Source organism: Cytobacillus pseudoceanisediminis, from assembly GCF_023516215.1.
Lineage (GTDB): Bacteria > Bacillota > Bacilli > Bacillales > Cytobacillaceae > Cytobacillus > Cytobacillus pseudoceanisediminis.
In genome coordinates, this window is the sequence record NZ_CP097349.1 from 921,978 (window position 1) to 979,648 (window position 57,671).

Consider the following 57,671-nt stretch of genomic DNA (forward strand, 5'->3'; position numbering starts at 1 on the left):
ACAGGTAAAGAAGATTTAAGTTCAAATATTTCATGAAGTAAAATAAAACTTTTATTTCGATTGGATATTATTTTTACATGAGTGCCTATCCCCAAGTCTTGTAAAGCTTTACCGACTAGGGGACAGGCACTTTTTATCTAAAAGAAGTGCTGTTGGTAATCTGAGAAGTTTTCTGCCCTTCCTTATCCGTGGAAACACTGTTGTAGACTGCACATTATATTGCATCTCAACTCCTTTGTTTGTTGAGATGTAGTAGTGGCTACCTTGAGTGCTTTAACAAAAGAATATTTGAATATTATTAATTTTCCCTTTGATAGTGTTAACAATAGTTACTATTTACGGTAGAATAGAATGGGTTTAAATGGAAATGGGAGTTAGGGGGAGAATAGTTGAAATTATATTCATTAAAAGTACAAGGACTTAGAAAGCATTTGGATACTACAGTTTATTTTGGGGACAGTACGTTTTTAATAGGTAAAAATAATATAGGGAAGAGTACATTATTTAGAGCGCTAGAAATTCTTCTTACAGATATAAGGAAAATAGATTCTGATGATGAATTTATTAGTGTGCTTAATGAAGAGCAAAATGAGAATGTTCTTTTGTCAAACAAAATTGTTATAACTGGGGAGTTTAGAGATTGTCCCGAAGAATCAAAGGGCTGGAAAGGTCTAAAAGGAAGGGTTTTTGATTATGATACAACAGATTGTCCTGAAGAGACAGGATTAAGGATATTCTATAAAAAGACCTTTGTGAAGGGTTCTAATGTGAAAATCGAGATGAGGCAATTAAAACGATCGGTTAAAGAAAGTTATGAAGAATGTAAAACTATTAATGAATATTTAGATAATGGGTTTCCAAAGGAGATTTTAGAAGATTTATTTGGAGAAGCGGACCAGCAAAAAAATTAACAGCAGCTCAATTGAAAATACTAAAAGAAGAGGATGAACTCTATGATTTGGAAGAGGAAGAAGAATGGTTTGAAAATCCAGGAGGAATCCCTGGGGTAGTGTTATCACGTCTCCCAAATTTTCTTTTAATTCCAGCACAAGATAAGGTAGAAGAACTTTCAGGAACAAGTGGAGCACTAATGAAGACCTTGAGTAAGTTATTCGAGGACGTTCGAAACGCCTCGCCTCATTATTTGGAAGCACAGAAATACTTGAATCTACTTCAAGAAGAATTAGACCCTTCAGATGATACAAAAGAATTTGGGAAAATGATGAAAGGGTTAAACAAAATAGTAGAGGATGTATTTCCTAATACACGCTTATTAGCTACTGCTAACCTGTCTGATGCAAACAAAAGTATTAAGCCTATTTTTGAAATAAAGATGAGTAATAATGTAAACACCCCGATAGAGAATCAAGGAACTGGAGTAATAAGGTCAGCTGTCTTTGCAATGTTAAGATATCGAACAATGCGTGAAACTGCAGGCAATATAGCTCCTTTAATTATAGGTTTTGAGGAACCAGAGATTTATTTACATCCTAATGCAGCTCATCAATTAAGAGATACTATTTATGAATTAGCCAATACTTCTAGTAATCAAATAATATGTACTACTCATTCTCCGTTTATGATTGATTTAAGTAGGAAATCAAACCAGGTTCTAAACCACTTTATTGGAGAAGAAATAGTTCAGCAATATGGTTCTACAGAGTATCGAATTGAAAAAATTACTAGCAACCCCTTTAACATTACCGATGCATTTAAAGCTCTTCAAGGAGAAGACAGAACTTATGTTAAGATGCTTTTAAAGATGGATGATTACATGGCAAAAATTTTCTTTGCAGAAAGGGTATTAATCGTTGAGGGTGATACAGAAGATATTGTTATTAGGGAAGCGATAAGTAGAATGCCACAGGAAGTAAGAAAAGATATACTGCATAACTGGCATGTAGTAAAAGCAAGAGGTAAAGCGTCAATAATATCCTTAGCAAAATATTTAAGGTCTATGGGTATTCATCCTTATGTCATTCATGATAAAGATGAGGGAACCGCTGGAGCAGAGGTCTTTAATGAACCAATAAAAGAAGTTGTTGGCGAGGAACGAAGAGTGATGCTTGAGAATTGTATTGAAGACGTTTTAGGTTATCCTGCTCCATCAAGTGACAAGCCTTATAGAGCTCATAAATACCTCAATTCCAATTGGGGAAATAGTTGGGATGAAGTCACAGGCGATTGGAAAACAATTATGGAGGAACTGTTTTTTACCTCGTTTAACTTAATTAGTGAAGAAGTTGCTGAAGAGGGTGTGGAAAAGCAGAAAACTCATAGAAAAGGAATAGCAATTGCTAAAAAGGAATTCTTAGCTGTGAAGCCAGTTGAACATAACCATTAATCGAGATCACTTTAAAAGCTCATTAGTTGCAAGAAAAATGACAAGGCGAATGTCTATAGACATTCGTCTTGTAATTATTTTAAATTAAGGTAGTAAATAACTATTAAATCGGCCTTATTCTAATAATCACTATCTTACTAGCTAACGAAATACACGTGCTCATTGTACTATTGATGAACTTTGATTTTTTTAGTTGATCTGTAACTAACTCTTTAATTCATATACAGAATTAATTATTTTTTGTAACTTATAAGAGTCGCCTTTAATATTTATAGGAATTTCATCTGGAACACAAAATCTTAAATAAGATAAGACTCTATTCATTTAAATAACTATTTAGGATTTAGCTGCAAAATTATAGTTGTCTTTTTTCTCCTAATTTACATGATTTTTTCTTATAACTGGTATATTTATACTATACTAAATATGTTATCAGAGTGTAAGGAGAGCAAAGTGATACTATTGTTAAGCTTTTTAAAAAGAAAAAAGATGAAGACAAGCAAAATTCAAATATCACATTAACTCAAATAAAAGAAAAAATAGCGAGAAGGTTGCAGCACGTATAGGTGAGTTAGGGGAATACAAAATTGATATTCAATTAGATCAGCTTTCGAAGGATTATAAGCATCTTAGCGACGTGCTAGTTAAAAACCCAAAAGCAAAGACAGGTTACTCACAGCTTGATCATATAGTGATTACTCCGTTTGGTGTCTTTGTAATCGAAACTAAAAATTATCAAGGGACCATTTATGGAGGAAAAGATAGAAAAACATGGTCCGTAAATGGCAAGTTTAAAATGATGAATCCATTTATTCAAAATTACGGACATATACAAGCATTAAAGAATTTCCTTGATCAAAAATACCATCATCTATTTATTTCAATGGTTTCCTTTACGAAACGCAGCACGTTTAAAATTGATGACCTCGAACTTAGAAAAATAGCTTCTAATGATTTAATTGTTTATGATGTGGAATTATTCGATTACATACATAGGAAAGTATCGGTTCTAAAGCTGCAGCATAAAGAGCCTTTGCTTAATGATAATGAGGTTTTGATGATTTATGACGCAATTTATGCAGCAAATATAACAGATCCATCTATTAGAGAGAAGCATGTGCAAACGCTAAAAGAAAGTAGGCCCAATGAAAAAGAGACAGTTACGAAAGAGAATCAGCCGGAAAAATGCTGCGTATGCAACAAACTGGTTTCGGAAAAAGTGAAAGCATTTTGTTTGTCGAATAAAAGGTTTAATGGGAAGATCTATTGTTTTGAGCATCAAAAAGATTTATAAAAATAATTACTAAGGTGAGTCGAAAATGCCTATCTACAATAAACTTGTCCGAGACCGCATCCCAGAGGTTATTACTCGTAATGGAAAAAAGTTTTCAACAAGAATATTAGAAAATGAAGAATATATAGAAGAATTAAAGAAAAAGAGCTTCGAAGAGCTAGAGGAATACCTTAAAGCACAAACTGATGAGGAAGCAATCGAGGAACTGGCAGATATTCTGGAAATCCTTCATGCATTGGCCAAAGTTCATGGTTCTACAATGCGGGATGTGGATGAAATTCGTAAAAGTAAAGCGGAAAAAAGAGGTGTATTTCGAGATAAAGTATTCCTAATTGAGGTTGAAGATTAATCATGAAATTATAATGGATTGGGGAAAGAGAAAGTTATGAGTCATAAACTGCAAGTTGGTGAAATGAAAGCTGCATATTTAATTGACAAAGAAATATGGGGGCACTTTAATTATATCTTTTCATCAAAATCGTGAAACTCAACAACATATAAATTCGTTTTGATTAAGTCTTTAATCGAGAATCTCTACAATGCGAATGAAAAATTGGAGCTGCATTATGATTCTTTATTTTACAGTTTTACAAGGATTTATTGGAATCTAGTCATTCATTATGATCTTAATCATATTAATATGGTGGGCAAGAAAGCAGAGGTTCAGAGCATTTTGCTTAACGTGCAATCAAAACATCAAATCCCGAACACCTTTGTTTTTGATAAGCTATCAAACGAATTACAAATATTTATCGTAAATAAAGTAAAAAAGAAATGCAAGGTCAATGTAAAGGGAGCGATTTATGGAGATACCTCCGGAACCATTTATGATTTTGATAATGAACATGAAATCCTCCGCTTTAATCCTGCTTTCTTTTCTTTTATGCAGCGCTATCAGAGCGTCTTGAAGTATATGTCCAACTACTAATTGGCTCTTTTTCTGGAAAAGTTCAATGAACAAGGAGATACTTCGCGGCTTTTGCTGAAGGTTGAAAATGTTTCAAAGCGTTCATCTTTAGACCCTTTTTATCAAGTGCTTGCTTCTTTCTATGGTGGGAAATGCTTTTATTGCAGTAAAACTATCAAGAATATGGAACAAGCCCATGTCGATCATTTTATCCCATGGAGCTTTGTTCAAGCGGATCAGCTATGGAATTTAGTGATTGCCTGTACAGCCTGCAATCTCTCAAAAAATGATAAGCTGGCAACGGATGTATTTTTGGAAACTGATTGATCGAAATGGAACCTTCCTTACTATGCCTGTGCTCAAAATAAGAGAAGACATGAAGGTATACACAAGCAAAAAACTGAAGGATTTATAAGAGTATTCCATTGACGGATATACGATATATGGGTGCCGAAGATAAGGCTTGCAGGGGATTATTTATATATGAATTTCATGCTATTGTACTCATCTAAAGAATATATTGTAAATAGATAGCTTGAGGAATTAGCTGATTTATTAATTTGGTAAGTACCATTCAAGGATTTTAATAGAAATATTACTGATAGGGACTCGCACTTATTTAGATAAAGAATAGTCGGTAGAATAATCGACTATTCTTTTTTGCTGGTACTATTCCAATATGGACCCTTTCTCATACGCAAATTAGAGCCACATGCTTTATAACTGGATTTGGATATCTTTTTTTAAAGTTCGTACAATACATATCCTCCCCCATTACTCTCCTCCATTTTTGAACTAAACTCCTTTTTTACAATCATGAGTGTCACAAAAGGAATCCTAACATCGTTATATTTATGAGCGGGATTAAGGGAGGGTAGTTAAACAATTCAACGTAGAATGCTAAATAGAAAACGATCACAGTAGGAATCTTAATTAAACTTCAGTTTGAGATCGTCCAAAAAGTTACAGTCTTAGATTACAAGCTATAAGAAAATTAAATTATAAAGGAAAAGGGGTACAACAATAATGACACAACGTATTAATTACATGCAGCAATCTCCGGAATTTGTTAACAAGATGATGGCACTAAGCAATGCAGAGAAGGAAAGCTCAATTGAAGAGAAAATCATCCACCTCGTCCACATTAGAGCTTCACAAATGAATGGATGTGCATTTTGCGTGGATATGCATATCAAGCAGGCAAAGATCCATGGAGAGGGTGAGCTTCGCCTATATCATATCCCGATTTGGCGCGAATCCACTCTGTTTAGCCCACGCGAACGTGCAGCGCTTGAATGGACTGAGATTTTGACTAAGTTGCCTGCACACGGTGTTCCTGATGACATTTATGACCATGTTCGTGAGCACCTTTCAGAAAAAGAACTATCAGATCTTACCTTCTCTATCATGGCAATCAATGCCTGGAACCGTATCAGCATAGCTTTCAAAAATGTGCCGGGTTCTGCTGACACTGCTTTTGGATTGACTAAAGCTGGACTATGAGTGGTATAAATCCGTAATTTTCATGGACTTTTACTGCTTGAGTCGAACAAAAAAAGACCGGTAAGATGGAAGAAATCATCTTATCGGTCTCCGTATAAATAGAACCCGGATGTAGTCTTTGTTTATATCCCTGTATGCTTCAGTTTGTCTGGGTTTCGGACAATGTATATAGTCCGGATCAAATTTCCCTCTGTATGAATGATACCCACCGTATGAATGCCATCATTAGAACGTTGTATAAAAGCAGGTTGTTCGTTAATCTTGCTGATTTCAACTTGGGGAGCTCCCTCAACCATTGATGCTTTGCGTACAGTTCCCATGAGAAAGCGAACAACGCGATCACTCGTTTTAATGGGAAAAATAGCAGCCTTTGCTTTTCCTCCTCCATCAGAGACCAGTATAACATTAGGATCAAGCATGGATACCATTCGCTTCATGTTCCCCTGTTTGAGTGCTGCCAGAAAGTCAGTAATCAGTTCATTAGGGGCTGTTTCAGTATGAACAAGCTCTTCAGAGGTAATCCCCATTTTTGCACGGGCACGACTGAACAGTTTACGGCAATTCACCGTGCTTTTTTCCACGAGCTCTGCAATTTCTTCATAGTCAAAGCCGAGTGCTTCACGAAGGACAAAAACAACACGCTCCGTTGGTGTAAGCCGTTCAAGCAGTACGATCATCGCATAAGACAATAAATCACCCCGCTCGACTGATTCTATGGCATCATCATTCGAACTTGAATGAAACAGGGGCTCTGGAAGCCACTCCCCAAAATACTGCTCCCGTTTATTGCGCGCTGATTTTTGTAAATCATAACATCGATTTGTGACCATTTTACAAAGATAAGCTTTAGGCTCAGATAGCTTCTCCTTCGGAACATCATATAATTTCAAAAACACATCATGCACAACATCCTCTGCATCAGAGGCAGATCCTGTCAATTGATAGGCGAGCTTATACAGCAATCCTTTATATTGCATGTACATTTCTTGCATCTTTTCACTTCCAATCATATTCTGCCAAATGCTGAATTACAGCAAAGGCTGCAAAAATAAAACGAGGTAAGGAGAATTTTTGTGACAAAGAGCAGAGGTGCTCCTTATATTAGTACACAACCTTCTTTGTACTTATTATGTGTGTTGGCTTAGGAAGAGCTTGTTTTTTTACTATCTAAAAACGGCTGTGGAGTTGAATACCGCATCCTAATAAATTTATTGGAGAAAATCAAAGGCGACTTTTTGATAAACAGGTGTACCTACTTTTAGTCTTGGATTTTTATATATATTATATCTGACCCACGTTGCTTGTAAGTACAAAATATGGTTAATTTGGTTATTAAATGATAAAATTTACAGTTGTAAACCCTTAAGAAAAGGGGGCATATTATGAAATCCTACTGGCTATGGATCCTATTAAATATGGTTGTTTGGCCTTTTGCGATTGCTTATCTTAACCTTCCCATAAATCAATTACCATTTTACCTTTTTGGGGTAACATTTTACTTCCTGCTCTTTTTTCTCGTTCCATTGATCGAGAAAAAGCCCATTGTTTTATTTTTCATATTAGGTACTAAAACGGTTATTGCAGCAGCAACCCTATTTCCCTACAATGATCAATTTAATCCCTTTCTTATTCTCATCCTTTCCCTTCTAATTGCTGAGGGCTTTTATCGACTACCGTTTCGATACAGTATTTTGAATGGGGCAATTGGTGCATTCGCATTAGGGTTGACCACTTTACATAGTAATCTGGGCTGGTTCCTTCAGACTTTCATAATTGTATATATCCTATTCCTTTTGCTTGCTCTCATCCATTATAAAAAAACCAAGGATCATTTAATGGATCTGGAAGCACGCCATGAGGCTATTTTCAGTGAATTTCGCGATTTAAAACGGAGAGCTGTCTCTGAGGAGGAGCTTGCCAGGCAGGAGGAGCGGGTGCTGATTGCCCATGAAATCCATGATTCAGTTGGCCATAAACTGACCGCCCTTATCATGCAGCTGGAAATGTTTCGTCTGCAAACCTCAGAAAACGAACAGGAAAGAGTGGAATCATTAAAGGAACTGGCTAATGAAAGCCTCAACGAAACACGCAGGGCCGTAAAATCTCTTAAGGCAAATGACACCGGCGGGCTTCCTGGCATCCTGCGGTTAATTCGCAGGCTCGAATTGGAAAATATGATGCACATTCATTTCTCCGTCAAATACGGTGCCTTTTCTGCCCCGTTGACTGGTGAACAATCCTTTGTGATCTACAGATCAGTCCAGGAAGCCTTAACCAATATCATGAAGCATAGTGATGCAAAAGAAGCAGAAATCACCTTCGAAGCACCAGGCGGCAGCATATTACGATTTGAAATTCGAAACCCGTTCATTGGAACGGAGGGCTATCACGAAGGATTCGGACTAAGCCAAATGAGGCAGCGTTTAGAGAAGCATAATGGTGGTTTGAAGGTGTACCAAACTGAAGGACATTTCATAGTTACCGGATTCATTAAAATAAGGTAGTTCTCGTAAAGGCTTTTGAACGCTTATTTAAGTATAATCTCTGAGTTGATTGAAGCGGAAGGTGCGAGACTCCTGTGGGAGTAGCGAACCAGGGGAGACCCCGCAGACGCGCAGCGGCGAGGAGGCTCCCGGTAGCCCCACGGAAAGCGAGTGCCTGCAGCGGAAATCAACGGGCAAAATTCAAAGACAATCTATGAGAATAGAGGTGATAACCATGATTCGAATACTCCTCGCAGAAGACCAGGTAATGGTAAGACAGGGCTTAAAAATGATGATTGAAACTGAACCTAAGTTCCAAGTCACTGGTGAAACAGATAACGGCAAAGAAGCCATCGCCCTTTGTGAAAAAATGCAATTTGATATTGCCATTCTTGATATCCGAATGCCTGTAATGGATGGATTGAAGGCGGCAAAGATCATCCAATCACGCTGGCCCCATACCAAAATCCTAATGCTGACTACCTTCGATGACGATAATTATGTCATGGAGGCCCTTCGAATAGGCGTGAGCGGCTACATTCTAAAAAACGGTGACACGGATTCACTGCTCCGTTCAATCCGAAGTGCTCTAAAGGGCGGATTATCTATAGAAGAAGGGGTAGCTGCAAAGGTCGTTCCCCAGCTAATGAAACAGCAGGACACCAAGGAACCCGATCCTTCTCTAACACCCAGGGAACGGGCCATCCTAAAATGCATTGGAGAAGGGCTCAGCAATAACGAAATCGCAGAACGGCTTGCCATTTCCACAGGCACCGTAAAAAATAATACAAGCCAGATTTTGACGAAGCTGGATTTAAGAGACCGGACACAGCTCGCCATCTATGCCATCCGCCATAACCTTGTCTAATTCAGAAAAAATGATGAAAGTAATGGTGAAATACATAACTCGTGACGGGAGACAGTAGTGATGCTGTTTCTTTTTTTATATCCTGAACGTATCAACTAAATAAAGGAGTGTGGAACCATGCTCGAAACCGTAAAACTGACGAAAAGCTTTAAAGATAAAAAAGTGGTGGATGAAATTAACCTATACCTGCATACAGGCGAATCAGTCGGCCTGCTTGGGCCAAACGGCGCAGGCAAATCAACAACGATTTCCATGATTGCATCCCTCATTAAGCCGACTTCCGGGGATGTAAAGCTTGATGGGAAAAGCACGATTCAAAACCCTTCAAATCTTCGAAAAGTACTTGGAGTAGTACCGCAGGAAATCGCTTTATACGAGGAGCTATCAGCGTATGAAAACCTGAAGTTTTTCGGGAAAGCCTATCGCGTTGAAAAAGAAACCCTGGAAGTCCGTATTCAGGAAGTCTTGGATATGGTCGGCTTAAAGGATCGCCAAAAGGAGCTGATTAAAACCTTTTCCGGCGGAATGAAACGAAGAATCAACATCGCTGCCGCGCTGCTGCATAATCCGAAAATCCTCATACTCGATGAACCGACTGTCGGCATTGACCCCCAGTCACGAAACCATATATTAGAAACGGTTCGTGAATTAAATCAAACCCAGGGCACTACCGTCCTGTATACGAGCCATTACATGGAGGAAGTCGAGCAATTATGCAATCGGGTCTATATTATGGATCATGGAAAAGTTATCGCAACGGGCAGCAAGGAAGAATTGCTGAGTATTTTATCAAGTGAAGATACCATCGGGGTTCAGCTCAGCAAGAGAAGCGAAGCATTCACGGATAAAATTAAAACACTGCCGGATGTCCTCCAAGTTGAACAAACGAGTGAAGGGCTTCGTATTCTGGCGAAAAAGAATCATCATCTTTTAAGCAGCCTTGTGCATGCCGCAGAAAAAGAAGGTATTCAAATTATGAACTATCAAGTAGAAATTCCAAGCCTGGAGGACGTCTTTCTGCACCTGACAGGTAAAACATTGCGGGATTAAGGAGAGGTGAAAAATGGGTGCTTTTATAAAAAAAGATCTACTGGTTTTCTGGAGAGACCGCAAAGAGATCTTAATGGCATTATTGCTCCCCATCCTGATCATTGTGATCTTGAATTTTGCCTTTTCAGGCCTTTTTAAGGATGAAAAAGCGATGCAAATAGATATTTCAGTGGTGCAGGAGGATGATGTGAAAAAGGGGAAGGAGCAATTTGCAGCTGCTGTGGAAGCGAAGGGATTATCACCTGAAGAGAAAAGTGCAGTACTTGCAGGAGCAGATCAGCTAGATCCTGTAAAGCTTATTCATGATTTTCTGAACAGCTCTGATTTGGAGGAATGGGTGACTGTAAAGGACTTCAGTGAACAGGAAGCAGCAGAACAAGTGAAAAATGGGGAACTGGATGCGATTATTAAAATTCCAGAAGGGTTTACGTTTGAATTGTTATCCGGTGTTCTATTAGGGGAAACATCTCAAGGGTCCGTAACCATTTTAGCCGAGGAGGAATCGTCAGAGGTCAGCACCCTTCAAGAGGTCGTCCATACCTTTGTAAATACGGTAAATACGCAGTTTGCCCTTGGGAGTCAAGGAGTCCAGGCCACAGCAGAACCCATTTTGCCAAAGGGAGGCAAGGAAGTGGTTGAAGGGGATGATGGTGCGGATGCGTATACCATTTCCCAATATTTCACGATTGCAATCGGAACCCTTTTTGCCTTATTTATGGCTCAGACGGTTTCGTTAAAAACGATGACAGAAAAGCGGGAGCAGGTGTTCAATCGGATTTTATTAACGAATAGCCATCCGCTGTCCTTCTTAATTGGGAAAACGGTATCAGCTTTTATTCTCGCCATTCTGCAATTCGCGATTACCCTGACGGTTGTTCAATTGCTGTTAAATGTATTTCCGGATAAATCATTCACGTTTTGGGCGGGGTTAATGGTTGTCCTGATCGCATTTGCCTTAACAGTAGGGGGCTTTCCGCTTTATTTACGGCTCTTACACTTCATTTAAGCGACACCAACGCAGCAAGTGGTATATCTACCCTGGTCATTATGGGGTTTGGCGTTCTGGGCGGCAGCTTCTTTCCGCTGGAAGGACTTCCGGACCCGATTCAAAAAATCGGCGAATGGACACCGAATGGCCTGACACAGACAGCCCTTATTGAATGGGTTCAATACAGCCATTTCAATGACTTGCTATTCCCGATTATTTTTCTAATGGGTGTATTTATCATTTGTTTTGCCATCAGTGTGTCAATCTTTCCAAAAAGGGGGCGAAGCTGATGTATCCAGTGTTTTACGCTCAATTTCTAAAGGACAAACGAAAGCCGCTCCTAATCCTGACATTTATTGGCCTGAGCATCTTAGCTACCCTCATTTTCGGAAACTCTGCCTGGCAGACGAATACCACTGTTTCTGTGTTTGCCTCCGGGCCAAATGCCGAGGAGATTGAACAAAAATGGGTAAAGCTATTAAATAAGGATAATGAAAATACCGAATATGTTATATCGGAAGAAGGGGAAGCTCGTGAACAGGTTAGAGAGGGAAAAAGGGATGTTGCCATTCTATTAATGGAACAGGATTATCGCTTAATAACCGCATCTGATATGCCCAATATCCAGCTGATCGAGCAGGAGGTCCATAAAGTATTTATGGAGGAAGCACAGCTTCAGGCGATTGCAGGCTCTGCTGATACAGCTGAATTAAGAGAAGAAATCGATCGCTACCTGGAAAAACCGCCCCTGACCGTTAACACCCAAAGTGTGAATGGCGGAGAATTGACCAGCCATAATATGGGAACCCAGCTGCTGTTTGGCTTTACCCTGTTTATTGCCATGTTCACCATTGGATTTAAGGTTAATGGCATAAATGCGGATAAAGTCAGCGGGGTGTGGAACCGTCTGAACCTTTCGCCAGTAAGTAAAACCAATATGTATACCGGCCATTTGCTGTATAGCTTTTTCATTGGATTTTTTCAAATGGCCGCTGTTTTTCTGATATTCGAATATGTCATGAACTATGAAATAGGGCCGCTTTCCCTTATTCTGACGATTGCCGCCGTGTTTACATTTAGCAGTGTAAGCTTGGCTATGCTGGTTGCCGGCTTGACCAAAACGCCGGAAAAGTTCAACATGGTTTATCCATCTGTTATTCCGATTATCCCGATTATCAGCGGTGTGTATGTGCCGCCGGGTGTAATGGATAATCCGGTATTCACCTTTATTGCTGACCTTTTCCCTATGGGTTATGCACTAGAAGCGATGATGGATGCTGCTCTTTTTGATGCAGGCTGGAGTGATATTCTGCTGCCGGTTTCGTTTATGCTGCTGATTGCCGTTATCTATATGGGGATTGGGATTAATTTAGGGGAACGGGGCAGGAGGTAAGCATGGGCTGGGTTCTTTCGCTAACCCTTTAGCTCTCTTCCCTTATGAATAGAAATAAAAATAGACAAATCGGGACATTATCTCGTTTTGTCTATTTTTTGAACGTTTTTTTCACAGAATTGCCAGTATTATTGACTTCTTTTTTTGGCACGAATAAAGGAGATGAAATAAATTTTCCAAGTAGTCTGCATCTTATCTTTCCCTTTGCACCAATTCATAACTTCAATGACAGAGTGGCCAGGTTTCAGGGAATCCAAGAGGATTACCGTTAAATTACGACAATTTCCAAGCAGGAATTAATGAGTGGAAGTTAAAAAAGTAACTCATTATGATGTGAATGACAGAATACAAAGCTAATGTTGTTATATAGGTAAGAAACCAAATAGGCAAAGGTTTTTTCATAAAAAGATAGAGCAGAAACATCCCAACAGGAAAAGGAATTAAAACAATTAACCAGATGGGGGCACCTAATGCCTCCGTAATGGATCCTAACGATACTACTGAAGTACCAATTATGAATGCTGCTAGAACAGAAATAGCATTCTTTGTAAGGATACTGCCGAAAAAATAAGACAATGAAGTAAGAGATACAGCTAGAATAAAACTTAAAAAATAGTTCATAGTAACCACCTTTGAATTTATTACTAAATTATACCAAAAACACCAAAGGTGAAATGTTTTATTTTAGTAAATATTTTAAGCAATTTCATTTATTTTTTTCTCAGCTCTATAAGCAAAAATCAACTGTTAAAGCCAAAGAGAAATTAGAACTCGAAGCCATGATGGATGCTGCTCTCTTTGGTGCTGGCTGGCTTCTTCCGTCTGCAAAATAGAAATCCTTTTTAGTAGAAACATAAGTAGACAAATCGAGACACTGTCTCGTTTTGTCTATTTTTTTCGAGCAAAATTATACAAAATTGCTGAATTTAGCGGCTTACTATCTTGGCACGGTTCTTGCATTAATTTAGTTGAAATCTATTTTTCCAAGGAGGCTGAAAGAATGAAAGCATTGGAAAGCAGTAAAGATGTAGCTTTATCAAAGGAGAAAGCCCAGTGGATGTATCAAAAAATGGTTGAGATCCGTCAGTTTGAGGATCGAGTTCATGAGCTGTTTGCAAAGGGAATCCTGCCGGGATTTGTTCATTTATACGCAGGTGAGGAAGCGGTCGCTGTTGGGGTTTGTGCGCATTTAAATGACAAGGACAGCATAACAAGCACCCATCGCGGACATGGGCACTGCATTGCGAAAGGCTGTGATTTGGATGGGATGATGGCTGAAATTTATGGAAAAGTCACAGGGCTATGTAAAGGAAAGGGAGGTTCCATGCATATTGCCGACTTTGATAAAGGCATGCTTGGAGCCAATGGAATTGTAGGTGGAGGATTTCCGCTCGCCTGTGGTTCAGCACTAACAGCCAAGTATAAAAAGACTGATAATGTAAGCGTTTGCTTCTTTGGTGACGGTGCCCAGAACCATGGGACTTTCCACGAGGGAATTAATTTGGCTGCGATCTGGAAGCTTCCTGTTGTTTTTGTTGCTGAAAATAATGGATATGCGGAAGCGACGCCATTTTCGTATGCATCGAGCTGTAAGTCCATTGTGGACCGGGCAATTGCCTACAATATTCCTGGCATCAAGGTGGATGGGAAGGATGTTCTGGCTGTTTACCAGGCTGCTGAAGAAGCTGTTCAGCGGGCAAGACGCGGGGAAGGTCCGACACTGATTGAATGTGTGACATACCGGAATTATGGCCATTTTGAGGGAGACGCCCAAACCTACAAAGCAGATCAGGAAAAAGCAGAGCACAAGCAGGATAAAGATGCCATTCTCCTCTTTAGAAATCATTTGTTGAATGAGCAGCTGCTTGCTGAAAGTGAAGTTGAGGCAATTGAAGAATCTGTTGAGGCAGCAGTGAATCAGGCTGTAAAGTTCAGCGAAGAAAGTCCATATCCGAATGCATCCGAGCTGTTAACGGACGTATATGTCTCTTATTAGTTTTAAGAGTATACAAGACAATGTTTTGACTAAAGGACACTTTAAATAAAAGGAGGAGTCTTTCATGACAAGAAAGGTAAGTATGTCAGGGGCCATCAATGAGGCTATGAAACTGGCGATGCGCAAGGATGAGAATGTCATTCTAATGGGTGAGGATGTTGCCGGCGGAGCTCAGGTGGACCATTTGCAGGATGAAGATGCATGGGGCGGTGTGCTTGGGGTCACGAAAGGTCTTGTCCAGGAGTTTGGGCGGGAGCGGATTTTAGATACACCGATTACGGAAGCGGGATATATGGGAGCAGCGATGGCTGCTGCATCTACCGGACTGCGTCCCATTGCCGAATTAATGTTTAATGATTTTATCGGCAGCTGCTTGGACGAGGTTTTAAATCAGGGGGCAAAATTCCGTTACATGTTTGGCGGAAAGGCCCAGGTTCCGGTCACGATCAGAACGATGCATGGCGCCGGATTTAGAGCCGCTGCCCAGCATTCTCAAAGTTTATATGCACTATTTACTGCAATCCCTGGTGTGAAAGTGGTCGTTCCATCAACCCCATATGAAGCAAAGGGTTTATTGCTTGCTGCAATCGAAGATAATGACCCTGTCATCTTTTTTGAAGACAAGACCCTCTATAACATGACAGGTGATGTCCCGGAAGGCTATTATACGATTCCAATCGGCAAAGCAGATATTAAAAGGGAAGGTTCAGACGTGACGGTTGTAGCCATAGGGAAGCAGGTTCATACCGCATTGGAGGCTGCGGAACAGCTTTCTCAAAAGGAATTGAAATTGAAGTTGTCGATCCGCGGAGCCTTTCGCCATTGGATGAAGAAGCGATTCTCTCATCAGTAGAAAAGACAAATAGACTCATTGTGATTGATGAAGCGAATCCTAGGTGCAGTATAGCGACAGATATAGCCGCACTGGTGGCTGACAAAGGATTCGATTACCTTGATGCACCAATCAAACGGATCACAGCTCCTCATACTCCCGTACCATTCTCTCCGCCGCTTGAGGATATTTATCTGCCAAAAGCAGAACGAGTGGTGAAAGTGGTATCGGAGTTATTAGGAACACCTCTTGAAGTGTAATGGGAAGGCGGGATAACCATGTCAGTAGAAGTTGTAATGCCAAAATTGGGAATGGCCATGAAGGAAGGAACGGTATCCATATGGAACAAGCAGGTCGGGGATCGGGTTGGAAAAGGAGAACCGATTGCAAGTGTCAGCTCGGAAAAAATTGAAATTGATGTAGAATCCCCAGCAGAAGGAACATTATTGGAAATTGCCGTTCCTGAAGGGGAAGGAGTCCCGCCGGGAGCTGTTATTTGTTATATCGGCCATCCTGGTGAAAAAATTGCTCCGGTGAGTGCCTCTGTACAAACTGAGGAGACTAAAGCAGCTGCCGAATCTCCAGTAAAAGAAACACCAGAGAAGAGCAAGCAGGTGAAAACCGGTGGAGACCGCGTAAAAATCTCTCCAGTAGCCAGAAAAATGGCAGAAGCGGGCGGCATCAATATTAGTGAAATCCAGGGCACAGGACCTGGAGGAAGAATTACAAAGGAAGATGTCCAGGAAGCTTTGAAACAATCCCGTGTGCAAAAGGCAGAAGAGGAACAAATGGACAAACCCGCCTTGGAAACAGCTGAACAGGCTCAGGAAATGAAGGTTTCTGGCATTCGAAAGGTTATTGCAGGCAGAATGCATGATAGCCTGCAGCAGACCGCACAGCTGACGATGAACATGAAGGTGGATGTGACGGAATTAATCTCATTGCAGAAGCAAACAGCCGAAACGATCCAAAACCGTTATGAGAATAAACTGACGGTGACTGACTTTATCGCTCGGGCAGTGGTGCTTTCGCTTCAGCAGCATCCGCAAATGAATAGTGCCTATATTGATGAAACAATCCATTTATTTAAGCATGTGCATCTTGGAATGGCAGTTGCTATTGATAAGGGCTTAGTTGTTCCAGTTATTCGCCATTCTGAAAAGTGTTCGCTCATTGAATTATCAAGTAGCATTAAAACGTTGGCACAGAAGGCAAGAGTTGGGCTGCTGAGCAGCGAGGAGATGCAGGGATCTACCTTTACGATCAGTAATCTTGGCTCTTACGGTGTGGAACATTTTACCCCAATCTTAAATCCGCCGGAATCAGGGATCCTTGGAGTCGGAGCTGTCTATGATACGCCGGTTTTTAAGGGGGAAACAATAGAAAAAGAAGCATCCTGCCTCTCAGTCTGACGTTTGACCACCGTGTCCTTGATGGAGCACCGGCAGCAGCGTTTTTACAAACAGTCAAACAGTTTTTGGAAGAGCCGGTTACGATGCTTTTATAGAAAGAAGGGAATGCTTTGGGATCGATCGCCATTATTGGAGGTGGACCTGCTGGATATGTAGCTGCCATTACGGCTGCCCAGCAGGGACAGGAAGTGACCATTATTGACCAAGGGCCTCTTGGAGGAACATGTTTAAATGAAGGCTGTATGCCAACTAAATCTCTGTTAGAAAGTGCTGAAGTGTACAGTCAGCTATATCATGCCAATAAGTTTGGAATTCATCTGCCATCTGGGCAAATCGAAATTGATTGGAATGCAGTCCAGGATCGTAAAAACAGGATCGTTTCAACTCTTGTTCAAGGAATTCAATATTTAATGAAGAAAAATAAAGTGAAGGTAATTAAAGGAACGGCCTCTTTCAAGACAAGTAAAGCTCTGCAGGTTGTGAGCAATGGAAATCAGCAAGAAATGAAGGCCGATAACATAATCATAGCGGCAGGTTCCGAACCTGCCCCATTGCCCTTCGCCCCCTTTGATGGAGAATGGGTGATTCATAGCGGCCAGGCAATGTCACTTCAGTCGATTCCATCCTCGCTGCTGATTGTCGGCGGTGGTGTAATAGGCTGTGAGTTTGCCAGTATTTTCAGCAGAATGGGCACAAAAGTGACCATTGTCGAGATGGCGGGTCAGCTCCTTCCAGGCGAAGATGAGGATATCGCTGGTGTCTTACATAAACAGCTTGAAGAAGACGGCGCAGCGATTTACACTTCTGCTGCTCTCAAGCATTTGGAAGCAGCCCGGAAGAAAGCGTTCATTGAAGACGATAAGGGACTCCATGAAATTCAGGCAGACCGGGTTCTCGTTTCCGTTGGCCGCAAGCCTAGAGTCAATCACTTGGGTTTAGAAGGTGTAGGGGTTGACTTTTCCAATCAGGGGATCCATGTGAATGACCATATGCAAACAAACATCCCTTCCATTTATGCATGCGGTGACGTAGTCGGTGGAATTCAGCTTGCCCATATGGCTTTCCATGAAGGAAAAGTGGCGGCTTTAAATGCCTGTGGGATGGATGCTGTAGTTCATGCCAGCGCTGTTCCCCGCTGTATTTACACATCACCTGAAATCGCAAGTGTTGGCTTAACAGAAAAGCAGGCGAGAGAAAAATATGGTGATATCAGAATGGGTGAGTTTCCATTCTCGGCAAATGGCAAGGCGCTAATCGCCAATGAACAGGCTGGAAAAGTAAAGGTTATGATCGATCCGGAATTCGGGGAAATCGTCGGAATTTCCATCGTGGGAGCTCATGCAACAGAGCTTATTGGGCAAGGAGCTGTCATGCTTCATGCAGAATTGACAGCAGACCTGATGGAAAATTTCATCGCCGCCCATCCAACCTTTTCTGAAGCCGTTCATGAAGCGCTGCTAAGTGCTATTGGTCATGCTGTTCATGTATAAAAGGGGGATTTGATTGAAAGCTGCTCTTTGGTATAACACAAAAGATATCCGTGTGGAAACAATTCCTGAGCCTTCTCTTGAAAAGGATCAGGTGAAAATAAAGGTTTCTTATTGTGGCATATGCGGGTCAGATTTGCACGAATATTTGGCCGGTCCCATTTTTATCCCAGTAGAAGAACCCCACCCCATATCGAAGGACAAGGCGCCGATTGTCATGGGTCATGAGTTTGCCGGGGTGGTCGCTGCCGTTGGGGAAGATGTAACTGGAATAGAAGTGGGGGACCGCGTGTGCGTAGAACCGATTTACAGCTGCGGTACATGCCGCTCTTGCCGGAAAGGACACTATAATGTTTGTGAACAATTAGGTTTTATCGGTCTCTCCGGCGGATTAGGCGGCTTTTCAGAATACAGTGTGGTGCCATCTAAGATGATTCATAAAATTCCGGACCATATGACATGGGAACAGGCAGCTCTAGTTGAGCCGGCAGCTGTTGCCGTTCACGCTGTCCGCCAAAGTGACATGAAGATTGGGGATTCAGTCGCTGTTATTGGAACAGGGCCAATCGGTTTGTTGGTTATTCAAGCAGCTAAGGCAGCGGGTGCAAGTAAAATCGTTGCAGTCGAGGTTTCCCCGGAACGAAGGGATTTTGCAAAACAGGCTGGAGCAGACCTTGTCATGGATCCTTTAGAAAGTGACCCCATTCAAGCCATAAAAGAATTTACTGATGGGCTTGGAGTTGATGTTGCATTTGAGGCAGCTGGCATCGAGGCTGCTATTCATACCGCAATTGAATCGACAAAACCGGAAGGGAATGTAGTGAATATCAGTATATGGGAAAAACCTGCCAGCATTCCGGTAAACCAATTTATTTTAACAGAGAGAAAGATGACTAGTATCATAGCTTATCGAAACATCTTCCCGCAAGTTATTCAATTGCTTGCAAATGGGCAAATGAAAGCAACAGAGTTCATCACAAAAAAATTTCCCTTGATCAAATCGTTACTGAAGGGTTTGAAGCACTCACGAAAAATAAAAACCAAATTAAAATATTGGTAGATCCATCATTATAAGATCATTTCAGGCTTCGTGCTAATGCGCGAAGTTTATTTTTTGAATATTCATAATAAGGAACCGCTGTTTATTGAAAGCGGATACATAATTTAATATAATAAACTTGAAAATTGCCTATAACAAACAGATTCTCTTTTTCTAATGAAACAAATGTATGCCGGAAAATTTTTTCTAATAAGAGGGGGCTCCATGGATACTACTTTTTATTTTGATACTTGGAAGCGATTTGTTCATGAAGGTGTTCTTGACCAATCACGATTAGACAAACGAATTTTGGAATCCTGGTACCGATGTAAAAAAGAAAGAGTAAACCCATATTTGAATAAAGGCATGCATTTATTAACTGAAGAGGAATTACATAATAAGAAAGCTCAAAATTCACTGCTTATCGAAATGACTGACCCGTATTTAAAAAAGATGGAACCGATGATAAAAAGTTCTGGCATGATGGCATTATTGGTCGATCCTGATGGATATGTATTATCCCTATTAGGGAATGAAAAAACCTTAATGGATGCCAGCAGAATTAACTTTATGGAAGGCGTACGCTGGACTGAGGGCGCTGTCGGGACCAATGCAATCGGAACGGCATTGGCAACAAAAGAAGCAGTCATGATTCAGGGCCCGGAGCATTATTCTGTAGCTTCTCATCAATGGAGCTGCTCTGCCACTCCCATTATGGACGACCATGGAAGATTACTTGGAGTCATCGATGTTTCATGTCCCGTAGAGCAATCTCACCCTTTTATGATTGGCATGGTTACTTCCATTGCTTATGCGATTGAAAAAGAATTAATTAAGAGATCCCACAGAAAAGAAATCACCATGGTCCGGCAAGCTTCCCAATTAGCTGAGACCCATCACAGCCAGCTCTTCATCGTGTGTAATCAGCACAAACAAATCATATCCGCAAGTAAACCCGTCCGGGAGAAAATACCGCAGGTCATTGGAATGAATCTGCAGGAATTACTGCATAACAGATACCGGATCAAGTCTGAAATGCCTATCTATACAAAGGAAGACAACTGTCTGAATGGAATCTGCCTTTTCCTGTCTGAAGTGAATGTGGCTCATCAAAAAGCTTGCTTCCTTCCCTCAAGACCAGAAGACTCCTTTGTATTTAAAGGGGAATGTGGAGTAAGTGAGATTTTCCAGAACACATTAAAGAAAGTGAAACTCGTTGCTCCAACAGATGCTACCGTATTTATCTCAGGGGAAACGGGTACAGGCAAAGAGTTGATTGCAAGGGCCATTCACGATAACAGCCCTCGAAAAAACGGCCCTTTTATCTCGTTGAATTGCGGCGCTATTCCTAAAGACCTGATGGAAAGTGAACTCTTTGGGTATGCAGAAGGGGCTTTTACCGGGGCAAAACGTCAAGGAAATAAAGGGAAATTTGAACAGGCTCAAAGGGGGACGATCTTTCTTGATGAAATTGGTGAAATTCCTCACACGATGCAGGTAGCTTTATTGCGTGTCCTTCAGGAAAGGAAGGTCACCCCTATTGGCGGAACCAAAGAAGTTCCTTTGGATGTCCGGATCATAACGGCGACACATCGTGACATTACTGACCTTGTAAAACGGAGAGAATTCCGTGAGGACCTCTATTACCGTTTAAATGTATATCCAATCGATGTTCCGCCCTTAAGAAATAGAAAAGAAGATATCCCGCATCTCATTAAGCATATTTGCCAAAAGAACAATTGGAGCATAGGCAGCATAGATATCCAAGATCTGATTACCAGATTAAGAGACTATGACTGGCCAGGAAACATAAGGGAATTAACCAATCTGATCGAACGGCTGCACATCATGCTCCCAGAACAACAGTCAGACTACTCCATTTTAGAACAGCCTTCAGAGCTATTAAACTTGAATTATTCTTCCACTTCAGCGAATCGGTTTGAAGAAGACAAAGTGGAAGAAACAAGCTTAAACACACGTGAGAAAATCCAAAGGGATTTAATGCTGGACGCTTTAAAACGGACAAATGGAAATGTAACAGCAGCAGCAAAATTCCTTGGCATTCCACGAAGTACTTTTTATAAAAGGCTGAAGAAGTTTGGAATGTGATTATGAGAAACTAAGGACGGTTCTTTTGCTTTCAGGAAGAAAGCTAGGGAACCGTTTTTGACATGTATCTGTATGATGGAAGACTCCATTGGACTGCCCAAGAGGTGCAAAACTCTCGGTGTGTTTAAGAATTCACTCACCGTAGTAGGGCACCTTTATTATTTGCAGGATAGACACGGTCCCTTCTCTGTAAGGTCGAATCCAATCATTAACCTATTAAGCTTTAAGGCTGTTTTCGCAAAATTTGTTTCTTTTTTAACAAAGAAAAATAAGGTAGGTTGAGACTCCAGCGGGAGGAGTGGGACAGGTGAGACCCCACAGGCGCTGCGAGCCGAGGAGGAACACCGCCCGCCCCGTGGTTCGCCGAGCATCCTGGAGCGGAAATCAACCTCTCCTCACTCTTTGTTTTTTAATCACAAAATCATAAAAAACAACAATCTTTTAGATAAAAAAGAGCTGCCGCTTCTTCGAGTAGCTCTTTCGTAGACATTCCACTCGAAGAAATGCAATGTCTGTCCATTCCATTGAAAGGGCTGGCACCAAGATTTCAGCTTTACTCCATGTTTACTATCCCATAAACCCAAATAAATAACTTTATAATAAAAATATGCTTTTAAATCCAAAACAATAAGTCTATTATAGTTATTAAAATTAAAAAAGGAGATTCATATGAATTCATCTATTCAAGAACAACTTCAAGTATTTAGAGAAAGTCAAAAAAACAGAGGGCGGCTGCTTATCAATTGTCCTGATCAACCGGGCATTGTGGCTGCTGTATCCAGGTTTCTGTTCCAGCATGATGCTAATATTATTGAATCGAGTCAATATTCGACAAATCCAGAGGGTGGAACCTTTTTTATACGAATCGAGTTTGAATGTCCTGGTTTACAGTCGAAGGAAGAAGAGTTGAAGAGTCAATTTAAGGAAATCGCAGAAACATTTTCAATGGAATGGAAATTAGCATTTGTTTATGAATTGAAGAAGACAGCTATTTTCGTATCAAAAGAACTTCATTGTTTACGTGAGCTGTTATGGGAATGGCAAAGTGGTGATTTGCTTACCGACATCGCTCTTATTGTGAGCAACCACGAGGAAGCAAGACAAATTGCAGAATCCTTGCATATTCCATTCTTTTACATTCCAGCAAGTAAAGAAAATAGAGTTGAAGTTGAAGAAAGACAGCTGCAGCTTTTAAAAGAATTTGATATTGACTTAATCATCTTAGCAAGATATATGCAAATTTTGACGCCAGCCTTTGTTGGGGCTCATCCATTCAAGATTATTAATATTCATCACTCTTTCCTTCCTGCATTTGTTGGTGCGAGGCCATATGATCGAGCCCATCAGCGCGGGGTAAAAATAATTGGGGCAACGTCTCATTATGTTACAAACGATCTTGACGAAGGACCAATCATTGAACAAGATATCAAGCGTGTTGACCACCGGGATCATATAGATGATTTAAAAAAGAGCGGACGTTCTATTGAACGAAGTGTTCTTGCCAGAGCGGTTAAATGGCATTTAGAAGACCGGATTATTGTTCATGAAAACAAAACAATTGTTTTTTAAGGAAAAGGAGCAGTAATGAGTGCCTGTCCCTCAGTTTAGTAATGCATTTTCATGTGACCCCTGTCAAGTAGACATGGAAATATTAAAAAAGCTTTAGGCAGCTTTAGCTCTATTCCATAGGGCTAAGGCCGTTTAAGTGTTTTTGGTTTCTGCTGAAGGTTTTACCGAAATGAAATGGCAAGATCTTGTACGACGATTAGACGAGGGATCAGCTTAGTGGCAAAATGAGATTGAGGCAGCCACGGAATCAAAATTGCATGAATAAATCCCCCATTTTCCTGTAGACGCGCTTTGGTGGGGGGCGTTATCAAATTTGTGCTCACATAACACTTATCATATTGGACAGATCATCTATATTCGAAAAGTCCAGGGTTCCAGGCAAAGTAAAGAGTAGAAAGAAAAGAGGATGGATACAATGGAGCGGAAGGAATATGAATGGGTCAAAGAGAATCGAGAAGTGCTCTTGGACTTTTGCAGTAAAATGGATCCAAAAGATTTTACGTGTGAAATGGGATTCGGCTGGCAGAGTGTGCGTGACACACTTGTTCATATAGCGAATTGTTATCATGGCTGGCTAGGATCATTTGTTTTATTAAAAACGAAGGAGCCTATCACGCCTAGAGAAAACATTCCGACAATCGGTATCGAGGAAATCAGGACACTGTTTGAACAAGCAGATGCTTATGTGTATGAAGTTCTTGAGTCATTTTCTCAAAAAATGGATGAGTCAATCGTGCAGCCTATTCCTTGGAGAGAATCAATGGAGGAGATTTCAATGACTCCTCGAAAACTGTTCATGCATACTGTCACTCACGAATACCATCACAAAGGACAGATAATGGCGATGGCCCGCCAGTTAGGGTATGAACCGCCAAATACAGATGTTCTGGGGACGAGAGAGTAGATTTAGATAAGAAAGGATGCCCAATGGTGATATACGTAATATGATGGGCACCCTTTGTCACTTTTAGGACTAAAATTAAAATGATCTTTCCTTTTTTAGTTCTTTACTCCTGTATGATGAATAACCCGTTCCATCGCTTGAATATGCCCCAAATGGTTTGCCTCATGAAATAACGCAAATTCGGCTAATTCACCAAAGGTTTCAAGTCCCAGAAATGGTTTATCCAGCTTTTCATTTAACCGTCCAGCTGGAATTTGCTGGATCCGGGCCAATTGATCCTTCAGCTGGATAATGAGCTCATCTGCTTCAGGTATATCACCTTTCCAATCAGCTGGCTTAGTACCGTTTCCAAATAATTCAATATAGTTTGCAGGGATATGGGTCGTTTTGCGGGGAAAGCCGAACATAAACTGTTCACAGACCGTTAATACATGGCCAATATGCCAATGGATCGTGTTGTTAAAACCGTCTGGCTGTATACTTGCTACATCCTTTGATACGGACTCGATCTTTTTAATAAAATAACCTCTTGTCTTCTCAAACTGTTTAAACACTAGTTCATTCATTCTTTTCTCCCCTTCCAAATATTCTCATCTGTTAATATACCAAAAATCCGGAAAGATTAGGAGTGTTAATGGACTGAAAAATTGATTTTTGCTTTCTTTTATATACGGCGAAGGTTTAGTAAATGGCAGGACCTTATATCCAACCAATTATAATGTCACTTACACAACGTTAAGCAAACCAGTAAGCTTTTCTTTATCAAACCGGTTGATGATATGCTGTGGGGAACATTAACCGATTCCTATATACAATCATTAGCCGTAATCAAAGAATTGAAATTGGATTAGGAAGTCGTCAATGTGAATAGTGGCGCAATCGCTGGGACATCCAGTTGGAACGAATGGAGCCCGAATTAGTTATTCTCTGGCGCTGGAGATGAATGAAGGGGAATGTGAAATATGGGCTTGGGTCACTTTGTATAGGCGGTGGGCAGGAATTGCGCTATTACTGGAAAAACCTTAGAATACACACTTTATTGGTTAGATACACACTATGAGAAAGACAAAAGGAAAGCAGCCCCGGGAGGCTGCTTTTTGTGCGGAAGGGTTTGTCAATTTAAGCTTTCAGTTGGATTTACGCCAATCATAGCAACGCATTTATTCTGCCGGATAAAATAAAATCATACTGACACGTGCCAAAGACTTCCCTGAATTATGATAGGTATGGGGCCTATCCGCTTTGAATCTGATGGAGTCACCGCTTTTTAATGTATATTCATCGTTATTAACCCGTATGGTTATTTCCCCATCAAAGACCACAATCAACTCTTCGGTTCCCTCGATATGTGGTTCAGCGCTAAGGTATCCGCCTTTGTCAATTTCGACGGTGTACACTTCAAATCGCTTATCGTTTTCGAAAGGAAAGTAAGGGTATACCCGATACTTGCCATGATCCTCTGATAATGTCTGAATTTCCTTCTTTAAAACAACTTGAGTATCCGGCTGAGGATGATTAATCAGGGAGGTAAAAGAGATCTTTAGACCATTTGCAATCTTCCAGATGGTTGTGATCGTAGGGCTTGATTCGCCCCGTTCAATTTGGCCGATCATCGTTTTGCTTACTCCCGTTAATTCGGCCACCTTCTCTAAACTTAATTTTTTGTTTTCCCGAAATGCTTTTAAATTTTTAGCCAGAATTAAATGAATTTCCTCCATAGCTGCATTCCTTTCATCTGTACAATATAACGTCCATAATATACAATATGTAGTAAATCGTTATATTGTCGTTTCTGTACATTATAACACACAAACAGAGGAGGAAAGCAGCTGTGTCTTTATTATCTTTTTTCTTATATGTTTTTGTTACCAGCTTTACACCAGGTCCAAACAATATTATGGCCATGGTATTCGCTAACCGGTTCGGTTTAAGAAATACGATTCGATTTTGTTTGGGCGTAAGCGCAGGGTTCTTTGTCATAATGATACTTTGCAGCTATTTTAATCTATTGCTTCATCAATTCATTCCAAGGGTTGAATTAATCATGACCATCATTGGGGTCATTTATATGCTGTTTTTGGCTTATAAAATCATGACAAGTAAATCGGATGACCAGAACAATAATGATGATAAGCATAACGGCTTTTTTATCGGGATGCTTTTACAATTTATTAATCCAAAGGGGATCTTATATGGGGTTACAGTGATATCAACCTTTATCCTTCCATACCATACCTCACATACGAGTCTGATATTCTTTTCCATTTTCCTTGCATTTGTTGGTTTCCTGAGCACCTTTTGCTGGAGTGTTTTTGGATCGATTTTTCAATCCTTCCTGGCGAAGTATAGAAATCAGTTTAATATGATAATGGCTTTATTGCTGGTGTATAGTGCCGGGTCGATTCTTGTGGGGTACTTCATTCGGTAAATGATTGAGCGGTCTTAATAATGGGGTACAGCCAAATGCTGTACCCCATACATGTTCAGTAGGTTTTATCCATTTTATTTATCATAAGTTGCCTTTATAATATTATCTAACTATTGAAAGAAATAAGAAATTCATAGATAAGTATTTATCCAAAGGGGGAATCTTATGATTACAGTCAAAGACTTTGCTGATGTGTTAGAAAGGGATCATATTTTGCTGGTGAGCGGCGGCAGGCAAAATATGAATAGAGAGATTGCCTATTTAACCAGCATGGAGCTTACAGAAAAAACATCCCGTATGAAAGAAAAAGGGTTTGTTATGACTACGTTTCATGCATTTAAAGATGTGAATCAAATGATTAGCCATTTAGAATGGATGCAGGAGATCGGAATCAGTGCAATTGGTTTTCATACAGCAGCATTGAAAACAATTCCAAAGGAAGTTATTGATTACTCCCATACCCATTCTTTCCCGCTTTTTGAAATCCCCCAAGAGGTCCCTTACTATATCATCCACGAAAAATACAATAAGCTAGTTAATCAAAGGGAAAATGAACAGGCTTCGAAAATCCATAAATTAAATGAAAAACTGATGGAAATTGTTCTGCTGGAAAAGGATTTAAATTCGATTGTAAAAGTAATAGGAGAATATATAAACAATGTTGTGTGCGTATTAGATCCGTATTTTGATTTGATGGCATATTGGAAGACGAAAGAGCAAACCAGAGATGAGATTAAGCACCTGATTAATTTAATCATAAACCAGCATAAAGAGAACGTGTTAAAAGTGCGCTTCACCAATCGTGAAACCAATATAGCAGTGAAAATGGATGGTCTTGCTGAACAGAATTTCAAGGTAGCCCCGCTGTTTTCTAAGATGAACTTTCTTGGTTATCTGATTATTTGTCAAAATGGAACAACCGATAAGTATTCAGAAGAGGTCATTAAGAATGGTATTCGTGCTTTAAGCTTAGCTGCCTATAATAAAAATACATTGCTCCACTATCAAAAAAGCAAAGATAGCGAAATGCTTGAAGGTATTTTTCAAGGTGAGTCCGATGATAAGAGTCTATCTGACTTTTATATGGATCTTAAGAAGGTAAGATGCATTTTCCAGGTGCAATCCTCCTCTCCGGAAACACTTCAGTCAAAACTTCAAATGCTTTCTGAGAGTTTAATAGAAAATGAAACAAACTCCCGATTATGGATTTATAACAGAAAAATTGTCGGGGTGATTGATTCGATTTTAGACAGAGACAGGTTAGCAAAAATGCTGACAGATTATCCAGGAATCCGTATCGGTGTAAGTGCGATAGACGAGGTGAACCATTGCAGTAAATTGAAAGCGATGTATGACCAATCATCTGTTGGATTGCTGCATGGCCAAATCCATGATGAACAATTGGTGTTTTGGGATGAGATGGGGATTGAAAAAATAGCCTATAACTTACAATCCCATCACTTGTTTCAAAACTTTGATGAAGAATTACTGGGTCCATTGTTTGCCTATGATCAGGAAAAAAATGCTTCCTTAACTGAAACGCTGTATACATACTTAAAACATTTTTTCAATCTGCAAAAATCGAGCGGTGAATTATTTGTGCATCCAAATACGGTAAAGTACAGATTGCAGAAAATATACGAAATAATGCAAGTAGATATTCAAAATCCATCCAATTATTCCATGCTGATGCTGGCATTTTCCATACATAGCTATAAACAGAAGGCAGATCCATTTCAATAGAATTGTTTAAAAGAGACAAATTACTGTCTCTTTTTTGTTTGTAGTGTACAATGATAAAAAATCTTTCTATTGTTATGATTTTGAATAATCAAACAATAGGAGGGCTTTACAATGCCGGCAAACACGAAATGGATCTTAATAAATGGCAGCATTATTGACGGGCTAAATGATGAGGTGGTGGAGAATTCATACATTAAGGTTGAAAATGGGAAAATTACAGAGGTGCAGCGAGGGGAGCCAGGTGAAACAGAAGGGTTTGAAGTCATTGATTGTACCGGAAAACATATACTTCCCGGCCTGATTGACTGTCATGTACATCTCGTTTGGAATGGCAGTGCAGACCCGCAATCTGTCATAAAAAACGAAGAAAATGACAGAATCGCTTTAGAAGCCTACAAGCATGCATTAGATACACTGAAATTAGGAGTCACTACGGTAAGAGATTTGGGTGCACCGGATCGCACTGTATTACATGTAAGGAATGTCATTGATTCCGGCTTGCTTGCAGGACCTACCATTATTGCTTCTGGAGCACCTATTTGTATGACAGGCGGACATGTTTATTATTTAGGCTATGAATCGGACGGGCCGGACGAAGTCCGCAAGAATACTAGAAGGGTGCTTAAAGAAGGGGCGGACCTGGTGAAGGTGATGGCAACGGGCGGTATTTATACCAAAGGGGAAGAACCTGGTTCCGTCCAATTAACAATTGAAGAACTGAGTGCTGCAAAAGAAGAGGCACTTAAGAAAAATAAGAAGGTCTCCGCCCATGCAGATGGAATTGAAGGAATCATGAATTGTTTAGAGGTCGGGATTGACACAATTGAACATGGAATTTACGCAGATCGTCAGGCTCTTGAAATCATGAAAAATCAGGGAACCTTTTTAGTGCCGACAATGGCTGTCATGAGACAGCTTATTAGCAGCCCGGACATTCCGGCATATGCTCTTGAGAAAGCGAAGCAGGTAGTGGGACCGCATTTCTCGATGCTGCAGGAGGCTGTTCAAATCGGAGTGAAGATTGCGACAGGTACTGACTGTGGCTCTCCATTAACCCCGCCTCGCTATTATTATGATGAATTAGCGATTATGCATGAAGCGGGAATGTCGGAAATGGAAGTCATCAAAGCATCTACGAATGTTGCCGCTGAATGTCTCGGGATTGAAGATCAGCGCGGCAGTATTTCTCCAGGAAAGTTTGCCGATTTGCTGATTGTAGACAGCAATCCTTTAAATGATTTAAATAGTTTGCGGGGAGACAAGCTGGTTATGAAAAATGGTGTTTTGGTCAGCTGAAGTCTTCACGATGCTGAAACGGAAACTGCAACGGGGCTCTGCAAGTGCGGGGTCTCCCTTGGATACCATTAAATAGGAAACATGGTTCACTGTTCCAGGATAAAATCTGTTTTAAGCTTCCACACAGCCTTATATAAAAATAGTAAAAGGAGTGAGCTTATTGAACACTTATTTAGTTGCAGTCATTCTTTATCTGATCCTGATGGCGCTGATTGGTGTGTATTTCGCAAAAAAATCGGTGAAAAACAGTGATGATTTCATGGTTGCAGGACGAAGTCTGCCTCTATTCGTTGTAATGGGTACTCTTCTGGCAACGTTTGTCGGCTCTGGAACTGTCGTCGGCGGAGCAAGCTTTATTTACCAATACGGACCGTTTGCCGCTATTTTTAATCTGTCAGGCGGAATTGTTGGAGCGATCATTCTGTATTTTATAGCTTCTAAAATCCGCCAGATTGAAATCTATACAGTACCAGATCTTTTGGAACGGCGCTTTGGAAAAACAGCACTTTATATATCATCCGTTATTATCATCTTTGCCTTTGTCGGAATAACAGCTTATCAGTTTACAGGCGGAGCCTATGTGCTGCAATTAACTACCGGCATTCCATTGGAAGTTGGAGCCATTATTATGTGTGCACTGGTTATCTTTTTAACCGTAAGCGGCGGTCTATTTTCAGTTGCGTATACGGATGCACTTAGTGCCATTCTCATTATCATTGGCTTTCTTTTTGGGGTTCCCTTTGCATTGAATGCTGTTGGGGGATTTGAAGGATTATCTCTATCTTTGCCTGAAATGAATAAGACCTGGAATGGCGGTTTATCATTTCCTCAGCTTCTCGGCTTCTTCCTGCCATTGTTTTTACTCGTTTTGGGTGATCAAAACATGTACCAGCGATTTTCCGCTGCAAAAGATCCGAATGTAGCCCGGAAATCCACGATCGGATTTTTTGTTGGCAGTGTGTTTGTCATTAGTTTAACCATCATCTTAGCAACTACCTCCATTGTGCTTTTTCCGGACATAAAACCCGATACAGCCATTTTATCCCTTGCGATCGATGGTGTCCCCCTTGTAGTCGGATTGCTTATTCTCTGTTCAGCCGTTGCCTTTATTATCACAACAGCCACTTCTTATCTGTTATCAGCATCAGGAAATATCGTTAGTGACTTAATCCAGCGCTCAAGTAAAAGCAAGCTATCAGAGAGTAAACTTCTATGGTACAACCGTGTCATTGTCGTGATTTTAGGGGTCCTTGCGTATGTATTAGGGCAATTCTTCCCAAGTGTCCTGGCCATCCAAATGTAATCGTATACGATGTATGGCGCGTCCTTAACTCCTGCCATTCTGGCAACCGTATTATGGAAGAATGCCACAAAAGCAGGCGTGATCAGCTCCATGATTGTGGGTGGGTCTGCAACTATGATCTGGGAAATCGGCCTTGACCGGCCTTTAGATTGGAATAGTGTCCTGTTTGCCTTGCCATTGTCCGTTTTAACACTCATTATTGTCAGCCTGTTAACCAGAAACAAAAATGTCTCAGCAGACCTTACGACAGATCATACAAGCTAAAAGGATTTTAAAAGGAGTTGGAAAGCGTGAATTCAACGAAACGAATCAATCGATTAAAAGAGTATATGAAAGAACAAGCCATTTCTGCTGTATTTGTCTTTAATCCTGACCATCAATTTTATTTAACGAATTTTAAAGCTTTAATTTATTCACGGCCCATCATCTTTCATTTACAGGAAAAGACAGCCATGATTGTTCCTGGCCTTGAAGAAACCCATGCAATGGAACATTCACATGCAGATGATGTGCTGGTCTATTATGAGCATCCTGATGCTGGCAGGGATGAGACATCACATATGGAGCATATAAGTGCATTGGTAAAACAAAGTCCTAAATCATCAAAAATTGGTGTGGATTTAGCCTTTATTCCTGGTGAGGTTCTTCTCTATCTTCAGGTATCAGGCTATCAGGTAGTTGACATCGGGCAATTCATTTATCAAATGCGATTTATCAAAGATGAAGATGAAATTCACATGCTGGAGCAGGCCGGACAATTAGTGAACCTTGCAGTAAGCAAGTCATTAGCGCAAATTCAAGCGGGAACTACAGAAATGGAAATAGATGCAGCGGGAAATGCGGCCCTGTTTGAAGTAACTGCGGCCCAATATCCGGATTCAGTTATTGATATTGTGGTTATGTCACCTTCTGGGTTAAAACGAAGCATCATGCCGCACGTCTTCTCCAACACAAGAAAAATTGAAGCGGGAGATGTCATTATTCACAGCAGACAGGTTGGGCTAAATGGATATCGAGCAGAGTTAGAGAGAACCGTGATTGTCGGAAAGCCGACTTCCCAACAGGAAAAAGCGTTTCAGGCTGCGATAGAATCTCAGCAGCGTGCGATTGATTTTATTAAGCCAGGTGTGAAATTTTCAGAGGTAGATGGTGTTGCCCGTGAAGTGTTTGAAAAAGCGGGACTGGAAAAATATGCGATTCACCGTACCGGACACGGAATAGGTATATCAGCTCATGAGCAGCCATTTTTGCGTTATGACCATCATGATGTGGTAGAGGAAGGAATGGCATTCTCGATTGAACCCGGGATTTATATACCTGGGGTTGGCGGTTTTAGACACTCTGATACTGTTCTTATTACATCTGATGGATGCCGATTAATTACAGAATATCCGTGTGATATGGAGTCGCTGCTTTTCTAAATCATATATCAAACGAGAAAGGGAGAAGTATTGTACTTCTTCCTTTTAAAAGTGATAGGAGGAACATGTGATGGAGTTTGTAATTTCGAATGTGCAGCTATTATTTGGTGAAGAATTGGAATGTAAGAAGGGTTTAGCTCTTTTGATAAAGGATGGGTTGATAAAAGATATTATCCCTGAATCCCAACTGCCGGCCACCGTGAAAGTCATCGATGGAAATGGAGGGTTTCTAGCTCCAGGTTTGATAGATTTACATATTCATATGATGTGGGACGGTTCATTGAATCCGGTTCAAACTTCCGAAACAGAAGGCTATGAGCAGATGCTGATAAGGGCTGTTGCCAATTGTCAAACCTATCTCCATCACGGAATAACAACTGTCAGGGACATTGGCTCCATTGATGATATTGCTCTGCATGTGGCAAAAGGGATCAAAAGGGGGCTCATTTCAGGTCCTGATGTCATAGCCAGTGGAAAAACATTAACCATGACAGGCGGGCATGATCCGTTCTGGGCAAGATTTGTCGATGGGAAGGAAGAGGCGCTAAAAGGTGTGCGCGAACAAATTTTTAAAGGTGCTGAAGTGATTAAAGTAAGTTCTACTGGCGGGGTCTACGGAAGAATAGAAGGGGAACAGGTCGGCAATGCGGAACTTAGCCTGGAAGAGCAGGAAGTCATCTGTAATGAGGCGCATCGTTTTGGTCTCAAAGTTGCGTCCCATGCGATTGGCCGTGATGGAATACATAATTCGATACTTGCGGGAGTCGATACGATTGAGCATGGCCATTTTCTGGATGATGAACTAGTTGCCTTAATGGAAGAACGGAATACCGCCTGGATTTCCAACATTGTTCGTTTATAAGCAAATTGCTACTCAGGAAGGGATCCCTTCTTATGCAAGAGACAAAGCAGAGGAAATCGTCAGCATTCATCGGAATGCATTTGAATCCTACTTTAACCGGAATATCGTAATTGGGGCGGGTTCAGATGCGGGTTCACCATGTACATCTCACCGGGCGCTGCTGGATGAATTGTATACCATGAATGAAATGATTCCTGATGCGAAAGAGGTGCTAAAAACAGCAACAGTAAATGCCGGAAAAATTTTAGGACATGACGTTGGGCAAATTAAAGAGGGCTACAGGGCAAATCTGATTTTACTTAAAGAAAATCCGCTTGAATGCCTGAGTAATTTAGAAAGTATAAAGATGGTTGTAATCAGGGGAAAAGTTCTCATGAAGTATACAAATAATAACCTGGAAATGATAGCGGAATGAGTAGTTTCTGAAGGAAGAGTTTTAATGGTGCAAATTTTATCTAGTAAATTATATTTTTAATATAAACACTTTACAGATAGTTTTAACTATGATAAATTCTATTTATCGAATGATTCTGAAATTTCAAAAAGATGGTGTGAGTAAATGAGTTGGACTGCTGGCCCATTTAAACAGGAACTTATCAAGGACTATAACAATATTAACCTTCTTTTGTTTAACATTGGTGTCAAAAGTCAAAGAATCGACTTTTTGGGGGATAAGATATTAATTTTCGCCTATCATAAGAGAATTCCTTCTCTTAAACATTTGGACGAGATTAATCGCTTTGTAACCCGAATGACTGACATTGCCATCATAGATAGTTATAAGGAACACTTAAGGAATGTCCTGGAAGAAAAATATGGAATGAAGGTACTTTCTATTTTAAAAGACTATGATCCCGTTACTGAACTTTCAGGTACTATCATTACCCTGGATCGGGATACAAGTGCCTATATTTCCAGGTAACTAAATAGTGATGACTGGTCCATTGAACTCTTAAGAGTGCATAAAAACCGTCAGTACAATCTTTCAGATTAGCGTCTGTTTGATTTGTGCTGACGGTTTTTTTATAAAAATTAGGCTGTTTTCGCAAGGTTTGTTGCTTTTTGTATATTATTTGCTGAGTTGATTGCAGCGGAAGGTGCGAGATCCTCGAAAATGCATTCGCATTTTCTTCGTGCGGTGTTTGTTCGAGGAAGCATATTCAATGTCCTGCGGGAGTAGCGGGACAGGTGAGACCCCGCAGACGCGGAGCGTCGAGGAGGCTCAACGCCCGCCCCGCGGAAAGCGAGCAGCCTGGAGCGGAAATCAACGGACAACATTGATAGGCGAAAAACAACAATTTATACGAAAAGAGCCAAAAATAATAAGGAGGCAACAACATTATGAAAACAGTAGAAGATGTATTGATTGCGCTGGATGACCTTACAGGAGGAAGAGTGATTAAATCACTAAATGATATAACGAGAGGGGAGCATCCCTTTGTCCTCATGAAGTCTTCCAACATTCCTGGAAAAGAGATTATCGAAACGCCTGGTCTTGTCTATGGTGACATGAAAAAAGAAGTAAAAAAATAGCCGTTGCTATGACAATGACAGAAGGAAGTATCGAACTTGCCGGAGCTACTGGTGTCGATGCCATTGTTGCTCATCATCCGATAGCTGAAGCGGCTAATTCAGGTGGTGTTATTTTGAAAAACTATCTGGATTTATATAACGTAGCTGCATTTGAATTGCATGAAGCTTTCCACGGTTTACATCCTGGCATCCCATTTTTGCACGGCCATCAGGTATACCGGACAGAGGTTTCTTATGGAGGAGTACACGGAAATATTTTATATGTGGGAAAAGTAATCCCAGAGGTGAACACTCTCGGAGATATTTTAACCCGGTTAGATAAATATATGGGTCTGCAGGACGAAGATGATCTATTACATACTGAAAAGGAGCTTCGCACTGCTTCATCTCTGGTTGAAACAAGTACGGTGACGCGCGGGAGAATTGTTGTTGGAGAAGAAACCAGCCCTGTGAACAATATTGTGCACATTTTCCCGCATACGGGATTTTCCCCTGATCATTTGCGGCAAGTCATCAAAGAACACCCGGAAGCTGACACTGTTCTCGCTTCCATTAGCCGGGTTTATGATGGACATCCCCTGATTGAAACGGCTAAGGAGTTAGGAGTTAATTTTATTATTGGCAACTGTCATGTGTTAGAAATACTCGAAAATGGTTTACCTTTAGCTTATGCCTTAGACAGACTGCTGCCTGGTGTTGAAGTCGTTGTTTTCCGGGAACGTGTGACAAGCATGTCCATAAATGAAATGGGATCACCTCATTTAAAGAAATATGCAGAAGAAATGGCTGCTGGTTATCTATTGAAAAAAACGGCTGTCCATACGTTATAGAAAAGGAGTGCAGGTAGATGAGCGAGGTTAAATCCTTAGTACAAAAAAATATAGAAATAGAAGAGACTGGTACCCCGATACCTTTAACCAGAAAATGGACACAAATCGAAGTAGTAGGTCTTGGTTTAGTAATAGCCTCACTGTTGGTATTGTTAATCTCTCCAGGAACATTAGCCGGGTTATTTACTTCCATTGTCGATCAGGTTTTCCCGGTTATCGTAGAGATATTTTTAACCGGCACGGTAGGAGTTTCCATTATTGTTAGTGTCATTTTAGGCCGGGTACTGGAAAGGCTGGGATTTACGGACGCGTTAATTCGGATATTTATCCCTGTTACAAAGCTGATGAAAGTAAATTCAGCTGTTATTATTCCGAGTATTTATAATATTCTTGGTGATATAAATGCTGCCGGAAAAATTGCCGGACCGATTTTGATCCGTTCGGGAGCAACAAAAGCAGAGCAGAAAATAGCGGTAGCAACCATGGTTCAATCTCAGCAATCCTTTGCTACATTTATGTTAGGCATGGTTGCATTAACGGCTGTAGGGGCCAATGCCTTTGTAGTTGTAGTGTTAGCTGTTTTCATGCCTGTCATTATAGTCCCGTTTCTTCTATCTAAAACCATTTATCGGGATACGAAAGCTGTCCAAATTGCAAAGCTGCCTCAATTCACACCCAATACTGGATTTCTTCCAACATTATTTAATGCAGCCAGGGAGGGAGCAGAGCTTTTATTCCTTCTCATTATTCCGGCTGCCGCTGTGGTGTTTGCTGCTATTGGCGTTTTGGACTATATCGGAATTTGGTCAAAATTTGAGTCCGGCTTATCAGCAGTATTGTTAGCTCTAAATATTCACCCGGAGACTGGTATTCTTTCAATTTTGGCTAGTCCGGCGCTTGCAATGGCCCAGTTATCAGAAGTTGCGGGTTCTTTGGATCCACGCTTGGTGATTGGATCTTTCGTGCTGGCGTCATCGGGATTACCCCTGTCAACAATCTTTGGTCAAATCCCGGTTATTTGGGCAGCTAATTCTGACCTCAGTGAAAAAGAAGCATTGGGAGCAGCTGTATTAGGAATCGTTATGCGTATATTGACAGCCTTTTTAATTGTTTATTTCTTAACACCGATATTGGTTTAATGCTCGGAGTGAAGGTGAAAAAATGGCTTTAAGGATTGATTATAAGGTCTAAATTTTACCCAGTAAAAAAGATAGATCGATAAAATATTGATCTGGAGGGTTCCTTTCAATTGATTGGGGATCCAGGTGGAGCTCTGTTTTGCTTAAAAGATTGTTTTCCTCGCTCCATAAGAAAAGAACGGCCGTTTGATGAAAGGGTTCCATAATCCCTTTCTTCTGCGCAAGTAGTTCAATTTTAAGATCATCCAGGAGAAAGTCAGGCCGGCAAATAAGCTTACAAGGTGCTGTTTGTAAAGGTTCATAGTGATTGATTGTATTTTCAGATAGATGGTGTATCCTCCCTGTAGCTGCAATTCTTTTATCAGGGAGAATCAGTCCAGTTTCATGATAGATGTCTCTTCCGATGGATGAAGGGATTTTTTTGTTCCATAGGACGGACATTGAAAAAGTGTGGCCTGGCAAAACGGTCCATGCTCTTTTGGCTATAAGTTCAAATCCGATAAAGGACATGGCTCTCCCTCTTTTCTGCTGCTCGTTACTGATGTTTATGCGCTAAAAAGCAAAAATATCTGCTATGATTCCATCAGTGTAAAACTTACTATTTATGAACATAGCTATTATTCAAGAACCATTCCGATTTTTTGATACCCCTCCCTGATAAGATATGAATATACCAACTAACTGGTATTCAACAAGAGAATTTTAATAACAGGGGGAAAAAGTTATGAGAAGCAAGCACTTTTTAGGACTGGTGATATTGGCAGCCTTTTTGTTCATCACAGGATGCAGCAGTGAGGAAACAAAGGATACAGGAACGGAGGAAACGCCAAAAGAAGCTGATAAGAAGAGTGAAGATGAAAACGAGTCTGTCAAAGTGGATAAAGGTCTGTTAAATGTAGAGGTAACGCTGCCAGCTTCCATGTTCGAAGGTGAAGATATGGATAGCTCCATTGCAGAGGCCGAAAAGGAAGGCATTAAAGTCACCAAGAATGATGACGGTTCAGCGACTTATAAAATGTCTAAGAGTAAGCATAAGGAAATGATGAAGGAGATGGAAACTGAGCTGCAAAAAACCATTGCGGATACGAAGAATGGTGAAGATTATCCGTCTGTAAAAGCCGTTTCGCACAACAAGGACTATTCAGAGTTTACTTTAGAAGTGGAAAGAGAAGCTTATGAAAACAGCTTTGATGGATTTGCCGTGTTTGGACTTGGACTATCCGGAATGTTTTATCAGCTATTCAACGGGGTGAATCCTGAGGAATACGAAGTAAAGATCTTGGTTAAGGATGCGGCGACAGGCGAGGTATTTGATGAGATCATTTATCCGGATGCAATGGAAGAGACAGGGGAAGAATCTTAAAAAGCAAATGAAAAATGCGTGCCTTGTTAAGATAGGGCACGTGTTTTTTTTAGAATTTATAAATCATTGAGCCGGACCAGATGGAATCTCTGTTCATTCTCAACTTGTTTTACGGAAGAAGTTCACAAAATATTCGAAATTAGAAAATAAATTTCTTTTCTTCATCCAAGACTTTTCTGGCAATGGCTAAAAAATGAAAGGATAGGTGTTATTTGTGACATGCATCACAAATAACAGTCATATTTTGAATCCAGATAATTTAAGTGCACATTATATTTTTTCTTCCCCAGTTTGTCAATAGTATAGAAACAGCCTAAATAAATAAAATTAAGAAAAAGTAGTGATAATGACATAGTTTATCAAAAAAATAATTTACAATAATCAGACAAAATGCCTATAATAGACCTCGGGAAGAGGGGTATTACAAATTTTGGTTCATCAGCAAGAAACTAAGGGTCCTGTATCAATCTGGTGAAAAGGTATTGATCACTCAGCTGAAGTCTCAAAGGAGGTGAGTAATTTGGAAGCAAAATAAAAACCCTCAGGCAGGTCCTGGCAGACGAAAGCCTGAGAGTCTCAGTGAGATGGAGTATACCAGCTCATAAGTTAGTATACTCCTTAAATTTCATTTTTTAAATAGTTAAATTAAAAGGAGGCTTTTACTAACGATGGAAGCAACGCAAATAAGGAGATATATTATTGTTCCTGAAACGAAATCGATTAGAGCTCAGTTTAATGATAATGGGGAATGCCACAGTCTTATTTTGGAAGGTGACTATACGTTTAAGGTAGATATGAAACCCGTCGAGATTATTGATGAAAGCCTCAAGTATTATGGCTTTGACTTGAATGGGGCCATCAGCGGTTCGAGAGCCATTCTTGGCCCATGCAAGGCAGTGCCTGTACGAATTCCAGGAGAGATTAACATGTATTGGTTTCCTCATACTTCGCCGGGGCAGGAGGAGTGTGTGTGGTTTGCTCTTCATCATGTAGAAGCCATCTTGCCTGAAAATCATGATCTATCAAACGTTTATGTGAGTGGCGGACATTGCTTTAAGCTGAATGCTGCTGAAAAAGATCTTACATACAAATATGATCGGACAGAGAAGCTGGAATCAAGAATATCCAAACGCACGGTCAACACCTTCAGCTTTATTATGGAAAGAACAACGAGTACCTACACTGTTGAAAAAGGGAAGAGGAATTACTTTATCACAAGGAAAAAGGATAAGTAGAAGCTGGAGCCTGTTCCGATAAACTGGGGGCAGGCGCCCATTACAGCAGAAAAAAGCGGCACAATGCCGCTTTTACTGATTTAATGTATTTAACCGAACACAGCTTTTGTCATTAAAAATAACACAGATGGTGCCATCAGACAGCCCAGTCCCGTGTAAAAGGTTGCCGTAACCGCTCCATAGGGCACCAGCTTTGGATCGGTAGCAGCCAATCCGCCTGCAACTCCGCTTGTCGTTCCCATAAGCCCTCCATAAACCATTGCCGTGCGGGGGTTATTAAGGCCAATATACTTTGCGACAAAAGGTGTTCCGATCATCGTAAGAATGGATTTTACTAAACCCGCTGCGATACTGAGAGTAATGACTTCAGAGCTGGCTCCAATCGCCGTTCCTGTTACAGGCCCAACTATGTATGTTGCAGTGCCGGCACCAATTGTTGTAAGGCTGACCGCGTCAGTATATCCAAATGCCAGGGCAATTCCGACTCCGATTACAAAGGAGAGGACAACACCCAAAAAGAGGGAAACAACGCCATTTACACCGGCTTTTTTGATTTCACTGAAATTGGCGTCAAAGGCAGTGGCCACAATGGCAAAGTCACGGAGCATGCCTCCGCCCATCAATCCGATTCCAGCGAAAATGCCGATGTCAGAAAGGCCTTTTTCACCGCCGGTTACCATTCCGCCAATATAGGCGAGCACCAATCCAAGAGCTATGGCAATGGCTGAACCGTGTATTCTGCCTTTTGTCAGTTTATCAGAGAGGAAATAAGAGACGAACATTGTTAATCCTACCACAGTGAAAGCAACGATAAGGCCATTGTCCGTGAGTGCATTACCTAATATTTCTAACACGCTGATCCCCTCCCGTCATTTCATTTTCCAGCGTTTCGTCTGTATTGCCACCCTTGCTTAGAATAGGTACGATCGCCCAGCTGATCAGAACTGCAGCAACTCCCGCGGTTAGGGCAAGAGGTCCTCCGTCCAGAGCTGCAATCACATTTTGCTGAGCTGACATGGCAATAACGATGGGGATATACATGGCGCTCCAGAACGATAACCCTTCCTGTGTCGGAGCCTTTAATTTATCTTTCTTCTTTAAGTATTCAGCCAGAAGGATTAACATCAGCATGGCAATGCCTACACCGCCGACATTTGCGTCAATTCCCAGAATGTTTCCAAGAAGATCTCCCAAAAATACACCCGATAATAAACAGATAGATAATAAAGCAACCCCGTAAATAACCATCTCATCTCTCCTTTAATATTTTTGCACTGAGCTAAGGAACAGAGAAGCATAGAATCTAATAATCTGACTGAACTTAGGGGCCGGTAATCAAAGATTGCAGAAAAGAAAGCGTTTGCATTTTTTATAATCTACAGTCGACTGTATTCCTAGAACCCATCATAAAACGATTGAAAAGACGAAGTCAATTAATTTTTAAAATTTTCTTAAAATATTGAATTATTGAAAATGTAACGTTATAATTAAAATCGACAGTCGACCAAACATTTTTACACTAAAGGAGACAATGTCATGAAAGCGGATAAATTTAATCAAAATGCATTATCAAATCATATAGCGGAGCATATCACCGAACAAATCATAAAGGGAGAACTGGTTCCTGGGGATAAATTGATAGAGCATATTTATGCCGAAGAGTATGGAACAAGCCGTGCACCAGTAAGAGAGGCCATATACTTGCTTTCGATTGAAGGGCTTGTGGAAAGGATACCCCGTAAAGGAGCCATCGTTAAGGATTACACGGAAAACGAAATTTATGATTTGCTGGAAATTCGTATCATGCTGGAGTCAATGGCTATGGATAGAATCAGCAGAAACGGAATTAATCAGCATGAGCTGAAAAAAATGAAAGCGCTTTTAGACAAGATGAACGATGTTACGGATGTTCATCAGTACACGCAGCTGAACCACTCTTTTCATACTGCACTTATAGAAATGAGCAAAAGTGAAACGATCAAGACTATGTATTCCCGGCTTGGATGGCCCTTGCTGAGAATACAGAGTCTTTCATTTGCCAGCCAGGGAAATATTGAAAAGTCAGTACGTGAACATGATCTATTAATTGGCCTTTTAAAAGATGGAAAATTATACGAGGCAGCAGATTTGCTCACAAGGCATAATCAGGATGTAATAGCCAGCATGAAACGAAAGATGGGCAAGCGGGAGGTAATGGAATGAAGCTTGCATTCGTATTTCCCGGCCAGGGCTCCCAAAAAATGGTATGCTGCACAGCCTTCCAGACCACCCAGCCGCTCTTGAAATTTTGAAGGAAGCAAGAGAAGTAATGGGGGAAAAGGTCTTGGATCTTGATACTGACAAAGCCTTAAAATCCACTGTTTCAGTTCAATTGTCTTTGCTTATTGCGTCAGTGGCTGTATCAAAAGCATTTAAAGCGGAAGGGGTGAGGCCGGATTTTGCTGCAGGTCATTCAGCCGGAGCCTTTGGAGCTGCCGTTATGTGCGGGGCGATGAGTTTTACTGATGCTTTGGAGATTGTAAAGCTGAGAGGAGAGCTGATGGAGCAGGCTTTTCCATCGGGCTATGGGATGGGGGTGATTACTGGTTTTGATGCCAGGATTGTATATGAAATCACTGCTGCCATTTCTTCAGACGAGAATCCGGTATATCCCTCGAATATTAATGCAGCAGATCAAGTAACCATTTCCGGCTCCATTCCGGGCATCAAGAAGGTTCTTGATCAAGCCGGCCAACGAGGCGCAAGGACGGCCGAGCTTCTGAATGTAAGTGTGCCATCCCATTGTCCTTTGCTGAAATCAGTCGGTGATTCTTTATATGACAAGCTTGCTTCTGTCCATATCCGTGCCCCTTTTATCCCATATGCCGCAAATCGGACAGCAAGGCTATTACGGGATCCGGAGCAAATTCGAGAAGACCTCGCTTATAATGTTTCGCATCCGGTCCGCTGGTATGAAATCAGCTCTTTGCTTTGTGAGCATGGCACAAGTCTTTTGATTGAGATGCCTCCAGGGAATGTCCTGACCACATTAAATAAAAGAACTCTGCCTGGTGCCCGCTCTGTCTCCGTGGATGAAAATGGGTTAGATAATTGCCTTTTCCTGGCAAAGAGATTTTGTTCTTAAAATATTTTAATAGAGAGGGGAATTTTATCATGCAGGCTGCCAAACAGCGATCCTGGAATACACGTCTTGAAGCCAAGCAAAAACGATTAGAGAGAATGAAAGGCATCACCAGCAATCGAATTATTCCAACCAGCCAAATTGTCGAGGCTCTCGAAACACTGATTATGCCGGGCGATCGGGTGGTGCTTGAAGGGAACAATCAAAAGCAGGCATCCTTCCTTTCAGCTGCTCTTGCTCAGGCTGATCCGAAAAAATTATTCGATTTGCACATGATCATGTCCAGCATTTCCCGACCTGAACATCTCGATATATTTGAGTATGGCATTGCCAGCAAAGTGGACTTCTCATATGCCGGCCCGCAAAGTCTCAGGATGGCGCAAATGCTTGAAGATGGGAAGCTGACAATGGGAGAGATTCATACATATGTAGAGTTATATGGAAGGCTCTTCATTGATTTGATTCCTTCCGTGGCTTTAGTGGCCGCGGATAAAGCTGATTCAGAAGGCAACTTATATACTGGCCCCAATACGGAGGAAACACCGACACTTGTTGAAGCGGCAGGCTTCAGCAGCGGAATTGTCATTGCACAGGTGAATGAACTGGCTGATGAATTGCCTCGCGTAGACATTCCAGGCTCCTGGATTGATTTTGTCGTTGTTGCTGACAAGCCTTATCAGCTTGAGCCGCTATTTACACGTGACCCACGCCATATTACAGATATTCAGATTCTGCAGGCTATGATGGTCATTAGGGGAATCTATGAAAAGCACGGAGTGAAATCTCTAAATCACGGGATAGGCTATAATACTGCCGCGATTGAACTGCTTCTTCCTACCTACGGTGAATCCTTAGGCTTGAAGGGGAAAATTTGCAGGCATTGGGCTTTGAATCCTCATCCTACACTCATTCCGGCCATTGAAAGCGGATGGGTAGAGAGTGTCCATTGTTTTGGCGGTGAAGTAGGTATGGAAAAATACGTCGCTGCCCGGCGTGATGTGTTTTTTACCGGTCATGATGGAAGCTTGCGCTCAAACCGGACACTTTGCCAGCTTGCAGGACAATATGCTGTTGATCTATTTGTAGGCTCGAGCCTGCAGATTGACGAGGCTGGAAATTCTTCAACTGTAACGAGAGGACGGCTTGCCGGCTTTGGGGAGCGCCGAACATGGGACATGATCCGGGAGGAAGGCGCCATTCCTCTCAAGCGTGGCTTGACATGATGACGGACACTGACCCGCTTGCACGCGGAAGAAAATTGGTTGTTCAGGTAGTTGAAACCTTCCAAAACGGAAATAAACCTGTATTTGTTGAATCGCTGGATGCTGTAGGAGCTAAAGCAGATATAGGACTTGAAACAGCGCCTGTCATGATTTATGGGCATGATGTGACACATATAGTCACCGAGGAGGGCATTGCCTATCTATATAAAACGGATAGCATGGAGGAGCGGAGGCAGGCCATCGCAGCCATTGCCGGTGTGACCCCACTTGGCCTGAAGCATGATGTAAAGGCGACGGAAAAATTAAGAAGAGAAGGATTAATCGCTCTTCCGGAGGATCTCGGAATTAGAAGGACCGATGCAAAACGATCCCTGCTGGCTGCCAAAAATGTTGAGGAGCTTGTGGAATGGTCAGAAGGGTTATATGAACCGCCTGCCAAATTTAGAAGCTGGTAAAGGGGCTGATTGGAAACAATGAAAGACTTAGAATCTTACAGCCTATATCTTGGAAAGCTGGCCGTACAATCACTCATTGAAGAGGCTGAGCTGACGCCAAAACCAGGACTGGTCGATAAGAAAAGCTCCGGCTCGCATAGAGATATGTCATTAAACACAATGATTCGGTCAGCTATTGCACTTGAGGATACATTCAGGGTAATCGCTGAAACAAGCTTTAACCGGACCCCTTCTCAGGAGCTGCGCGAAGAGATCGCCATGATTGGCAGGCGGGGTGAACAGGAGATGTTCCTGGCTACGGGTGGAGTAAATACCCATAAAGGAGCGATATGGGCATTAGGGCTGCTCGTTTCAAGTGCTGCAATGGACCTGGGGAAAAGCCCTGGCAAAGAGGTAGCCGTTCAGGCAGGAAGGCTAGCTCTATATAAAGATCGAAACCTGCCTGCCGGTAATACAAATGGCAGCCGGGTTAAAGCAAGGTTTGGAGTGGACGGAGCAAGGGGAGAGGCCGAGCAAGGTTTTCCCCATATCAGACAGATAGCGTTGCCAGTTCTTGAAGAATCAAGAGAAAGAGGTCTGAAGGAGAATTTTTGCAGGCTAAACGTACTTATCGCACTGATGGCAGAGCTAAATGACACATGTATTATGCATAGGGGAGGTGCAGAAGCCCTCGAAATCACAAAGTCTCTTGCAAAGGAAATAGTCATAGCAGGAGGGGTTTCTGCCGACAAAGGATGGCAGCTGTTAGAACAATTGGATCAATTGTTATGCAGCATGAATGTATCACCGGGCGGAAGCGCTGATTTGCTTGCCGCTGCCATTTTCCTGGATTATCTGGATCAGAATGCGAAAAGCGAGTTTAAGAGAATAGAAGCCTTACAAATTTAACAGAAGGAGAGCTGCCGAATGGAGAAATTGAACTTTCGCTTTCCTGCAACTCAAATGCTTGAATCAAATGCCCATGTGGGAGTTGTAGGATCAGGCGACCTGGAGATTTTAATGGAGCCATCCGACCAGGGATATGCAGATGTAACAGTCCGTACTGGTACAACAGGCTTCAATCAAATATGGGAAAAGGTATTAGAACGGTTTTTCAGCCATCATGCTATTTCAGCAAACATTAAGATCAATGATTTTGGGGCAACTCCGGGCGTTGTATCATTAAGGCTCTCACAAGCATTGGAGGTGGGCAGAAATGCTGGATACATTAAAAAATAGCTTTGTAGAGTGCGGAGGCAGAGAGCGTGCAAGAGTGCTTATGGATGAAGGCACATTCAGGGAGCTTTTGGGACCATTTGAAGGTCTTGAATCCCCACACCTGGAACCGCAGGGCATTGTTCCCCAAAGTGATGATGGGGTTGTGGTCGGCAAAGGAAAAATAGAGGGGAGGCCGGCAGTCGTCATCTCCATAGAAGGCAGCTTTCAGGGAGGCGGTATTGGAGAAGTTTCCGGTGCGAAGATAGCTGGTGCTTTAGAGATGGCACTTGTTGAAAATAAGGCCGGCCATACTATCTATCCTATTTTTATCTTTGATACAGGGGGTGTCAGACTACAGGAAGCCAACTACGGACTCTTATCCATTGCGGAAATAGGCGCAGCAATCGTGGCATTAAGGGAATACGTGCCTGTTATAGGAGTCATTCCCGGGAAAATTGGCGCTTTTGGCGGGATGTCCATTAACGCAGGTTTATGCAGTACGTTAATCATTACCCGTGAAGGCCGGCTTGGATTAAATGGGCCAGAGGTAATCGAGCAGGAAGCGGGGGTACAGGAGTTTGATTCAACTGACCGCAAGCATATTTGGGGCACGATTGGTGGCAGACAAAGGGTGGCTTCCGGTTTTGCCGATATTGAGGCTGAGGATGACATCGCCGCTTTCAGAAAAGCCATATTGTCTGCCATCCTGAAGGGACCTGTGGAAAAGCCTAGAAGCTCACAGGTTGAAAGATATCTTGCTTTTCTTCGCTCTATAAATACTTCTGCCGTGCTCACTCCTCAGAAAGTTCAAGATTTGTGGGCAGAAACTGACTATTATCATTCTGAAGAGGATGATAGTGATAGTAAGAATCATGTTGTGAAAATCAAAAGCAGGGGGCATAAATGGTTTAACCTTTTGTCTGCCGGCAGCAAAGACATCAGTGCAGTTCCTTCGGTTTTATGTTCCGATTCAAAAATCGGCGATGTATCAGTTCGCTTCCTGGCAGTTGTGCCGGATGAATCAAGCCGGTTCCCTCGAGCGCGTTCTGGTGAATTTGGCCTGGAGCAGGGATGGATGATCGCCAAGCATGTCCGTGATGCAATCGAAGAAGATAAATATAAGGAAGAAAAACGCGCAATTGTAGCGGTTGTTGATGTTCCAAGCCAGGCTTACGGGTACCGTGAAGAGCTTTTGGGAATCCATCAGGCATGTGCTGCAGCTGCAGATGCCTATGCAACAGCAAGATTGTCCGGCCATCCGGTCATTGCTTTTATTCCGGGAAAGGCTATTTCAGGTGCATTTTTATCACATGGATTGCAGGCGAACCGATTAATTGCCTTGGATGATGAAGGGGTCAATGTCCATGTGATGTCCAAAAAATCTGCTGCAAGAATCACGCAGAGAACCATTGAAGAACTTGAAGAAGCAACCAAAAAAGTGCCGTCAATGGCTTATGATATCCGGTCATTTGAAAAATTGGGGGCGCTCCATGAATTGATTTCCGATCTAAATGCTGATGCACCAGGGGAAGCTGACCGTGATGTAATCTTTAACAGAATACAGGCAGCAATCAAGGACATCCAAAATTGTCCGCGTGATTTAAGCAGCAGGCTTTCCTCCGATTTTGCCAAAGAAGGAGGAAGATCCGCTTCCATTTTGGTCAGAAAGATGCTGGCGGACCAATGGTAATCGAGCCGCACGACTTATTGAAGATTGACGCAAAACATCTCATAAGCCATACACCAATTCCGGACTGGGCGATTCAAGCACTGAACATGGCACCCTATGTGGTTGTCCGGAGGGCACATGCTCCGAAAGGGCAGATTGCTGTAGGGATTAGGGGGAAGGCAAGGAATGAAAGATTCGGTGCCTTTCTGCCAGCAGATGCGATCATTTCCCATATCAGGCCTGAAGATTTAACAGCAAGCACTCTTTGGGAAAATAAGCCATCACCTGTATTCTTATCTCTTACCATAGCAAGTGAGATATTGGCAAAACATAAACTGGTATGGGGGCCAGGGGGAAGTGCCGGGTTTGAACTGGCCACCGGGAACGTGACTGTAACAGCGGAGAGCGATCTTGATCTTATACTGCGTGCTCCAGAGCCGATCCCAATTCATACAGCAGCAGAGATAATGAATGTAATGAAGAGCTGCCCTGCAAGAGTCGATATACAGGCTGAAACGCCAGCGGGTTCGTTTTCTTTAGCGGAGTATGCAAGTGGTTCAGACACAATGATGGTGAAAACGAAATTTGGACCATTACTCTGTGAAAACCCTTGGAAAAGTAAATTGAATTAATCAATGGAACTGCTGGAAAACCCTTCTTAGTAAATTAAGAGGGGTTTTTGAGCTTTGGCAATCTTTTTGCCGGATGGAAGTCTCAATTTTACTGTTTTAAAGGGAAGTGAGAAAAAGTGTCGAATTAATGAAAAGTAAAAATTTAACATTGTTAGGGGTCTAAACAGATTATGAAAAGAAATTTGCTGATTATTTTCGCCATTCTCATCACTCTTTTTATTGCAGACAGATTTATAAGGCCAGGAATGGAATCCGCTGGAGTGGGAAAGGTGAAGGAAGAAACCAAGATGAACGGGGAAGAGTTTAAGGTTGAAGATTACGAGAAGATTTATGTAAAGGCAATCAAGAAAGCGGAGAGTTATGAAATAAAGGACAAGGAACTTCTAAGATGGGTGGTAAAAGGAATAGCAAGCAGGGAAATGGATCATAAGCCGGAATTAACGAAAAAGGCACTGATAAAGAATGCCAGGGAAAAGATTCAATTGGAAAATGCCAGTATCGAATATGCCGAAGTAAAATATGACATAAAAGCTGCTGAACAAGAGGTGGAAGCATTGGCACTTGAACAATTAAAAGACCTTTCTTCAGACATTCCATTAGAAGGTTACCTCAAAGCTTTTGCAAAGACTTATAATTTAAGTCCAAAGGAAGTACTGCTGGAGATCGAAAAAAGTTCCCTTATGCTGATGGTTACGAACGAAAAGCTATACCCAAAATTAGTGGAAGCATATAATTCGGAGGACCGTGCTGAAGTAAGCAGGAAATATGGAAGTGAGGTAAAAAGCTTTATGGCGGGTATAGAGCCGGAGATTGATGCATAGTTTTGGATCATTGTGTCCTTAGGATTCCTCACAATTCAATTAAATTTATGAATACTATTCTTCACTGCTTCATCTAAATAATATTTTCCAAAATCAGCACCTGACCTTCTTGTACCGTACAGGACAAAAAGGGCAGGTGTTTTAGTTTTCCTGATCCACCCATTTGAAAATTTAATAGGCCTGCATAATATAATTAAGAACAAAGAGGATAACATCAAATTAAAGGGAGATAATCAAACATGAAAAACCTGACCATTTTCACAGCCTCAGCGACTAGACCTAATCTACTGGTGAATGCTGCAGATGACCGAATTGAACCGCCAGCCGGCTGGAGCATTTCGGCTGAAAATCCAGAAGACATTATTCATGGCTTCTCTCAATTAAAGATAAAGAAAGAATACAAGCTTAGAGGATATCAATATTTCAGCGGAGGAAACGGCAATGGAATTGTCTGGGCGATTCCAGCTTCAGAGGAACTTCCTCATCCTGATTTCTGTGACCGTTTGGATGAAATGTTTCTTGGTCCGCCAAAGCCTGAAATTGCCCTGGCTGATTTTATGGGGGCGATTGAGGGTGACAGATCTCCATTATCTTATCTGCAGGCAGCGATTGCATGGCATGAACTTCATGAATTTGGGGCTATGTGGCATGGCTGTTCCTGGGGACAGGATCGGCTATTGCCGTTTACGGATGATTACAAAGAAGAAATGCTTTCTGAAATAGACGATCCGGATGCAGATTCAAGCATAGAAGATTACTTGAATTTCATTCACCCATGGGATGAACTCAAAGAAATTCCCGCTATTCTGAATCCTCATTTCTTCTATCAAAAAGGAAAACCGACAGTCGTGTTCTATACGATCAACGATATTGGCTATTATAAATTAAGCAGGTATATCCATACCTTTGAAAAGGAGTCTTATATTCAAATGGTACAACGTCAAGAAATTGGAGCTGGAGACGGCGGAATTATTTTTTAGACGGCTTATCCAGTAAAGTGATACAAAGCTGTCACGATTATAAGCCCCTTTACAATGTGAATAATGGTAGAATGGACAAAGAGAACTATGCACCTGAGCAAGGTTCTCTTTTCAATTTGTCATCAGCATTTCAGCACAGTGATTTTTCAGAAATCATTAAGTGGCAACTCCTGTTATAATAAGTGTATACTGTTTATCTAATTAGTATTTTTTTAGATAGAGAAGAGAGATAATCAATAAAAGGGGAATAGATCGATCATGAAAGAGGAAGCAACCCTGAAAATGCAGGGACGGCCTTTATCAAAGATCCTCGCACTGACAGTCAAGACAGGGATTATAAAATCAAACCTGATCCCGATGTTTGCAGGATTAACATTGGCCTTATATACCTATGACTTCGGCCTTTTGGAAAAGCTGCCTGAGATTTTACTTGCCTTTATTGGCTCAAGCCTGGTAATGGGGGCAGCCGGGGCTTTTAATAATTTATATGACCGTGACATCGACTCGATTATGAAGCGGACCCAAAGCAGACCAACTGTCACAGGGGAAATCAAGCCACAACAGGTTTTATGGCTTGGTGCCCTCATGTCTGTTTTTGGTATCCTCGCTCTTGCCTTCACGACTCCTTTGGCGGGCTTCCTTGGGTTTTTGGGGCTGTTTTTTTATGTGGTTCCTTATACGATGTGGAGCAAGAGAAGAACCATTTACAATACGGAAATCGGAAGCATTTCCGGTGCGATGCCTCCGCTCATTGGCTGGGCTGCCATCCATCCGGATATCACGCATCCTGCGATCCTTGGTTTATTTATCATCACTGTCATTTGGCAAATGCCGCACTTCTATGCGATTGCCATTCGGAAGCATGATGAATATAAAGCAGCAAACGTTCCGATGCTGCCCGTTGTAAAAGGGGTCAGAAGAACGTATATCCAGACAAATATTTATTTGATCATTCTGATCGGGATCAGTTTTCTGTTAGGTTCCTTAAGCATTGGCCTTATGCTGGTTGCCCTGCTGCTGGGGATTATTTGGCTGGGCATAAGTGTTTATGGCTATAAGCGTATGGATCCGGAGAAGTGGGCGAAATCCCTGTTTATCTTTTCGCTAGTTCATATGACAGTCCTGTTTTCGACGGTTATTATTTACTCGATTATGGGGATTATTTTTGATTTGTAAAATGGAAACTAATAAGCCCTTCCTGAAAAATTCAGAGGGGCTTATTTTTTTGCTTAAATCTGCTGCTAATAAGTATCTGTGCGCCAGAAACAATAGCGCTGTTGTCCTATCCCTAAGTTACACATATCCATGCTTAGCAGCACTTGCATGTTTAGAAATTCTAAGCTCCTTTTCTATGATTTTTGATCTGAAGGAAGTTCTTTTGGAAACGTCCACTTCAGAAAAAAATTCATTTATTTTTTAAAGGACTTTCTTGGTAATCACGTATATTATCTTTTTAAAAAAGAACCCTAATTAAAAAGAGAGGGTACTAATATGTCATTAAGAAAGCAATGGATACTTAATATTCTAATGGTGCTGCTATCATGGTTGTCATTACCGCTTCTAGGCAGCGGCAATATAAAAAGATTTTTTCCTTCAACACTCCTGATTGGTATTTTAGAGATCCTGCATGCACGAATCGGAAAGAAGAAAAAATACTGGGCTTTTTACAATAAGCCAAAATCTAATCTTTTTGGTGAAATGCCTTTTGATATTGGTCCTTTTATTTTTACCTCAATCTGGACACTAAAGTCAGCATACGGGAACTTTAGGAAATATCTCTTTATCAATGCCATAATACATGCTATCTTTGCATATCCATTTACCTTTTTTGCAAAAAAAGTAAGATACTATACGCTAGTGCGTTTTAATAATTTTCAGTTTTTTCTTTATTTCTTTTTTAAAGCATTTTTATTATATTGGTTTCAATATCTATTTGAAGAAAAAATAATATTTAAGCAGAGGAAGTAAAGAATAACAATTCGAGGATGAAAGATGAAAGGGAGAAATCTTTTATCTGATTAAAAGACGCGTTTATCAAGACACGCGTCTTTTCGTTTGGCCTGATAAAGGAATTGGACTGGAACCGGATAAAGATGATTCAATTAAAAAACGTAAATAAACATGACTGCCTGATAGTTCATCTTAAAATGAGGGTATATAAAACCATACAGATGGCTCATAAAAGGTGATGAGTTCGAGTAATGTATGATCATACTGGTTAGAATGATGGGTGAACAAGAGAAATAATGTATCGTCAGGATACGAATGGAGGAATAAGGTTATGGCTGCTGAACATAATCGTACAGCTAAATCAAACCATCCTGCCAGCTCAGCCCGCAATCTGTGGTCTGGTGTGCTGTTTGGCATTGGGTTTGCTGCCTTTATAGATGAGACAATTTTTCATCAGCTGCTGCGCTGGCATCATTTTTATGACAAATCCACTACGGATATTGGACTTATCTCCGACGGGCTTTTTCATGCTTTCAGCTGGTTTGCGACAATTGGAGGCTTGTTTATTTTTGCCGATCTTCGTCGGCGAAATGCATTGTGCTTCAAGCGGTGGTGGGGCGGGAAGCTGCTGGGTGCTGGCGGTTTCCAGTTATATGATGGTACGATCCAGCACAAATTAATGTTGATACATCAGATTCGCTATGTAGAGAATGTATTTATTTACGATCTTATATGGAATGCAATAGCTGCAGTCATGATCATCATCGGTCTCAGCCTTGTTATTCGTACAAACAGGAAACAGCAACCTGAAAAGGCTGTCCCCCATGAACAATAATCATATGCCTCATACTGGCGGAGCTCCTGCAGCTGATCTAATCTCTCAAATGCTCACTGCATTTCCGTTTGTGCTGGCTTTAATTTTATATATTTTTGCCGTATTCGTCTCCAGCAGGAATCACAAGCCATGGCCGGTATACCGGACTGTTTGCTGGATTTTTGGCGTATTTTTCGCTGGTATAGCTGTAGCAGGCCCACTTGCTGCCCGTGCCCATACAGATTTCTCGGCACATATGTTCAGTCATTTGTTTTTAGGCATGCTTGCACCGTTGCTCATGGCAATTGCATCGCCAATGACGCTTGTGCTGCGAACGCTAAGTGTTCCTCTAGCAAGAAGGCTTTCAAGGGTTCTGAAGAGTAGGATTTCGCGAATCTTAAATCATCCCATTATAGCATCCTTTCTTAATATAGGGGGCTTTGGTTATTATACACGACCTCACTTTACTCGTTTATGCACGAGAGTATTCTTATTCACCTAATTGTTCATTTCCATGTATTCCTGGCAGGTTATTTATTTACAGTATCAATGATTTATTTTGATCCGATCACTCACCGTATTCCTTTTTTGTACCGTGCACTTGTATTCGTTTCTGCTTTGGCAGGGCATGGGATTCTTTCAAAGTACATTTATGCTCATCCGCCTGCTGGTGTAACCGCAGGTCAGGCTGAAATTGGAGGCATGATTATGTATTATGGCGGGGACGCGATTGACATTATTCTCATATTCATCTTTTGCTGGCAATGGTCCAGAGCCAGCAGGCAAATAGAAGATGTATCAGTAAGCCCGGAAACAGAAAGTACTAGAGTGTAATCAATGAGGGTGCTTACCTGATGGGCTTCATCATTAAAGTCAATTTACTCCGGTTTTCATATATGAAAGCCGGATTTTTTTATTTATCAATGCAGGTTTGCAGCTTTAGCTTTTATCAAAGTGTAGGTGGTTATCTTTTATCTATTTTAAATTTTCTTTTAATTTTAAATATTTTATGATATTATACGTTTAATTACAGTATTACTAAAATAAATTACACTATTACTTAATTTTTTCAGTACTGCTTCAAAGGAGATCGAGATGGAAGAAATTTATAAAAAAATAAAAGATTTAAGGCTTCAGAAGGGATATACCCTAAAAGAATTAAGTGAACGTACCGAGTTGTCAATCAGTTTCCTTTCTCAGGTGGAAAGAGGAGCTACTTCATTAGCTATTACTTCTTTAAAGAAAATTGCGGATGCGCTAAATGTCAAAATATCTGAGTTTTTTGAAGATGAAACACCCAATCAGAACTTTATGGTTAAGTCTTGCGAGCACAAGCCATTCAATATTAAGGGATCTGAGTTTACTTATGTAAGGGTGAACGGGGAGTTTTCAGGAAGAAGCCTTGAACCATTATTGGTTACCTTAGCGCCTAATCAAAAACAAACTCAGCAGTATGGCCATGCTGGCGAAGAATTTTACTATGTATTAAAGGGTTTCGTCATTTTCCATGTGGATGGGAAGGAATACATAGTCAGAGAAGGAGATTCCATTCACTTTCCATCAACGTGCCCGCATACGGTAGAGAATCCCATAAATGAAGAGTCAAGATTACTTTGTGTTTTGACGCCAGTTATTTTTTAATTGGCTGATTATAAATATCTTATTCAATGAAAGGTGGAGTATCATGCGTGTAGCTACAGATATTGGCGGGACATTTACTGACCTGGTTTATGTCAATGATGAAGGTGAAATTGGGGTTGCTAAAAGCCATACCACACCTCCCAATTTTGAAAAGGGAGTGATCGATGTTATTGAGAAAAGCGAAATCGATCAGACAGCCATCAAGACTTTTATCCATGGTACCACGGTAATTATCAATGCTCTTACAGAACGCAAAGGGGTCAAGACAGGTTTAATTACAACCAAAGGTTTCCGTGATGTGCTTGAAATTGCAAGAGGAAACCGTCCGGATCTATTTAATGTACGATACGAAAAGCCGGTGCCTTTTGTTGAGCGCTATTTACGCCAGGAAGTAGAGGAGCGCCTGAATTATAAAGGTGAGGTACTTTCTCCGTTAAACAAGGAGCAGTTAACGGCTGTTATTAACTATTTCAAGGAACAAAAAGTAGAAGCTATTGCTGTCGCCTACTTACACTCTTATGTTAATCCAGTTCATGAAATTGAGACAGTGGAATTAATAAAAAAGCTATGGCCAGAAGCAGCCGTTACAGCATCCTATGAAGTGACGAAGGAATGGAGGGAATATGAACGGACCAGTACTACGGTTCTTAATTCATATGTTAAGCCGATTGCGGCTACCTATGTAAACCGTCTGCATAATAAATTAGTAGAAAACAAGACTGACAGCCAGAATTACATTATGCAGTCAAACGGCGGTACAACAACCTTTAATAGTGCAAAACAAACCCCTATTAATATGGTAGAGTCCGGACCTGTAGCCGGGATTTATGGTGCTGCAGTTCTTGGTGAAATCTTGAATGAGAAAAATATCATTGCTTTTGATATTGGCGGGACTACAGCGAAATGTTCTCTGATTAATCAGGGGAGGTAAAGGTTTCAACTGATTATTTTATCGAAAAAAATGAACGAAGTGCTGGTTATCCCATAAAAGTACCCGTTGTTGATATTGTTGAGATTGGAAATGGCGGCGGTTCAATCGCATGGATAGACGGAGCAGGTTCATTAAAGGTGGGTCCGCAATCTGCCGGCGCTTTACCTGGTCCTGTGGCGTATGGTCAAGGTGGAACGGAACCAACAACCACAGATGCAAACTTGATTACTGGCAGGCTTTCTCCAGAAAACTTCGATTATGAAGTAGATTTGGATAAAGTAAAGGCTGCCATTAAAGAGAAGGTTGCCGATCATTTTGAAATGACGGTGGAAGAAGCTGCATTAGGGATTATTCGAATTGCAAACTCCAATATGCTGAATGCTTTAAAGCTTATATCAGTAAGAAAAGGACATAATCCCCGCGAGTTCTCATTGGTCGCTTTTGGAGGCGGAGGATCAATGCATGCACCTGCCTTGGCTAAAGAACTTGGTGTCCAAAAAGTAATCGTACCAGTAGCTTCATCTGTGTTTTCAGCATGGGGAATGCTTATGACCGACTTAAGGCATGACTACATCCAGACATATATTAGAAGAATAAATGAACTTAATTCTATTGAGTTAAACAAAGAATGGAATTCAATTGAAGTACAAGCACTTAAACAATATCAGGAAGAGGGCGTATCGGAAGAAAAGGTGTTATTTACGAGGTTTGCAGATATTCGATATCTTGGGCAGGAGCATACCGTAAAGGTTCCTGTTCCGAACGGGGAATGGTCTGATGAAACCCTTAAAGAAGTGGTAAAGCGCTTTGGTAATCTTCATGAACAGCACTATACTTTTAAGCTTGAAGGAACACCAGCAGAAATTGTTAATCTGCATTTAACAGCTTTTGGGAAGGTACTAAAGCCAAAAATGAAAAAATTAATTCCATAAACAGCAATATTCAGGAAGCTTACAAAGAAACACGGCCGGTCTATTTTGAAGAGGAAGGCTGGGTCGAAACAAAGGTATATTCCCGCAGTTTATTTGGTAAAGGCATGGAGGTTTCCGGGCCAGCCATTGTAGAGGAACAGTCTGCTTCTACGGTTATTTATCCAGGTCAGTCCTTGACTGTAGATGAGTACGGAAATTTAATCATTGAAACAGGGGTGGAATAAATGACGCAAATTGTTCGCAGTAAAGTAGATCCATTTACACTTGAGATTGTGAAAGATTCACTTGTTGCCATTGGCGATGAGATGTTTATTGCACTTGCTAAAACATCAATGAGCCCCATTATTTATGAAGTATTGGATTATGCCAGCGGTCTTACCGATGCAAAAGGGCAGCTGTTGACGCAAGGAAATGGTGTTACAGGATTTATTGGGATGCTTTCAGATATGGTAAAGCAAACACTCAAGAAATTCGGGGATGGAAAGCTAAAAGAGGGCGATATTATCATTATTAATGATTCCTATGGCGGCGGCGGCTCCCATCTTTCCGATGTTGGCCTGGTCATGCCCATATTCTATGAAGGAGAAATTGTTGCTTTCTCTGCCAATAAGGCACACTGGACAGAAGTGGGAGGAAAAGATCCAGGTTCCTTCAGCAACGATGCTACAGATATTTTTCAGGAGGGCTTGCAGTTTCCAAGTGTTAAGCTCTTCAATGAAGGCGAAATCAATCAGGCTATTGTCGATATCATCGAAGCGAATGTTCGATTCCCGGAATTGTCGCTGGGAGATATGTGGGCTCAGGTTGCAGCCCTTAAAACGGGTGAAAAACGTGTTAAGGAATTATGTGATAAGCATGGGAAGCCATTATTTTTATCGTCAGTTGATTATCTCCTCGACCACGGAGAACAGCTTGCACGTCAGGAATTAACCAAACTGCCAAAAGGCACTTTTCATGCTGAAGGGTTTATTGATGATGATGGCTTTGGGAATGGCCCTTTCAAGATCAAAGTTAAAGTAACCATCTCTGATGAAAAATTCGTTGCTGATTTTAGGGGAAGCCACCCTCAAGTTCCAGGACCTGTTAACTGTTCTTATACGGCACTTGTTTCAGCTGTACGGACTATTTTCCTCGCCATTACGAATCCTTCTCAAGATGCGAACGATGGAGTGTTCCGTCCATTGGAGGTTATTACAGATAAGGGCTCAGTTCTTTCAGCAGAACGGCCTGCTCCTGTTTCAATCTATTGGGAAAGCATGCTTGCAGGAGCGGACTTGATATGGAAAGCTCTTGCTCCAGTAATTCCACATAGGCTTAATGCTGGCCACCTGTTATCTGTTTGTTCGGTCGTATTATCAGGATTGCATCAGGATACAGATGAACCATTTTTAATTGTTGAGCCTTCTGTTGGCGGCTGGGGCGCATCTGAAGGTCAGGATGGTGCAAGAGGACAATTCTGCATTGGAGATGGCGAAACGTATAATGTTCCAGTTGAAGTAGCTGAAACAAGGTATGGCATTATGGTTAATGAGTACAGCTTGCATACAGATGGAGCCGGAGCAGGAGAGTATATTGGCGGTTCTGGTGTCATTCGCTCTTATAAAGCCCTAACTGAAAACCAAATGGTTTCTGTAACTTTTGGACGGAATAAATTTGTTCCTTGGGGAATGAATGACGGGAATGACGGATCAGCTAACAGGGTTTATATTGAGAAAGCAAATGGTGATGTCGATGGCCCATTTGGGATCTATCCAAGATACCCCTTGAATAAAGGGGATGTCGTTAAATTGGTGACCGCTACAGGCGGCGGATACGGAGAGCCTTTCAAGCGTCCTGCAGAAAAGGTAGCCAAAGATGTGAAAAATGGCTATATCACTGTGGCGCAGGCAGAAGCTGACTTTGGGGTAAAAGTAAATGAGAAAACATATGAAGTCGAAGGTTTAACAGAAGAACGTCAGAGGAGAGGTGAATAAA

The 57,671-nt window shown here is 41.3% G+C and carries 53 protein-coding genes and 7 pseudogenes; 53 read left to right on the forward strand and 7 right to left on the reverse strand.

What is annotated here, in order from left to right; all coding sequences use genetic code 11:
* Positions 1-389: 389 nt before the first annotated feature.
* The 7 genes from M5V91_RS04985 to M5V91_RS05015 all read left to right on the forward strand — a co-directional run bounded on the left by M5V91_RS04985 (position 390) and on the right by M5V91_RS05015 (position 6,048).
* Entirely contained in the window at positions 390-911 is a 522-nt protein-coding gene (locus M5V91_RS04985; protein ID WP_284521804.1) for an AAA family ATPase, read from the forward strand.
* Positions 912-922: 11 nt separating this feature from the next.
* Positions 923-2,344 carry an ATP-dependent nuclease gene (locus M5V91_RS04990; protein WP_284521805.1) on the forward strand — a complete coding sequence of 474 codons (1,422 nt, stop codon included), beginning with the start codon at positions 923-925 and terminating at the stop codon, positions 2,342-2,344.
* 517 nt (positions 2,345-2,861) lie between these two features.
* The gene (locus M5V91_RS04995; protein ID WP_439649973.1) at positions 2,862-3,638 is read left to right on the forward strand and encodes a nuclease-related domain-containing protein; all 777 of its coding nucleotides are present in this window, start codon (positions 2,862-2,864) and stop codon (positions 3,636-3,638) included.
* A gap of 25 nt (positions 3,639-3,663) precedes the next feature.
* Positions 3,664-3,987: a nucleoside triphosphate pyrophosphohydrolase gene (locus M5V91_RS05000; RefSeq protein ID WP_284521806.1), complete on the forward strand. Its 324-nt coding sequence runs from the start codon at positions 3,664-3,666 to the stop codon at positions 3,985-3,987.
* Positions 3,988-4,146: 159 nt separating this feature from the next.
* Positions 4,147-4,566: a hypothetical protein gene (locus M5V91_RS05005; RefSeq protein WP_284521807.1), complete on the forward strand. Its 420-nt coding sequence runs from the start codon at positions 4,147-4,149 to the stop codon at positions 4,564-4,566.
* 51 nt (positions 4,567-4,617) lie between these two features.
* Complete coding sequence (locus M5V91_RS05010) at positions 4,618-4,872, forward strand: HNH endonuclease (protein WP_284521808.1); 255 nt, start codon at positions 4,618-4,620, stop codon at positions 4,870-4,872.
* A gap of 699 nt (positions 4,873-5,571) precedes the next feature.
* Positions 5,572-6,048, forward strand: coding sequence for a carboxymuconolactone decarboxylase family protein (locus M5V91_RS05015; protein ID WP_284521809.1), 477 nt, complete (start codon positions 5,572-5,574; stop codon positions 6,046-6,048).
* Between the two features lie 122 nt (positions 6,049-6,170).
* On the opposite strand, the gene sigJ is transcribed toward M5V91_RS05015, so the two are convergent.
* Positions 6,171-7,040 (reverse strand): RNA polymerase sigma factor SigJ, encoded by an 870-nt coding sequence (sigJ, locus tag M5V91_RS05020; RefSeq protein WP_284521810.1) that lies wholly within the window; start codon positions 7,038-7,040, stop codon positions 6,171-6,173.
* A gap of 390 nt (positions 7,041-7,430) precedes the next feature.
* On the opposite strand from sigJ, the gene M5V91_RS05025 reads away from it, so the two are divergent.
* The 6 genes from M5V91_RS05025 (at position 7,431) to M5V91_RS05050 (ending at position 12,830) form a co-directional block, all read left to right on the forward strand.
* Positions 7,431-8,552: a sensor histidine kinase gene (locus M5V91_RS05025; protein ID WP_284521811.1), complete on the forward strand. Its 1,122-nt coding sequence runs from the start codon at positions 7,431-7,433 to the stop codon at positions 8,550-8,552.
* Positions 8,553-8,766: 214 nt separating this feature from the next.
* Positions 8,767-9,399 carry a response regulator gene (locus tag M5V91_RS05030; protein WP_284521812.1) on the forward strand — a complete coding sequence of 211 codons (633 nt, stop codon included), beginning with the start codon at positions 8,767-8,769 and terminating at the stop codon, positions 9,397-9,399.
* Positions 9,400-9,516: 117 nt separating this feature from the next.
* Positions 9,517-10,449 (forward strand): ABC transporter ATP-binding protein, encoded by a 933-nt coding sequence (locus M5V91_RS05035; RefSeq protein ID WP_284521813.1) that lies wholly within the window; start codon positions 9,517-9,519, stop codon positions 10,447-10,449.
* A gap of 13 nt (positions 10,450-10,462) precedes the next feature.
* The gene (locus M5V91_RS05040) at positions 10,463-11,455 is read left to right on the forward strand and encodes an ABC transporter permease (RefSeq protein WP_284521814.1); all 993 of its coding nucleotides are present in this window, start codon (positions 10,463-10,465) and stop codon (positions 11,453-11,455) included.
* Positions 11,456-11,496: 41 nt separating this feature from the next.
* Positions 11,497-11,727, forward strand: coding sequence for a hypothetical protein (locus M5V91_RS05045; RefSeq protein WP_284521815.1), 231 nt, complete (start codon positions 11,497-11,499; stop codon positions 11,725-11,727).
* Entirely contained in the window at positions 11,727-12,830 is a 1,104-nt protein-coding gene (locus M5V91_RS05050; protein WP_251267026.1) for an ABC transporter permease, read from the forward strand. The genes M5V91_RS05045 and M5V91_RS05050 overlap by 1 nt, the downstream gene beginning before the upstream one ends.
* A 273-nt stretch (positions 12,831-13,103) precedes the next feature.
* Here the strand turns inward: M5V91_RS05050 and M5V91_RS05055 are convergent, their stop codons facing one another.
* Positions 13,104-13,451 carry a hypothetical protein gene (locus M5V91_RS05055; RefSeq protein WP_192908810.1) on the reverse strand — a complete coding sequence of 116 codons (348 nt, stop codon included), beginning with the start codon at positions 13,449-13,451 and terminating at the stop codon, positions 13,104-13,106.
* A gap of 53 nt (positions 13,452-13,504) precedes the next feature.
* Here M5V91_RS05055 and M5V91_RS05060 point away from each other — a divergent pair, with 53 nt between their 5' ends.
* The 10 genes and pseudogenes from M5V91_RS05060 to M5V91_RS05105 all read left to right on the forward strand — a co-directional run bounded on the left by M5V91_RS05060 (position 13,505) and on the right by M5V91_RS05105 (position 24,178).
* Entirely contained in the window at positions 13,505-13,663 is a 159-nt protein-coding gene (locus M5V91_RS05060; RefSeq protein ID WP_284521816.1) for a hypothetical protein, read from the forward strand.
* A gap of 167 nt (positions 13,664-13,830) precedes the next feature.
* The gene (locus M5V91_RS05065) at positions 13,831-14,826 is read left to right on the forward strand and encodes a thiamine pyrophosphate-dependent dehydrogenase E1 component subunit alpha (RefSeq protein ID WP_009333893.1); all 996 of its coding nucleotides are present in this window, start codon (positions 13,831-13,833) and stop codon (positions 14,824-14,826) included.
* A gap of 64 nt (positions 14,827-14,890) precedes the next feature.
* A pseudogene (locus M5V91_RS05070) lies at positions 14,891-15,918 on the forward strand (alpha-ketoacid dehydrogenase subunit beta).
* 18 nt (positions 15,919-15,936) lie between these two features.
* Positions 15,937-17,165: pseudogene (locus tag M5V91_RS05075) on the forward strand (dihydrolipoamide acetyltransferase family protein).
* A 15-nt stretch (positions 17,166-17,180) separates the two neighbouring features.
* Positions 17,181-18,560 (forward strand): dihydrolipoyl dehydrogenase, encoded by a 1,380-nt coding sequence (gene lpdA / locus M5V91_RS05080; protein ID WP_284521817.1) that lies wholly within the window; start codon positions 17,181-17,183, stop codon positions 18,558-18,560.
* A 13-nt stretch (positions 18,561-18,573) separates the two neighbouring features.
* Positions 18,574-19,631: pseudogene (locus M5V91_RS05085) on the forward strand (2,3-butanediol dehydrogenase).
* Between the two features lie 190 nt (positions 19,632-19,821).
* Positions 19,822-21,705 (forward strand): sigma-54-dependent Fis family transcriptional regulator, encoded by a 1,884-nt coding sequence (locus M5V91_RS05090; protein WP_284521818.1) that lies wholly within the window; start codon positions 19,822-19,824, stop codon positions 21,703-21,705.
* Between the two features lie 669 nt (positions 21,706-22,374).
* On the forward strand, positions 22,375-23,274 hold the full coding sequence (gene purU / locus M5V91_RS05095) for a formyltetrahydrofolate deformylase (protein ID WP_217025637.1): 900 nt from the start codon (positions 22,375-22,377) through the stop codon (positions 23,272-23,274).
* Positions 23,275-23,548: 274 nt separating this feature from the next.
* Positions 23,549-23,668: pseudogene (locus M5V91_RS05100) on the forward strand (DinB family protein); the annotation flags it as partial.
* A gap of 21 nt (positions 23,669-23,689) precedes the next feature.
* Positions 23,690-24,178: a DinB family protein gene (locus M5V91_RS05105; protein WP_217025638.1), complete on the forward strand. Its 489-nt coding sequence runs from the start codon at positions 23,690-23,692 to the stop codon at positions 24,176-24,178.
* Between the two features lie 95 nt (positions 24,179-24,273).
* On the opposite strand, the gene M5V91_RS05110 is transcribed toward M5V91_RS05105, so the two are convergent.
* The gene (locus M5V91_RS05110; protein WP_019382243.1) at positions 24,274-24,744 is read right to left on the reverse strand and encodes a DinB family protein; all 471 of its coding nucleotides are present in this window, start codon (positions 24,742-24,744) and stop codon (positions 24,274-24,276) included.
* A gap of 594 nt (positions 24,745-25,338) precedes the next feature.
* Complete coding sequence (locus M5V91_RS05115) at positions 25,339-25,896, reverse strand: helix-turn-helix domain-containing protein (RefSeq protein ID WP_251267020.1); 558 nt, start codon at positions 25,894-25,896, stop codon at positions 25,339-25,341.
* Between the two features lie 113 nt (positions 25,897-26,009).
* Between M5V91_RS05115 and M5V91_RS05120 the strand changes: the two genes are divergently transcribed.
* From M5V91_RS05120 to M5V91_RS05175, 12 genes are all read left to right on the forward strand, one after another.
* A complete protein-coding gene (locus tag M5V91_RS05120; RefSeq protein ID WP_284521819.1) occupies positions 26,010-26,606 on the forward strand; it encodes a LysE family transporter in 597 nt (198 codons plus the stop codon).
* A 165-nt stretch (positions 26,607-26,771) separates the two neighbouring features.
* Entirely contained in the window at positions 26,772-28,349 is a 1,578-nt protein-coding gene (locus M5V91_RS05125; RefSeq protein WP_284521820.1) for a helix-turn-helix domain-containing protein, read from the forward strand.
* A gap of 111 nt (positions 28,350-28,460) precedes the next feature.
* Positions 28,461-29,645, forward strand: a complete 1,185-nt coding sequence (locus M5V91_RS05130) for a metal-dependent hydrolase family protein (protein WP_009333905.1) — start codon at positions 28,461-28,463, stop codon at positions 29,643-29,645.
* Positions 29,646-29,805: 160 nt separating this feature from the next.
* On the forward strand, positions 29,806-30,948 hold the full coding sequence (locus tag M5V91_RS05135; protein WP_284521821.1) for a sodium:solute symporter family protein: 1,143 nt from the start codon (positions 29,806-29,808) through the stop codon (positions 30,946-30,948).
* A 9-nt stretch (positions 30,949-30,957) separates the two neighbouring features.
* Positions 30,958-31,212, forward strand: coding sequence for a hypothetical protein (locus M5V91_RS05140; protein ID WP_284521822.1), 255 nt, complete (start codon positions 30,958-30,960; stop codon positions 31,210-31,212).
* A 26-nt stretch (positions 31,213-31,238) separates the two neighbouring features.
* Positions 31,239-32,369 (forward strand): M24 family metallopeptidase, encoded by a 1,131-nt coding sequence (locus tag M5V91_RS05145; protein WP_284521823.1) that lies wholly within the window; start codon positions 31,239-31,241, stop codon positions 32,367-32,369.
* A 70-nt stretch (positions 32,370-32,439) separates the two neighbouring features.
* On the forward strand, positions 32,440-33,231 hold the full coding sequence (locus M5V91_RS05150) for an amidohydrolase family protein (RefSeq protein ID WP_284521824.1): 792 nt from the start codon (positions 32,440-32,442) through the stop codon (positions 33,229-33,231).
* Positions 33,218-33,646, forward strand: a complete 429-nt coding sequence (locus tag M5V91_RS05155; RefSeq protein ID WP_284521825.1) for an amidohydrolase family protein — start codon at positions 33,218-33,220, stop codon at positions 33,644-33,646. The genes M5V91_RS05150 and M5V91_RS05155 overlap by 14 nt, the downstream gene beginning before the upstream one ends.
* A 144-nt stretch (positions 33,647-33,790) precedes the next feature.
* Positions 33,791-34,153, forward strand: coding sequence for a Na-translocating system protein MpsC family protein (locus M5V91_RS05160; protein ID WP_009333910.1), 363 nt, complete (start codon positions 33,791-33,793; stop codon positions 34,151-34,153).
* A gap of 419 nt (positions 34,154-34,572) precedes the next feature.
* A complete protein-coding gene (locus M5V91_RS05165) occupies positions 34,573-34,764 on the forward strand; it encodes a hypothetical protein (protein ID WP_009333911.1) in 192 nt (63 codons plus the stop codon).
* Between the two features lie 14 nt (positions 34,765-34,778).
* The gene (locus M5V91_RS05170; RefSeq protein WP_284521826.1) at positions 34,779-35,594 is read left to right on the forward strand and encodes an NGG1p interacting factor NIF3; all 816 of its coding nucleotides are present in this window, start codon (positions 34,779-34,781) and stop codon (positions 35,592-35,594) included.
* 17 nt (positions 35,595-35,611) lie between these two features.
* Positions 35,612-36,733: a hypothetical protein gene (locus M5V91_RS05175; RefSeq protein ID WP_284521827.1), complete on the forward strand. Its 1,122-nt coding sequence runs from the start codon at positions 35,612-35,614 to the stop codon at positions 36,731-36,733.
* Positions 36,734-36,781: 48 nt separating this feature from the next.
* On the opposite strand, the gene M5V91_RS05180 is transcribed toward M5V91_RS05175, so the two are convergent.
* On the reverse strand, positions 36,782-37,243 hold the full coding sequence (locus tag M5V91_RS05180; protein WP_284521828.1) for a hypothetical protein: 462 nt from the start codon (positions 37,241-37,243) through the stop codon (positions 36,782-36,784).
* Between the two features lie 214 nt (positions 37,244-37,457).
* Between M5V91_RS05180 and M5V91_RS05185 the strand changes: the two genes are divergently transcribed.
* Entirely contained in the window at positions 37,458-38,096 is a 639-nt protein-coding gene (locus tag M5V91_RS05185) for a hypothetical protein (protein ID WP_284521829.1), read from the forward strand.
* Between the two features lie 668 nt (positions 38,097-38,764).
* On the forward strand, positions 38,765-39,331 hold the full coding sequence (locus tag M5V91_RS05190; protein WP_284521830.1) for a competence protein ComK: 567 nt from the start codon (positions 38,765-38,767) through the stop codon (positions 39,329-39,331).
* Positions 39,332-39,420: 89 nt separating this feature from the next.
* Here the strand turns inward: M5V91_RS05190 and madM are convergent, their stop codons facing one another.
* Together madM and madL are read right to left on the reverse strand one after the other, a co-directional pair.
* Positions 39,421-40,185, reverse strand: coding sequence for a malonate transporter subunit MadM (gene madM / locus M5V91_RS05195; RefSeq protein WP_284521831.1), 765 nt, complete (start codon positions 40,183-40,185; stop codon positions 39,421-39,423).
* Complete coding sequence (gene madL / locus M5V91_RS05200; RefSeq protein ID WP_009333917.1) at positions 40,166-40,579, reverse strand: malonate transporter subunit MadL; 414 nt, start codon at positions 40,577-40,579, stop codon at positions 40,166-40,168. Before madL ends, madM begins: the two co-directional genes overlap by 20 nt.
* 288 nt (positions 40,580-40,867) lie before the next feature.
* Here madL and M5V91_RS05205 point away from each other — a divergent pair, with 288 nt between their 5' ends.
* From M5V91_RS05205 to M5V91_RS05280, 16 genes and pseudogenes are all read left to right on the forward strand, one after another.
* On the forward strand, positions 40,868-41,533 hold the full coding sequence (locus M5V91_RS05205; RefSeq protein ID WP_284521832.1) for a GntR family transcriptional regulator: 666 nt from the start codon (positions 40,868-40,870) through the stop codon (positions 41,531-41,533).
* A gap of 121 nt (positions 41,534-41,654) precedes the next feature.
* Positions 41,655-42,455, forward strand: coding sequence for an ACP S-malonyltransferase (locus tag M5V91_RS05210; protein ID WP_284521833.1), 801 nt, complete (start codon positions 41,655-41,657; stop codon positions 42,453-42,455).
* 29 nt (positions 42,456-42,484) lie between these two features.
* Positions 42,485-44,130, forward strand: a pseudogene (gene mdcA / locus M5V91_RS05215) (malonate decarboxylase subunit alpha).
* Positions 44,131-44,148: 18 nt separating this feature from the next.
* A complete protein-coding gene (locus M5V91_RS05220) occupies positions 44,149-45,018 on the forward strand; it encodes a triphosphoribosyl-dephospho-CoA synthase (protein ID WP_284521834.1) in 870 nt (289 codons plus the stop codon).
* Positions 45,019-45,036: 18 nt separating this feature from the next.
* Positions 45,037-45,348 (forward strand): malonate decarboxylase subunit delta, encoded by a 312-nt coding sequence (locus M5V91_RS05225; protein ID WP_009333922.1) that lies wholly within the window; start codon positions 45,037-45,039, stop codon positions 45,346-45,348.
* Positions 45,326-47,017, forward strand: a complete 1,692-nt coding sequence (gene mdcD / locus M5V91_RS05230) for a biotin-independent malonate decarboxylase subunit beta (RefSeq protein WP_284521835.1) — start codon at positions 45,326-45,328, stop codon at positions 47,015-47,017. Before M5V91_RS05225 ends, mdcD begins: the two co-directional genes overlap by 23 nt.
* Positions 47,011-47,628 carry a malonate decarboxylase holo-ACP synthase gene (locus M5V91_RS05235; RefSeq protein WP_192908787.1) on the forward strand — a complete coding sequence of 206 codons (618 nt, stop codon included), beginning with the start codon at positions 47,011-47,013 and terminating at the stop codon, positions 47,626-47,628. The genes mdcD and M5V91_RS05235 overlap by 7 nt, the downstream gene beginning before the upstream one ends.
* A 170-nt stretch (positions 47,629-47,798) precedes the next feature.
* Entirely contained in the window at positions 47,799-48,449 is a 651-nt protein-coding gene (locus tag M5V91_RS05240; RefSeq protein WP_009333925.1) for a hypothetical protein, read from the forward strand.
* Positions 48,450-48,688: 239 nt separating this feature from the next.
* Entirely contained in the window at positions 48,689-49,429 is a 741-nt protein-coding gene (locus M5V91_RS05245; protein ID WP_284521836.1) for a hypothetical protein, read from the forward strand.
* Between the two features lie 258 nt (positions 49,430-49,687).
* Positions 49,688-50,605 carry a heme o synthase gene (gene cyoE / locus M5V91_RS05250; protein WP_009333927.1) on the forward strand — a complete coding sequence of 306 codons (918 nt, stop codon included), beginning with the start codon at positions 49,688-49,690 and terminating at the stop codon, positions 50,603-50,605.
* A gap of 315 nt (positions 50,606-50,920) precedes the next feature.
* Positions 50,921-51,397, forward strand: a complete 477-nt coding sequence (locus M5V91_RS05255; RefSeq protein WP_071155349.1) for a hypothetical protein — start codon at positions 50,921-50,923, stop codon at positions 51,395-51,397.
* A gap of 313 nt (positions 51,398-51,710) precedes the next feature.
* Positions 51,711-52,214, forward strand: a complete 504-nt coding sequence (locus M5V91_RS05260) for a DUF2243 domain-containing protein (protein ID WP_284521837.1) — start codon at positions 51,711-51,713, stop codon at positions 52,212-52,214.
* Positions 52,204-53,027, forward strand: a pseudogene (locus M5V91_RS05265) (cytochrome c oxidase assembly protein). Before M5V91_RS05260 ends, M5V91_RS05265 begins: the two are co-directional and overlap by 11 nt.
* Before the next feature lie 261 nt (positions 53,028-53,288).
* The gene (locus M5V91_RS05270; protein ID WP_009333931.1) at positions 53,289-53,834 is read left to right on the forward strand and encodes a helix-turn-helix domain-containing protein; all 546 of its coding nucleotides are present in this window, start codon (positions 53,289-53,291) and stop codon (positions 53,832-53,834) included.
* Positions 53,835-53,877: 43 nt separating this feature from the next.
* Positions 53,878-55,921, forward strand: a pseudogene (locus M5V91_RS05275) (hydantoinase/oxoprolinase family protein).
* Positions 55,922-57,670 carry a hydantoinase B/oxoprolinase family protein gene (locus tag M5V91_RS05280; RefSeq protein WP_284521838.1) on the forward strand — a complete coding sequence of 583 codons (1,749 nt, stop codon included), beginning with the start codon at positions 55,922-55,924 and terminating at the stop codon, positions 57,668-57,670. It begins immediately after the preceding pseudogene.
* The last annotated feature ends 1 nt before the right edge of the window (position 57,671 follow it).

Excerpts from the sequence above, each read along its gene's own strand:
- M5V91_RS05000 (WP_284521806.1), top strand. The coding sequence starts at position 3,664 with ATGCCTATCTACAATAAACTTGTCCGAGACCGCATCCCAGAGGTTATT.
- M5V91_RS05030 (WP_284521812.1), top strand. The coding sequence starts at position 8,767 with ATGATTCGAATACTCCTCGCAGAAGACCAGGTAATGGTAAGACAGGGC.
- M5V91_RS05205 (WP_284521832.1), top strand. The coding sequence starts at position 40,868 with ATGAAAGCGGATAAATTTAATCAAAATGCATTATCAAATCATATAGCG.
- M5V91_RS05170 (WP_284521826.1), top strand. The coding sequence starts at position 34,779 with ATGACAGAAGGAAGTATCGAACTTGCCGGAGCTACTGGTGTCGATGCC.
- mdcD (WP_284521835.1), top strand. The coding sequence starts at position 45,326 with ATGCTGGATACATTAAAAAATAGCTTTGTAGAGTGCGGAGGCAGAGAG.
- M5V91_RS05110 (WP_019382243.1), bottom strand. The coding sequence starts at position 24,744 with ATGAATGAACTAGTGTTTAAACAGTTTGAGAAGACAAGAGGTTATTTT.
- M5V91_RS05235 (WP_192908787.1), top strand. The coding sequence starts at position 47,011 with ATGGTAATCGAGCCGCACGACTTATTGAAGATTGACGCAAAACATCTC.
- M5V91_RS05130 (WP_009333905.1), top strand. The coding sequence starts at position 28,461 with ATGCCGGCAAACACGAAATGGATCTTAATAAATGGCAGCATTATTGAC.
- M5V91_RS05025 (WP_284521811.1), top strand. The coding sequence starts at position 7,431 with ATGAAATCCTACTGGCTATGGATCCTATTAAATATGGTTGTTTGGCCT.
- M5V91_RS05160 (WP_009333910.1), top strand. The coding sequence starts at position 33,791 with ATGAGTTGGACTGCTGGCCCATTTAAACAGGAACTTATCAAGGACTAT.
- M5V91_RS05125 (WP_284521820.1), top strand. The coding sequence starts at position 26,772 with ATGATTACAGTCAAAGACTTTGCTGATGTGTTAGAAAGGGATCATATT.
- M5V91_RS05220 (WP_284521834.1), top strand. The coding sequence starts at position 44,149 with ATGAAAGACTTAGAATCTTACAGCCTATATCTTGGAAAGCTGGCCGTA.
- M5V91_RS05055 (WP_192908810.1), bottom strand. The coding sequence starts at position 13,451 with ATGAACTATTTTTTAAGTTTTATTCTAGCTGTATCTCTTACTTCATTG.
- M5V91_RS05015 (WP_284521809.1), top strand. The coding sequence starts at position 5,572 with ATGACACAACGTATTAATTACATGCAGCAATCTCCGGAATTTGTTAAC.
- cyoE (WP_009333927.1), top strand. The coding sequence starts at position 49,688 with ATGAAAGAGGAAGCAACCCTGAAAATGCAGGGACGGCCTTTATCAAAG.
- M5V91_RS05225 (WP_009333922.1), top strand. The coding sequence starts at position 45,037 with ATGGAGAAATTGAACTTTCGCTTTCCTGCAACTCAAATGCTTGAATCA.
- M5V91_RS05150 (WP_284521824.1), top strand. The coding sequence starts at position 32,440 with ATGGAGTTTGTAATTTCGAATGTGCAGCTATTATTTGGTGAAGAATTG.
- M5V91_RS05045 (WP_284521815.1), top strand. The coding sequence starts at position 11,497 with ATGGGGTTTGGCGTTCTGGGCGGCAGCTTCTTTCCGCTGGAAGGACTT.
- M5V91_RS05240 (WP_009333925.1), top strand. The coding sequence starts at position 47,799 with ATGAAAAGAAATTTGCTGATTATTTTCGCCATTCTCATCACTCTTTTT.
- M5V91_RS05175 (WP_284521827.1), top strand. The coding sequence starts at position 35,612 with ATGAGCGAGGTTAAATCCTTAGTACAAAAAAATATAGAAATAGAAGAG.
- M5V91_RS05050 (WP_251267026.1), top strand. The coding sequence starts at position 11,727 with ATGTATCCAGTGTTTTACGCTCAATTTCTAAAGGACAAACGAAAGCCG.
- M5V91_RS05185 (WP_284521829.1), top strand. The coding sequence starts at position 37,458 with ATGAGAAGCAAGCACTTTTTAGGACTGGTGATATTGGCAGCCTTTTTG.
- purU (WP_217025637.1), top strand. The coding sequence starts at position 22,375 with ATGAATTCATCTATTCAAGAACAACTTCAAGTATTTAGAGAAAGTCAA.
- sigJ (WP_284521810.1), bottom strand. The coding sequence starts at position 7,040 with ATGCAAGAAATGTACATGCAATATAAAGGATTGCTGTATAAGCTCGCC.
- M5V91_RS05165 (WP_009333911.1), top strand. The coding sequence starts at position 34,573 with ATGAAAACAGTAGAAGATGTATTGATTGCGCTGGATGACCTTACAGGA.
- M5V91_RS05190 (WP_284521830.1), top strand. The coding sequence starts at position 38,765 with ATGGAAGCAACGCAAATAAGGAGATATATTATTGTTCCTGAAACGAAA.
- M5V91_RS05245 (WP_284521836.1), top strand. The coding sequence starts at position 48,689 with ATGAAAAACCTGACCATTTTCACAGCCTCAGCGACTAGACCTAATCTA.
- M5V91_RS05060 (WP_284521816.1), top strand. The coding sequence starts at position 13,505 with ATGTTTTATTTTAGTAAATATTTTAAGCAATTTCATTTATTTTTTTCT.
- M5V91_RS05270 (WP_009333931.1), top strand. The coding sequence starts at position 53,289 with ATGGAAGAAATTTATAAAAAAATAAAAGATTTAAGGCTTCAGAAGGGA.
- M5V91_RS05260 (WP_284521837.1), top strand. The coding sequence starts at position 51,711 with ATGGCTGCTGAACATAATCGTACAGCTAAATCAAACCATCCTGCCAGC.
- M5V91_RS05115 (WP_251267020.1), bottom strand. The coding sequence starts at position 25,896 with ATGGAGGAAATTCATTTAATTCTGGCTAAAAATTTAAAAGCATTTCGG.
- M5V91_RS05105 (WP_217025638.1), top strand. The coding sequence starts at position 23,690 with ATGGAGCGGAAGGAATATGAATGGGTCAAAGAGAATCGAGAAGTGCTC.
- M5V91_RS05180 (WP_284521828.1), bottom strand. The coding sequence starts at position 37,243 with ATGTCCTTTATCGGATTTGAACTTATAGCCAAAAGAGCATGGACCGTT.
- M5V91_RS05140 (WP_284521822.1), top strand. The coding sequence starts at position 30,958 with ATGTATGGCGCGTCCTTAACTCCTGCCATTCTGGCAACCGTATTATGG.
- M5V91_RS05065 (WP_009333893.1), top strand. The coding sequence starts at position 13,831 with ATGAAAGCATTGGAAAGCAGTAAAGATGTAGCTTTATCAAAGGAGAAA.
- M5V91_RS05040 (WP_284521814.1), top strand. The coding sequence starts at position 10,463 with ATGGGTGCTTTTATAAAAAAAGATCTACTGGTTTTCTGGAGAGACCGC.
- M5V91_RS05255 (WP_071155349.1), top strand. The coding sequence starts at position 50,921 with ATGTCATTAAGAAAGCAATGGATACTTAATATTCTAATGGTGCTGCTA.
- M5V91_RS05035 (WP_284521813.1), top strand. The coding sequence starts at position 9,517 with ATGCTCGAAACCGTAAAACTGACGAAAAGCTTTAAAGATAAAAAAGTG.
- madL (WP_009333917.1), bottom strand. The coding sequence starts at position 40,579 with ATGGTTATTTACGGGGTTGCTTTATTATCTATCTGTTTATTATCGGGT.
- M5V91_RS05280 (WP_284521838.1), top strand. The coding sequence starts at position 55,922 with ATGACGCAAATTGTTCGCAGTAAAGTAGATCCATTTACACTTGAGATT.
- M5V91_RS05090 (WP_284521818.1), top strand. The coding sequence starts at position 19,822 with ATGGATACTACTTTTTATTTTGATACTTGGAAGCGATTTGTTCATGAA.